Origin of the sequence: Plantactinospora sp. WMMC1484, assembly GCF_049315195.1 — a bacterium.
Classification (GTDB): Bacteria; Actinomycetota; Actinomycetes; order Mycobacteriales; family Micromonosporaceae; genus Plantactinospora.
The window spans coordinates 5,253,199-5,310,869 of record NZ_CP186055.1; the positions used below are offsets into that span (position 1 = coordinate 5,253,199).

The following is a 57,671-nucleotide window of genomic DNA, read 5'->3' on the forward strand; positions in this document are numbered from 1 at the left end:
CGGCGACGCAGGGCCAGCGCGTCCAGGAAGGTGTTCGCCGCGGCGTAGTTGCCCTGTCCCGGGGCACCGAGCAGGCCCGCCGCCGAGGAGAACAGCACGAAGTCGATCAGGTCGCGGTCGCGGGTGCACGCGTCCAGGTTCGCCGCCGCGTCCACCTTCGCCCGCAACACTTCGTCGAAGTCCGCCGGAGTCAGCGAGCCCACCAGCCCGTCGCGCAGGACCCCGGCGGCGTGCACGACTCCGGTGAGCGGACGGTCCTGCGGGACCGTCGCCAGCAGCCTCTCCAAGGCACCACGGTCGGCGACGTCGCAGGCCGCCACGGTGGCGGTCGCGCCACGGTCGGCAAGGTCGGCGACCAGCTCCGGCACGCCCGGGGCGTCGGGACCGGACCGGCTGACCAGCAGCAGGTGCCGCACCCCACGGTCGGCAAGGTGCCGGGCCAGCAGCCGGCCGAGGGTACCCGTACCGCCGGTGACAAGGACGGTGCCGTGCCGCTGCCACGGCTGCGGCAGGGTCAGCACGACCTTGCCGGAGTACCGGGCCTGGCTGATCCGGCGGAACGCCTCCGGCGCCTCGCGTACGTCCCAGACGTGGGTGGGCAGCAGGTGCAGCGTGCCGTCCGTGAACAGCCGCACCAGCTCGGTGAGCATCTGCTGGATGCGGTCCGGCCCGGCTTCCACGAGGTCGAAGGAGCGGTAGTGGATCCCGGCGATCGACCCGGGGTCGCGAATGTCGGTCTTGCCCATCTCGACGAACCGGCCGCCGGGACGCAGCAGCCCAGCCGACGTGTCGACGAACTCACCGGAGAGGCTGTTGAGCACCACGTCCAGGCCGGCCGGGAAGCGTTCCGCGAACGACAGGTCCCGCGAGTTGCCGATGTGGTCGTCCGGCAGGCCCAACCCGCGCAGCACCGCCCACTTACCCTCGCTGGCCGTGCCGAAGACCTCCGCACCCCAGTGCCGGGCCAACTGGACCGCCGCCTGCCCCACCCCACCGGCGGCCGCGTGCACGAGGACACGCTCTCCCGCTTCCAGGCCGGCGAGGTCGCGCAGCGCGTACCAGGCGGTGAGGAAGACGATCGGCATGGAGGCGGCCTGGGTGAAGGACCATCCGTCGGGTATCCGGGTGAGCATCCGGTGATCGGTGATCGCCACCGGGCCGAACGCGCCGGTGAACAGGCCCGTGACCCGGTCGCCCGGCGCGAGGGACGGGACGCCCGGTCCCACCTCGAGCACGGTGCCGGCGGCCTCGCTGCCCAGCAGCGCCGGGTCCGGGTACATGCCGAGCGTGATGAGCACGTCCCGGAAGTTGACCCCGGCGGCGCGTACGGCCACCCGGATCTCGCCCGGCTCCAGTTCCGCCGCCGACTCCGGGGCCGCCACCACGGCGAGGCCGTCGACCGAGCCGGTGCCGGTGGCGTCCAGGCGCCACGGGCCGGCCGCCATCGGCGTTCGCGGGGAGGGCCGGCCGGCGACCGTGCGCAGTCGGGGCAGCCACGCCCGCCCGGCGCGGATCGCGACCTCGGGGTCACCGGCGGCGAACAGCTCGACCGGGAGCGGGCTCCGGTCGTCGTCGAGGTCGGCGAGGACGAACCTGTCCGGGTTCTCGGACTGGGCGGTACGGACCAGGCCGCGTACCGCCGCGTGGGCGAGGTCGCGCACCTCGCCGCGATCCTGGACCGCCACCGCGCCACGGGTGACGACGACCAGCCGGGACCGGTCGAGGCGACCGTCGGCCAGCCAGCCGGCGAGCAGGGCGTGCACGGCGGACAGGGCGGCGCGTACCTCGGCGGGGGTGTCGCCGGACGCGGCCGGGCAGACGGTCACCACCAGCTCGGGCGCCTGCCCGCCGGAGTCGAGCGCGGCGGAGAGCGCGGCCAGGTCCGGGTAGGACCGGTCCGGCCGCGCCCCGGCGTCATACGCTCCGACGAGCGCCCAGTCCGCCACCGCTGCGGCCGTGGTGCCGGCGGGAATCCACTCCAGGGCGTACAGGTCGTCGTCGGCGCCGGCAGCGTCGCCCGCCGCGCGCAGGGTCAGAGCGTCTATCGACAGCACGGGCGCGCCCGTCGTGTCCGTCGCCGTCAGGGCGAGGGTCCCGGGTGCCGGCGAGGTCAGGCGTACCCGCAGCTCTGCGGCTCCGGTGGCGTGCACCCGGACTCCCTGGAAACTCCACGGCAGCCGGGCGACGCCGTCGGAGGGCAACAGCCCGCCCACCCCGGCGGCGTGCAGAGCCGCGTCGAGCAGGGCCGGGTGCAGCAGGTACTCGGCCGGGGCAGCACCGACATCGCCGGGCAGCCGTGCCTCGGCGTAGACGGCGCCGTCACCGGACCAGACCCGGCGCAGCCCCCGGAAGGACGGCCCGTAGTCCAGCCCGCGCTCCGCCAGGGCGTCGTAAACGTCGCCGAGGTCCACCGTGGACGCCCCGGCAGGTGGCCACGCCACGGTCGCGGGTACGGCTGTGCCGGGGCCGCTGCTCAGCACGCCCTCGGCGTGTTGGACCCAGCGGTCGCGGCCATCGGCGCGGGAGTGCACCTTGACGGTCCAGCGGCCCTCCTCGGCCGGGCGGACGCTGACCTGCACCCGGAGCGCTCCGGTGGCCGGAACCGCCAGCGGTGCCTGCAACGTGAGTTCCTCCACGAGAGTGCCGCCCACCTCGTCGCCGGCGCGGGCGACCAGTTCGAGGAAACCGGTGCCGGGCAGCAGGATCTCGTCGCGTACCCGGTGGTCGGCCAGCCAGGGTTGGGTGTCGAGGGCGAGCCGGCCGGTCAGCAGCACGGCGTCCGCGCCGGCCATCGGCACGACGGCGCCGAGCAGCGGATGGGCCACCGGCGCGAGACCGGCGGCGGCGACATCGCCCGCGCCGCGCGGGCGGCCCGGCCAGAACCTGCGGCGCTGGAACGGGTACGTGGGCAGGTCCACCCGCCGGGCGCCGGTGAAGACGGCGGACCATTCGACCGGGACGCCGCGCACCCAGGCTTCGCCGAGCTGGCGGTACAGGCGCCTGAGACCGCCCTCGTCGCGACGCAGGGTGCCTACGACGGCGGCGTCCGCGCCGGCCGCCTGGACGGTCTCCTCGATGCTCATGGTGAGCACCGCGTGCGGGCTGACCTCGACGAACGCGGTGAATCCGGCGGCCAGCAGGGCGCGCACCGCAGGCTCGAACTCGACGGTGTCGCGCAGGTTGCGGAACCAGTAGTCCGGGGTCAGCGACCGGTGCTCCTGGAAGGCGGCGGTGACCGAGGAGAAGAAGCGGACCTCGCCGTCGCGCGGCGTCATCGGCGCGGCGATCCGGATCAGCTCGTCGCGCAACCGCTCGACCTGCGGCGAGTGCGAGGCGTAGTCGACGGGGATCATCCGGGCCCGGACGCCCTCCGCCTCGCACGCGTCGTGCAGTGCGTGCAGGGCGTCGGGCGGGCCGGAGACCACGGTCGAGGACGGGCCGTTGACCGTGGCGACCGACAGCTCCGGACAGTCATCGGCGATAAGGTCGCGTACCTCGGCCACGGACAGCGCGAGCGAGAGCATGCCGCCTTGCTGGGAGAGTTGCAGCAGGGCCCGCGAACGCAGCGCCACCAGCCGGGCGGCATCCGGCAGGGAGAGTGCCCCGGCGACGCAGGCGGCGGCGATCTCGCCCTGGCTGTGCCCCAGCACCGCGGCCGGGCGTACGCCGTGTGCCCGCCACACCTCGGCCAGCGACACCATCATCGCGAACAGCACGGGCTGCACGACGTCGACCCGGTCCAGCCCCGGCGCGCCCGGCACACCGGTGAGCACGTCGAGCAGCTTCCAGTCGACGTGCGGGGCGAGCGCTTCGGCACATTCGGTCATCCGCTCGGCGAACACCGACGAAGTACGCAGCAACTCGACTGCCATGCCGGCCCACTGCGACCCCTGTCCCGGAAAGACGAAAACGACGTTGTCGCGGGTGCCGGCGGCGGTGCCGGTGACGACGCCGGTCACGACCTCCCCGGCGGCCAGCGCCGTGAACCCGGCGCGGGCGGAGCCGGAGCCGTCGGCGACGACGACGGCTCGGATCGGCAGCGGGGTCCGGGTGACGGCCAGCGAGTGCCCGAGGTCCGCGCCGGGGGTCTCGGGCAGCGCGGCCATCCGGGCGGCCAGCTCGCGCAGGGCCGGCTCGGTACGGGCGGACAGCACCAGCGGCACCGCGACGGTTGACTCGATCGGCTCACCCGGCGGCTCGACCGGCTCACCCGGCGAGGAGACGTCGACCGGTGCAGCCGCCGGGGCGACCTCGGGCGCCTCCTCGATGATGACGTGCGCGTTCGTGCCGCTCATTCCGAACGAGGAGACGCCGGCCCGGCGGGGGTGACCGGCACGCCGCCACGGCTGAACCTCGGTCAACAACCGCACCGCCCCCGCCGACCAGTCCACCTCCGGCGTCGGCTCGTCCACATGCAACGTCCTCGGCAACACGCCCTGACGCATCGCCAACACCATCTTGATCACACCAGCCACACCCGCAGCCGCCTGCGTATGCCCGATATTCGACTTCACCGACCCCAACCACAACGGCCGAACACGATCCCGCCCATACGTGGCCAACAACGCCTGCGCCTCGATCGGATCACCCAGACGGGTACCCGTACCGTGCGCCTCGACCACATCCACACCCCCCGCCTCAACACCCGCATCCGCCAACGCCCGCCGAATCACCCGCTGCTGACTCGGACCATTCGGCGCGGTCAGACCGCTGGAGGCACCGTCCTGGTTCACCGCCGAGCCACGCACCACCGCCAACACACGCCGACCATGCCGGCGAGCATCCGAAAGCCGCTCCAACACCAGCACACCGACCCCCTCACCCCAACCCGTACCGTCAGCGCCCGCCGCGAACGCCTTGCACCGACCATCCGCAGCCAACCCCCGCTGACGGCTGAACTCGAGAAAGGCTCCGGGCGTGGACATCACCGTGACACCGGCGGCGAGTGCCAGGGAGCTCTCCCCGGCGCGCAGCGACCGCACGGCCAGATGCAGGGCGACAAGCGAGGAGGAGCAGGCGGTGTCCACGGTGACCGCGGGGCCCTGAAAGCCGTACGTGTAGGACAGTCGGCCGCTCAGCACACTGGCCGCGGTACCGGTGCCGAGGTAGCCCTCGAGTTCCTCCGGCGCGGCGCTGGCGACGGAGGCGTAGTCCTGGCTGTTGCTCCCGACGAAGACGCCGGTGGCGGTGCCGCGCAACGTGTCCGGGCGCACCCCGGCATCCTCGAACGCCTCCCAGGCGGTCTCCAGCAGCACCCGCTGCTGCGGGTCCATCGCGATCGCCTCACGCGGCGAAACGCCGAAGAAGCCCGCGTCGAACTCGCCCGCCGCCGTGAGGAAGGCGCCGTGCCGGGTGGTCGAGGTGCCGACACGTTCCGGGTCCGGATCGAAGAGGGCAGCGAGGTCCCAGCCTCGGTCGGCCGGGAACTCCCCGACCGCGTCGGAACCGCTCACCAGCAGGTGCCACAGCTCGTCGGCCGAGCCGATCCCCCCGGCGAAACGGCACGCCATGCCCACCAGCGCGATCGGTTCGCGGTCCCGTTCCTCGGCGTCGCGCAACTGCCGCCGGGTACGCTGCAGATCTGCCGTCAACCGCTTGAGATATTCGACGGTCTTTTCTTCGTTCGACATTCACGCAACCTGTCTGTCGCAGCCGGAGACCGTCAGGACGCACAACCCGCTGAGAAGCGTGTCTCCGCAGTTGAAGCTAGTGACTCGGCCGGATGAGATGAACCCCTGCCAACCCCTGACTCGGGACCTGGTGATTACTCCGGGCCGCCGGACGACGATGTCCAGGAATCGGCCGGAGGAATGGCGAAAGAATCCACGGGTACGTCGTTCAATTACACAGACAGCACGGCCGGGCCAGGGTCAACCCCTATCGCCGCCCCTACCGGTCTCGAGGAGCGTCACGCCGATCCACCCGTCGACCGCGAGGGCGGTGGACCCGGCAGCCGACTCCAGGATGGTGAAGTGGTCGCCCGGCACGTCGATCGTCTCGTGCGGCAGGTCCCACTCGGCCCGCCAGCCGCCGTCGCCCGTCTCCGCCGACCACGGTTCCGTGGCGCGTACCAGCAGCGTCCGGGTGGCCACCGGCTTCGGCTCCCACGCCCCGAAGATCTCGTGGTAGCGGCCCATCGCCGTGATCCGGGTGTCGCTGCGCAGCTCCATCCCGCTCTCCCGCTCCGCGACCGCTTGGGCGAGCCCGGTCGAGAGCCACGGCCGGCGACGGATCGACTCCGGCGTGGAGCTGTCGAGCAGCAGTACCGCGGCGGGCGGTAGCTGCGCCGCCTCCAGGTGCGCGGTCAGCGCGTGCGCCAGCATGCCCGACATCGACCGCCCGACGAGGACGAAGCCGTCCCCGTCTGCCGTCAGGCGGCGGACCGCCTCGGCCTGCATCCGCACGAGCGCGTCGAGCGACTCCGGCAGAGCCTCGCCGTCGAGGTAGCCGGGCTCGGGCAGTGCCCACACCTCGCGCCTGCCCCGCAGCGCGGCGGCGAACGGCGCGAACTCGTGCGGGCCGGCGACGGCGCTGAAGCTGGGCAGGCAGATCAGCCGGAGCCCGCCGGAGCCGTCGGCCAGGCGTACCGGGCCGGGAACGTGCTGCTCGGCGGTGGCGACGTCGAAGGCCGGTCGCAGTCGCGCCGCCGCCTGCACGAGGGCGAGTCCTTCGTCGAGCCGGCCCTGCGTGCAGGCTTGCCAGTAGAGCGCACTGACCGTGCCGGACGATTCCGGTCCACGACCGTCGGCGCGTTCGGCGAGATGCCGGGCGAGAGCCGCCAGTGAGGGCTCGTCGAAGACGACGGTCGGCTCCAGCGGGATGCCGGTCGCCGCGACCAGGCGTCGGCGCAGCTCCGTCGCGGTCAGCGAGTCGAAGCCGAGTTCCAGCAGGCTGAGCCGGTCGTCCAGGAGGTCGGTCGGGTCGTGGCCGAGCGCGGCGGCGACCTCCCGCCGGACCAGCGCCAGCGCCGTGGCCGGGTCGAAGGAGATGCCCCCCGGGACTTCTCCGGGCGCTCGGTCCACCGAACGCACGACCCGCCGGATCGGGCGCCGGACCGGCGTCGGTTCGGCAGCGGCCGACCCGGCGCCGTTCAGAGCGCCGGTGGGCGTCCCGGCGCTGTTCCGGGAATCGGCGGCCGAGCCGGGGCGTCCCAGCACGACCGTGCCGGCCGTCAGCACAGGTACGCCCGTCGCGTCGGTGGCCAGCAGGGTGTGGCCGTTGTCGGGCCGGGTCGACAGCCGGAGCCGCAGGTGGTGGGCGCCGGTGGCGAGCAGCCGCACGTCGCGCCACCGGGTGAGCGGTGCGGGTCCGCCCGGCCCCGGCAGCGCGGCCAGGGCCTCCAGCAGCGCCGGGTGCAGCAGATAGCCGTCGGCCCGCGCGGGGTCGGGCAGGACCGCTTCGGCGAAGACCGCACCGTCGCCGTGCCACACGGCCCGCAGGGTGGCGTCCGCGCCGACCTCGACGGCCTCCGCTCCGGCCGGGGGCCAGACATCGATCGGCTCCGGCTCGTCGGTCGCGTCGCCGGTCACGAGGGTCGCGGTCGCGTTGACGGTCCAGCCGATGCCGTCGTACGAGGAAATGCTCGCCGCCCGCCGCCCGGCCGGATCGGCGTCCCGGACCCGCACCTGCACCCGCGTCCCGCCCGCGTCGGCGGCGGGAAGCGGCACCAGCAGCTCCGCCTCCTCGATCACCTCGGCACCGACCTCGTCACCGGCCCGCAGCAGCAGCTCCACCACCAGGCCGCCCGGCGCGTCCAGACCATCCGCTCCCGGAAGCGTCGCGTCGAACAGCACGCCGTCACCCGCGATCACCAGCGGGTCACCCAGGTCGAGGCCGTCGTCCGCGACCGCGTCGGTGAGCCACAGGCGCCGGTGCTGGAACGGGTACGTCGGCAAGGCGACCCGGCGGCCACCCGGTACCACCGGCGTCCAGTCGACCGGGATGCCGGTCGCGTGCAGGCGGGCCAGGGCGGTCAGCAGCGCCTCCTCCTCCGGCCGGTCCCGCCGCAGGACCGGCTCCAGTACGGCCTCGTCGGGCATCAGATCGCGGGCCATCGAGGTGAGGGTGCCGTCCGGGCCGAGTTCGAGCAGGGTCGTGACGCCGAGCTGGTGCAGGCCCCGCACACCGTCGTGGAAGCGGACCGGTTCGGCGGCGTGCCGCACCCAGTAGTCCGCCGACCGCAGATCGTCGTCGGTGGCGGGACGGCCGGTGACCGTGGAGACGACCGGGATCTCCGCCGGCGCGTACGTGACCGCCTCGGCGACCGCCCGGAACTTCGCCAGCATCGGCTCCATCAACGGCGAGTGGAAGGCGTGCGAGGTACGAAGCGTCCTGCGCCGGCGGCCCTCGAACCGCTGCGCGACCGCGGTGACCGCGTCGCCGTCGCCGGAGACGACCACCGACTTCGGGCCGTTGATCGCGGCGATGCCGATCCGACCGCCGACCGCCGACATCGCCTCCCGGGCCTCCTCCTCGGTGACGCCCAGCGCCAGCATCGCGCCGTCACCGGGCAGTGCCTGCATCAGCCGGCCCCGGGCGCACACCAGCGCGGCCGTGTCCTCGAGGCTGAGCACCCCGGCGAGGTGGGCCGCGGCGAACTCCCCGATGGAGTGGCCGATCAGCGCGGCGGGCCTGATCCCGAAGTTGCCGAGCAGCCGGGCAAGGGCGATCTCGACGGCGACCAGGGCCGGCTGGGTGTACTCGGTACGGTCGAGGAGTTCGGGGTCGCCGTCGACCACCCGCCGCAGCGGCCGGTCGAGGTGCCGGTCGAACGCGGCGCAGGTCTCCTCCAGCGCGGCGTCGAAGGCGGGGAACGCGGCGGCCAGTTCCCGGCCCATCCCGGCACGCTGGGCGCCCTGTCCGGTGAGGGCGAAGGCGAGCTTCCCATCTCGGCGTACCCCGTGGACGAGGTTCGCCGCCCGGGTACCGTCGCGCAGCGCGTGCAGGCCGGCGACCAGGTCGGCGTGTTCCCGGCCGAGCACGACCGCACGGTGGTCGAACATGGCGCGGGTGACCAGCAGCGAGTGCGCGACGTCGCGGGGCTCGGCGGTCACGTCCGCCAGCCGTTCCGCCTGGTTGCGCAATGCCTCTGGCGTCTTGGCCGACAGCGCCCAGGGCAGCAGTGGACCTTCGGCGGCAGGTACGACGTCCCCGGCGGCGTCGACCACCGCGACTCGCGGGGGGCGGTCCGCCGGCACCGGCTCCGGCTCGACCTCCGGTGCGCCGGGTGCCTCTTCGAGGATCACGTGGGCGTTGGTGCCGCTGATCCCGAACGACGACACCCCGGCACGCCGTCGACGGCCGTCCACTTCCCACGGCTGTGGCCGGGTGAGTAGTTCGACGGCCCCAGCGGACCAGTCGACGTGCGGGCTGGGCTGCTCGGCGTGCAGCGTCCGTGGCAGGATCCCGTGCCGCATGGCCAGTACCATCTTGATCACGCCGGCGACCCCGGCCGCCGCCTGGGTGTGGCCGATGTTGGACTTGATCGAGCCGATCCTGACCGGACTGTCCCGGTCCTGGCCGTACGTGGCGACCAACGCCTGCGCCTCGATCGGGTCGCCGAGCCGGGTACCGGTGCCGTGCGCCTCGACGGCGTCGATGTCGGCGGGGCGCAACCCGGCGGCGGCGAGCGCCTGCTGGATCACACGCTGCTGGCTCGGGCCGTTCGGTGCGGTGAGACCGTTCGACGCGCCGTCCTGGTTGACCGCCGACCCGCTGATCACGGCGAGAACCTGGTGGCCGTGGCGGCGGGCGTCGGAGAGGCGTTCCAGCAGTACCATGCCGGCGCCCTCGGCGGCTCCCATGCCGTCCGCGTCGGCCGAGAACGCCTTGCAGCGCCCGTCGCGGGCGAGGCCCTGCTGTCGGCTGAACTCGACGAAGAAGCCGGGGGTGGACATGACCGTTACGCCTCCGGCGAGGGCGAGCGTGCACTCCCCCTGCCGGAGGGCCTGTGCCGCCAGATGCAGCGCGACAAGCGACGACGAGCAGGCCGTGTCCACGGTCACCGCCGGGCCTTCCAGCCCGAAGGTGTAGGAGATCCGCCCGGACACCACGCTACCGGTGTTGCCGGTGACCAGGTGGCCCTTCACCCGCTCGGGGATCCGGGCGACCAGGCCGGTGTAGTCCTGGCCGCTGGCTCCGGCGAAGACGCCGGTACGGCTGCCGCGCAGCGTCGACGGGTCGATTCCGGCGTTCTCGAACGCCTCCCACGAGATCTCCAGCAGCAGCCGCTGCTGCGGGTCCATCGCCAGCGCCTCGCGCGGTGAAATGCCGAAGAAGCCGGGGTCGAAGTCGGCGACGCCACCGAGGAAGGCGCCCTGCCGGGTGTACGAGGTGCCCGGGTGCTCAGGATCGGGGTGGTAGAGCCGCTCCAGGTCCCAGCCCCGGTCGACGGGGAACGGCCCGACCGCGTCGCCGCCGGTGTCCAGCAGCTCCCACAGCGTCTCGGGAGAGCTGACACCACCGGGGAACCGGCAGCTCATCCCGACGATGACGATCGGGTCCGCCGCACTGTCCGGTACGGGCTCGTTCTCCACCGGCAGGCTCGGCGCGGACCCGGTGCCGAGCGTTTCCGCCAGCACGTACGCGGTGATCGCGGCGGGCGTCGGATGGTCGAAGACGAGCGTGGCGGGTAGCCGCAGTCCGGTGGCGGTGCCAAGCCGGTTGCGAAGTTCGACGGCGGTCAGTGAGTCGAAGCCGATGTCCTTGAACGCGCGGTGCGGGTCGATCGCGTCGGCGCCCCGATGGCCGAGTACCGTCGCTCCGGCGGCCCGGACCAGGTCGAGGACGTGCTGCTCCCGGTCACCGGGCGGCATGGCGGCCAGCCGGCCGGCGAAGCCCGCCGCGTTCGTACCGCTGGCGGCGGTACGACGGGCCGGGGTCCGGACCAGACCACGCATCAGTGGCGGTACGACAGCGTCGGCGCGGTGCAGGGCGCGCAGGTCGAGGCGGGCGGCGACGAGCGCGGGCTCCTCGCGGTGGACCGCCGCGTCGAACACGGCGAGGCCGTGCTCGCGGGTCAGTCCGGCGATGCCGCCACGTGCGAGGCGGCGCAGGTCGGTGTCGTCGAGGTGACCGGTCATGGCGCTGCGTTCGTCCCAGAACCCCCAGGCGAGGGAAGTCGCGGGCAGGCCCTGGCTGCGGCGGTGCCGGGCCAGCGCGTCGAGGAACGCGTTGGCAGCGGCGTAGTTGGCCTGCCCGGCCGCGCCGAGGACACCGGCGACCGACGAGTAGAGCACGAAGATCGCCAGGTCGGCGTCCAGGGTCAGCTCGTGCAGGTTGATCGCGGCATCCACCTTGGCCCGCAGCACCGCCTCGACCTGCTGCGGGGTCAGCGACTCCAGGACTCCATCCGCGAGGACGCCGGCCGCGTGCACGACGCCGGTGAGGGGGTACGCCGGGGGGATGCCGGCCAGGGCGGCAGCCAACTGCTCCCGCTCCGAGGCATCGCAGGAACGTATCGTCACCTCCGTACCGAGGGCGGTGAGCCGGGCACGGAGTTCGTCCGCGCCGTCGGCGGCTTCTCCGGTGCGGCTCAGCAGCAGCAGGTGCGGGGCGCCGGCCGCGGCGAGGTGCTCGGCGATCATCCGGCCCAGCGTGCCGGTCGCGCCGGTGACCAGTACGGTTCCGGTGATCTCGGGTTTCGGCACGGTGAGGACGAGCTTTCCGGTGTGTCGGGCCTGGCTCATGAACCGGAACGCGTCCGCTGCCCTGCGTACGTCGAACCCCCGCAGCGGCAGCGGGCGCAGCGCGCCGGTGGCCATCAGCCCGGTGATCTCGGTGAGGATCCGCTGGATGCGATCGGGGCCGGCCTCGGCCAGGTCGAAGGCGCGGTAGCGGACGGCAGCGGCGGTACGACGGATGTCGGTCTTGCCCATCTCCACGAACCGGCCGTCGGGCGCGAGCAGGTCGAGCGACGCGTCGACGAAGTCACCGGCGAGACTGTTCAGGACGACGTCCATACCGGCCGGGAAACGTTCCGCGAAGGTCAGGTCACGGGAACTGGCGAGGTGGTCCTCGGCCAGGCCGAGCCCGCGCAACACGTCCCACTTGCCGGGGCTGGCCGTACCGAACACCTCCGCGCCCCAGTGCTGCGCCAGTTGCACGGCCGCCTGCCCGACGCCGCCGGCAGCCGCGTGGATCAGCACCCGTTCCCCGGCGCGCAGCCCGGCGAGGTCGTGCAGGGCGTACCAGGCGGTGGCGAACGCCGCGGGCACCGTGGCGGCACGGGCGAAGGACCAACCCTCGGGGATCGCGGCGAGCATCCGCTCGTCGGCGACGGCTTCGGGGCCGAAGGCGCCGGTGAACAGGCCCATCACCCGGTCGCCGGGGCGCAGCGCAGTCACCTCGTCGCCGACGTCGAGCACGATCCCGGCGGCCTCGCCGCCGATGGTTCCGGCGCCCGGATACATGCCGAGGCTGAGCAGGACGTCCCGGAAGTTCACCCCGGCCGCGCGGACTCCGACCCGGACCTCGCGCGCCGCGAGCCCGGGCCGCTCGACGGCGGCGACGACGAGGCTGTCCAGGGAACCGTCGGCGCCCGCCTCGACCCGCCAGATGCCGTCGGCGGGGAGTTCGAGGACGTCGGCGGTGGTCGGGCGGGCGAGCCCGGGAACCAGCAGCCGGTCGCCGCGCACGGCGATCTGGCTCTCGCCGGTGGCGACGGCGGCGGGCAGCAGGGGCAGCGCGTCCGCGCCGTCCACGTCCACGAGGACGAACCTGTCGTGGTGTTCGGCCTGCGCGGAGCGGACCAGACCCCACACCGCCGCGTGGGCAGGCTCGGTCAGGTCGTGTCCGTCCGGGGCCGCGCTCACCGCGCCGGTGGTGACCAGCACCAGCCGCGAGCCGGCGGTACGTGCGTCGGCGAGCCACCGCTGGAGCAGGTCGAGGATGCCGAGGGTGGCCTGGTGCGTCCGGCCGGCGAGCCCAAGGCCGGTCGGTGCCGGGGGCAGCAGCAGGGCCACGGTTTCCGCCGGAGTGCCGGGTGCGGCGAGCAGGGCGGCGAGGTCGGGGGGCTGAGCGGCCACGGTGCCGAGCCGGGCCGCCGGTTCCGGGGCGCCGACCACCGCCCAGCGGGTGGCGTCGTGGTCGGCGGCCGGAGTGGTCCCGGTCCAGTCGACCCGCCAGAGCGCGTCGCCGACGGCGGGGCGGGTGGCAGTGGTGTCGGTGAGGGGTCGGGTGACGAGTCTGTCGACGGTGACGACGGGGGCGCCGGTGGGGTCGAAGGCGTGCAGGGTCAGGTCGCCCTGCTCGTCGCGGGTCAGCCGGACGCGCAGGTGGGTGGCGCCGCCGGCATGCAGGGTGACGCCGGTGAAGGCGAACGGCAGCCGGGGGTGGTCGCCGGTGGCGGCGGTCGGGTCGAGGGAGACCGTTTGCAGGGCTGCGTCGAAGAGGGCGGGATGCAGTGCGAACCCGTCGGTCTCGACGCCTTCCGGCAGGGCGACGTCGGCGTACAGGCTCCCGTCGTGCCACCAGGCGGCTCGCAGGCCCTGGAAGGCGGGTCCGTAGTGGTAGCCGCCGTCGGCGAGCCGCTCGTAGACCCCCTCCACGGGCAGTCGCTGGGCATCGGCGGGCGGCCACGAGGGCGGGGGGTGACCACCAGCTCCGGTGCCACGGGCCAGGGTCGCGGTCGCGTGGTGCGTGAAGTCGTCCTCGTCGTCGGGGCGGGAGTGGACGCTGACCGTGCCGTCACGCAGGACGACCTGTAGTGTCACGTGTCCCCGCCGTGGCAGTACCAGCGGGCTGTGCAGGGTCATCTCCTCGATGTGGTCGTAGCCGACCTCGTCGCCCGCCCGGACGGCGAGTTCGACGAAGGCGGTCCCGGGGACCAGGACCGTGTCGCCCACGGTGTGGTCGGCCAGCCAGGCGTGGCTCTGCAGGGACAGCCGTCCGGTGAGGACCAGTGCGTCGCCGTCGGCCAGCCGCATCGATCCCGCGACCAGGGGATGCCGCGCCGCCGCAAGACCGGCCGCCCGGACGTCACCGGTCGACGACCCGAGCCAGAACCGGCGACGCTGGAACGGATACGACGGCAGGTCCACCCGATTCCCCACCGGTACCCACTCGTCGAGATCGACCTGAACACCCTGGACGAACAGCTCTGCCGCCGACAGCAACAACCGATCCAGACCGCCCTCGTCACGACGCAGCGAGCCGACCACCACCGCCGCACCGCCCACCGACTCCACGACCTCCGCGACCGGAGCGGTCAGTACCGGGTGCGGACTCATCTCCACAAACGCACCCACACCATCGCTCGCCAACCGCGCCACCACCGGCTCCAGCAGCACGGTATGCCGCAGATTCTCAAACCAGTAACCGGCGCCCAACCCCGCTCCGTCCACCACCTCGCCCCGCAGAGTCGAAAAGAACGGCACCCGCCCCGCCTGCGGCCGCACCGGACCGAGCACACGAACCAATTCCTCACGCAGGACCTCCATCTGAGCCGAGTGCGAGGCGTAAGTGACCGGTACCCGACGAGCCCGCACCCCCCGCTGTTCACACCACGACTCGACCTGCGCCAGCCCCGCCACCTCACCAGAGACCACCGTCGCCGCCGGCCCGTTGACCGCCGCGACCCCCACCCCCGACACCTCTTCCAACAACACCCGCACCTCGGCCACCGACATCGCCACCGAAGTCATCCCACTCTCGACACCCACCAACCCGGCGATCGCCGCCGACCGCAGCGCAACCACCCGAGCACCATCCTGCAAAGACAACGCCCCAGCCACACACGCCGCCGCAATCTCACCCTGCGAATGACCAACCACAACAGACGGCCGCACACCCCACGACCCCCACACCGCAGCCAACGACACCATCACCGCCCACAACACCGGCTGCACCACCTCAACCCGCCGCAACGCCTCCTCATCACCCAAAACCTCAGTCAACGACCAATCCACAAACGGCGCCAACGCCCGCTCACACTCCGCCATCCGCCCCGCAAAAACCGGCGACACCGCAAGCAACTCCACCCCCATACCCACCCACTGCGCACCCTGCCCCGGAAACACGAACACCACCCGCTCGTCCCGACCACCAAGACGACCGGTAACGACATTCGGCGCCTCACCGCCGGCAGCGAGGGCCCGCAGACCGTCCCGGGCGGCAGCCGGGTCAGTGGCGGCCACCACGGCGCGTTCGGCGAGCACACCGCGCGTGCGGACCAGGGAGGAAGCCACGTCGCGTAGCAGGATGCCGTCGGTAGCGAGCAGGTCGGCCAACCGGGCCGCCTGCTCACGCAGGGCGTTCGGCGCGGAGGCGGAGAGCACCAGGGGTACGGGTGCGGCGGTGTCCGGCTGCGGCACGACCGGTTCGCGGTCCTCGGCCTCTTCGAGGATCACGTGGGCGTTGGTGCCGCTGATACCGAAGGACGAGATGCCGGCGCGGCGGGGGTGACCGTTGCGCTGCCACGGCTGCGCCTCGGTCAACAGCCGCACATCACCGGCTGACCAGTCGACCTCGGGAGTGGGAACATCAGCGTGCAGGGTGCGCGGCAGCAGACCATTACGCATCGCGAGGACCATCTTGATGACGCCGGCCACGCCGGAGGCCGCCTGGGTGTGGCCGAGGTTGGACTTCACCGAACCGAGCCAGAGGGGACGGTCGCGGTCCTGGCCGTAGGCATTGAGCAGCGCCTGGGCCTCGATGGGGTCACCCAACCGCGTCCCCGTCCCATGCGCCTCCACCACATCAACACCCGACGCATCCACACCCGCATTCACCAACGCCTGCCGAATCACCCGCTGCTGCGAAGGCCCACTCGGCGCCGTCAAACCATTCGACGCACCATCCTGATTCACCGCCGAACCCCGCACCACCGCCAACACCCGATGACCATTACGCCGCGCATCCGACAAACGCTCAACAACCAACACCCCCACACCCTCAGCAGCACCCATCCCATCCGCATCCACCGAAAACGCCTTACACCGACCATCCACCGCCAACCCACGCTGCCGCGAAAACTCCAAAAACAACGCCGGCGTCGACATCACCGACACCCCACCCACCAACGCCAAACCACACTCACCCTGCCGCAACGCCTGCACCGCCAAATGCAACGCCACCAACGACGACGAACACGCCGTATCCACCGTCACCGCAGGACCCTCCCACCCAAAAAAATACGACAACCGCCCCGACAACACCGACGCCGCATTCCCCGTCACCAAATGACCCTCAACACCCTCCACCACCTCCCCCGGCGAACCCCCATAATCATGACCACTCAAACCAGCAAAAACACCCGTCCCCGAACCCCGCAAACCCACAGGATCCAAACCCGCATCCTCCAACGCCACCCACGCCGTCTCCAAAAACAAACGCTGCTGCGGATCCATCGCCAAAGCCTCACGCGGAGAAATACCAAAAAACTCCGCATCAAACCCCGCAACATCAACAACAAACCCACCCGACCGCACATACGACTTCCCCGACACCGAAGGATCCGGATCAAACAAACCATCAACATCCCAACCCCGATCCACCGGAAAACCACCCACCACCTCCCCACCCCCCACCAACAACTCCCACAACCCACCCACCGACTCCACCCCACCACCAAACCGACACCCCATACCCACCACCGCAACCGGCTCCGACATCGCAGCGGCCGTGCTGACGGGCGTGGCGGGCCTCTGCTCGGTCTCGCCGACAAGGTCGGTGCGCAGCCGGCGGGCGAGTTCGGTGGGGTTGGGGTGGTCGAAGACGAGGGTGGCGGGTAGCCGCAGTCCGGTGGCGGTGCTGAGCCGGTTGCGGAGCTCGACGGCGGTCAGCGAGTCGAAGCCGATGTCCTTGAAGGCCCGGTGCGGGTCGATCGCGTCGGAGCCCCGGTGCCCGAGTACGGCTGCGGCGCTGGTCCGCACGAGGGTGAGCAGGAACTGGTCACGTTCGTCGGCCGGCATGGCGGCCAACTGGGCGGCCAGGCCGGTGGCGGCGGCGCCTGCGGTGGCGCGGGTCCTGCGACGGCCCGGGGTGCGCAGCAGGCTCCGCAGAATCGGAGGTGTCTCGGCGTGTTGCCGGCCCAGTGCCCGCAGGTCGAGACGGACGGGGGCAAGGACGGGTTCGGGGTGGACGACGGCCCGGTCGAACAGGGCGAGACCTTGCTCCCGGGACAGGCCCACGATGCCACCTCGGGCGAGTCGCCGCAGGTCGGCGTCGTCGAGGTGGCCGGTCATCGCACTGCGCTCTGCCCAGAATCCCCACGCCAGGGACGTACCGGCCAGGCCGAGGCCACGGCGATGGCGGGCCAGCGCGTCGAGGAACGCGTTCGCGGCGGCGTAGTTGGCCTGACCGGCCGCACCCAGCACCCCGGCAACCGACGAGTAGAGCACGAACATCGACAGGTCGGTGGCCTCGGTGAGCTCGTGCAGGTTGACTGCGGCGTCCACCTTGGCCCGCAGTACGGCCTCGACCTGATCGGCGGTCAGCGACTCCAGCACGCCGTCGTCGAGTACGCCGGCCGCATGCACGACGCCGGTCAGCGGCCACTGCCGTGGGATCTCGGTCAGCACCCGTGCCAACTGTCGGCGGTCGACGACGTCACAGGCGCGGACCGTCACCGCCGCGCCCAGCCCGGTCAGCCGTTCCCGCAGTTCGTCGACACCCGGCGCGGCCTCACCCGTGCGGCTGAGCAGCAGCAGATGCGGCGTCCCCGCTGCGGCAAGGTGCTCCGCGACCAGCCTGCCCAGCGTGCCGGTGGCACCGGTGACCATCACCGTCCCGGGCACCTCGCGGCGCGGCACCGCGAGGACGACCTTCCCGACGTGCCGGGCCTGGCTCATCAACCGCAACGCTTCCGACACCCGCCGCACGTCGAACACCCGCGACGGCAACGGCCGCAGAACGCCGTCCGCCATCAGACCGGCGACCTGCGACAAGATCTGCTGGGTCCGGTCCAGGCCGGCGTCCGCCAGGTCGAACGCCCGGTAGTCCACCCCGTCCGGTGCCCGGACGTCGGTCTTACCCATCTCCACGAAGCGGCCACCCGGGGCGAGCAGCCCCAGCGACGCATCGACGAACTCACCGGCGAGACTGTTCAGGACGATGTCCATGTCGGCCGGGAAACGCTCCGCGAACGACAGGTCCCGGGAACTGCCGATGTGGTCGTCGGTCAGACCCAGGCCGCGCAGGACGTCCCACTTACCGGCGCTGGCGGTGCCGAACACCTCGGCACCCCAGTGACGGGCCAGCTGCACCGCCGCCTGCCCCACACCGCCGGCCGCGGCGTGCACGAGCACCCGCTGGCCGGCCCGCAACCCGCCGAGATCACGCAGCGCGTACCAGGCCGTGGCGAAGGCGACCGGGACCGTGGCCGCCAGCGCGAACGACCATCCTCGGGGGATGCCGACGAGCATCCGCTCGTTCGCGACGGCCTCCGGGCCGAAGGCACCGGTGAACAGTCCCATCACCCGGTCACCCGGACGTACGCCGGTCACCTCCGCGCCGACCTCCAGGACCACACCGGCGGCCTCGCCACCGATGGTCCCGGTACCCGGGTACATCCCGAGACTCAGCAACACGTCCCGGAAGTTCACTCCTGCGGCGCGAACCCCGACCCGAACCTCCCGGGCAGCCAGCACCCGAGGCGGCACCGCAACGATGTGGAGACTGTCCAAGGATCCGTCCGTACCGGACTCCACCCGCCAGGAACCCTCGCCCCGAGGCGGCGCCAGCGCCGGGGCGACCGCACGGACCAGCCGGGGCGCGTACGCCGTCTCGCCGCGCAGCAGGATCTCGGGTTCGTCCGTTCGCAGTGCTGCGGCCAGCACCGCGCGCGGCACGTGCACACCGGTGCCGAGGTCGACGAGGACGAGCCGTCCGGGGTGTTCGGCCTGCGCGGAGCGCAGCAGGCCGACGAGGGCGGCCCGGGTCAGGTCCGGTGTCTCGCCGTCCAGGGTGACGGCCCCGTGGGTCAGGACGACGAGGCGGGCGTCCGCGAGGCGTACCTCGGCGAGCCAGCGCTGTACGGCCTCCAGCAGCCCGACGGTGCTGTCGCGGACCGCACCGGTGAGCGCCTCGCCGTGGCCCGCGTCGCCCCGGCCGGCGTCGAACACCACGACGGTGGTGCCGTCGGGGATCTCGGCGGGGCTGTGGTGGGTCTCGGTGCTGCCGTCTTCCCAGGTCGCCGTCGGGGTGGGGCTGGCCAGCAGCGTCCAGGGCGTCTCGGCTGCCGTGGGGTCGGGTTCGACCGTGAGCGGGGTCCACTCGACGCGGAAGAGTGCGTCGTCGAGGTCGGGTTCGGCGGGTGCGGTGTCGGTCAGGGGTCGGGTGACCAGTTTGCCGACGGTGACGACCGGGTTACCGGCGGGATCGAACGCATGCAGGGTCACCGACCCCTCGTCATCCCGGGCCAGTCGGACCCGCAGCGTGGTCGCACCGCTGGCGTGCACGTTGACCCCGGTGAACGCGAACGGCAACCGTGGCCCCGCACCGGCCTCGCCGCCCCGTTCCAGCGCGACGGCCTGCAGCGCGGCATCGAACAGGGCCGGATGCAGGGCGAACCCGTCGACCTCGACGTTCTCGGCCAGCGCGACCTCGGCGTAGACGCTGCCGTCGAGATGCCAGGCGGCGCGCAGTCCCTGGAATGCGGGGCCGTAGTGATAACCCTCTTCCGCCAGCCGCTCGTAGACCCCGTCGACCTGGATTGTCTCGGCGCCGGGCGGGGGCCACTGCGTCAGACGGCCGGGGTCACTCTCCCGGACGCCGGTGGTCAGGACGGCGGCGGCGTGCCGGGTGTAGGGCTCGTCCTGGTCGGCGTCGTCGGGTCGCGAGTGGATGGTGAGCGAGCCTCGGCCCTGCTCGTCGGGGGCACGCAGAACCATCTGCAGGTGTACCCCGCCGCGCCACGGAAGGATCAGCGGGGTGTACAGGGTGAGCTCGTCGATGTGGTCGTAGCCGGCCTCGTCACCGGCTCGGGCGGCGAGTTCGACGAAGGCGGTGCCGGGCACCAAGACGTTGTCACCGATGGTGTGGTCGGCCAGCCAGGCGTGACTGTGCAACGACAGCCGTCCGGTCAGTACGACACCGTCGCCGTCGGCCAGCCGCATCGATCCCGCGACCAGGGGATGCCGCGCCGCCGCAAGACCGGCCGCCCGGACGTCACCGGTCGACGACCCGAGCCAGAACCGGCGACGCTGAAACGGATACGACGGCAGGTCCACCCGATTCCCCACCGGTACCCACTCGTCGAGATCGACCTGAACACCCTGGACGAACAGCTCTGCCGCCGACAGCAACAACCGATCCAGACCGCCCTCGTCACGACGCAGCGAGCCGACCACCACCGCCGCACCGCCCACCGACTCCACGACCTCCGCGACCGGAGCGGTCAGTACCGGGTGCGGACTCATCTCCACAAACGCACCCACACCATCGCTCGCCAACCGCGCCACCACCGGCTCCAGCAGCACGGTATGCCGCAGATTCTCAAACCAGTAACCGGCGCCCAACCCCGCTCCGTCCACCACCTCGCCCCGCAGAGTCGAAAAGAACGGCACCCGCCCCGCCTGCGGCCGCACCGGACCGAGCACACGAACCAATTCCTCACGCAGGACCTCCATCTGAGCCGAGTGCGAGGCGTAAGTGACCGGTACCCGACGAGCCCGCACCCCCCGCTGTTCACACCACGACTCGACCTGCGCCAGCCCCGCCACCTCACCAGAGACCACCGTCGCCGCCGGCCCGTTGACCGCCGCGACCCCCACCCCCGACACCTCTTCCAACAACACCCGCACCTCGGCCACCGACATCGCCACCGAAGTCATCCCACTCTCGACACCCACCAACCCGGCGATCGCCGCCGACCGCAGCGCAACCACCCGAGCACCATCCTGCAAAGACAACGCCCCAGCCACACACGCCGCCGCAATCTCACCCTGCGAATGACCAACCACAACAGACGGCCGCACACCCCACGACCCCCACACCGCAGCCAACGACACCATCACCGCCCACAACACCGGCTGCACCACCTCAACCCGCCGCAACGCCTCCTCATCACCCAAAACCTCAGTCAACGACCAATCCACAAACGGCGCCAACGCCCGCTCACACTCCGCCATCCGCCCCGCAAAAACCGGCGACACCGCAAGCAACTCCACCCCCATACCCACCCACTGCGCACCCTGCCCCGGAAACACGAACACCACCCGCTCGTCCCGACCACCAAGACGACCGGTAACGACATTCGGCGCCTCACCGCCGGCAGCGAGGGCCCGCAGACCCTCCACCCCGCCGGTCCGATCGGCGGCAACCACCACCGCCCGCTCGCCGAGCACGCCCCGCGTTCGCACCAGCGACGACGCCACATCACCCACCACGACGTCCTCGCGGGCCAGCAGATCCGCCAACCGCGCCGCCTGTTGCCGCAACGCGTCCGGCGAGGACGCCGAGACGACGAGCGGGACCGCCGGCGGCAGTTCCTTCGGCGCGACGACGGCCGGGGTGTCCGCCGGCTCGGTGTATTCCTCGAGAATCGCGTGGGCGTTGGTGCCGCTCATGCCGAAGGACGAGATGCCGGCGCGGCGGGGGTGACCGTTGCGCTGCCACGGCTGCGCCTCGGTCAACAGCCGCACATCACCGGCTGACCAGTCGACCTCGGGAGTGGGAACATCAGCGTGCAGGGTGCGCGGCAGCAGACCATTACGCATCGCGAGGACCATCTTGATGACGCCGGCCACGCCCGCCGCCGCCTGGGTGTGGCCGATGTTCGACTTCACCGAACCGAGCAGGAGCGGGTTGTCGGGGCTGTGAGCCCTGCCGTACGTCGCCTGGATCGCCTGGGCCTCGATGGGGTCACCCAACCGCGTCCCCGTCCCATGCGCCTCCACCACATCAACACCCGACGCATCCACACCCGCATTCACCAACGCCTGCCGAATCACCCGCTGCTGCGAAGGCCCACTCGGCGCCGTCAAACCATTCGACGCACCATCCTGATTCACCGCCGAACCCCGCACCACCGCCAACACCCGATGACCATTACGCCGCGCATCCGACAAACGCTCAACAACCAACACCCCCACACCCTCAGCAGCACCCATCCCATCCGCATCCACCGAAAACGCCTTACACCGACCATCCACCGCCAACCCACGCTGCCGCGAAAACTCCAAAAACAACGCCGGCGTCGACATCACCGACACCCCACCCACCAACGCCAAACCACACTCACCCTGCCGCAACGCCTGCACCGCCAAATGCAACGCCACCAACGACGACGAACACGCCGTATCCACCGTCACCGCAGGACCCTCCCACCCAAAAAAATACGACAACCGCCCCGACAACACCGACGCCGCATTCCCCGTCACCAAATGACCCTCAACACCCTCCACCACCTCCCCCGGCGAACCCCCATAATCATGACCACTCAAACCAGCAAAAACACCCGTCCCCGAACCCCGCAAACCCACAGGATCCAAACCCGCATCCTCCAACGCCACCCACGCCGTCTCCAAAAACAAACGCTGCTGCGGATCCATCGCCAAAGCCTCACGCGGAGAAATACCAAAAAACTCCGCATCAAACCCCGCAACATCAACAACAAACCCACCCGACCGCACATACGACTTCCCCGACACCGAAGGATCCGGATCAAACAAACCATCAACATCCCAACCCCGATCCACCGGAAAACCACCCACCACCTCCCCACCCCCCACCAACAACTCCCACAACCCACCCACCGACTCCACCCCACCACCAAACCGACACCCCATACCCACCACCGCAACCGGCTCCGACATCGCAGCGGCGAGCCGGTTGTTGTCCTGGCGGATGCGGTCGTTCTCCTTCAGCGACGCCCGCAGCGCCTCGACAAGCTGTTCGGTTGACGTGGTCATGGGATCTCCCGTTCTCGTCGGGCCGGCCGGAGAGTGCGGGCCGGGCCGGGATGGAGCAAGGCCGCTCCGCACCGCCGTACGAACCTCGGCTCCCCGAGCCGGGGCAGGTGAAGGAAGCGACCACAGTGGCCAGCGAATGCGCGCACGAATCTGTGCCGAACCTATTCGGGCACTCGCCAGACCGGACACCCCTACCGAGGCGATCCACCCCCTATCCCAGGCGATCAGAAACCGCCGCGAAACATTTCCCGCGGGGAGGGCCGGCACGCTACCCGATGATCACCACAGGCAACACCCCTGCCGTACCCCTGGATCGATTTTTTATCGACCAGAGCCGAATGGACAACGCGCCCGGGTCTCGGCTACTACCCCTGACTAGGTCCGTTCTGCTATCCAACACGGGTGACGACGTGTTGTCATGGCACCATCCGCTAATCGGCACGCGGCGCCCTGACAGCGACGTCGCCGATCAGCCGGCCAGCGCGACATTCATATCCCGGGACGACCCGACCGGGATTTCTCTCAAGCGGAGAAGATTCATGACGCTACCTGCGCCCGCCCCGGTCCTCACCCCGGACCGGGCACACCTCCCGCCGAAGATCGTCAGCGTGGGCGCTGCGGTGCCGCCCGATTCGTATTCGCAGCAGGAGATCCTGGACATGTACAGGATCACGGACCGCCGGATCCGGTCCGTCTTCCACAACAGCGCCATCGAGCGGCGGTTCCTGAGCCTGCCCCCGGAGCTGCCGGGGGGCACCCGGGCCACCGAGACCCAGGGCGAGTTGCTCCGCAAGCACAAGCTCACCGGGATCGACATGGGCAAGCGGGCGATCCTCTCCTGTCTCAAGGACTCCGACTACGAACTCGACGACGTCGGCTACCTGTGCTGCATCACCACGACCGGGTTCCTGACGCCCGGCTTCAGCGCCCTGCTGATCAAGGAGTTGGGGCTCAGCGTCACGACGAGCCGCCTCGACGTGGTCGGCATGGGCTGCAACGCCGGGCTCAACGGCCTCAACGCCGTGGCGGGCTGGGCCAGCGCACACCCGGGCCAGCTCGCGCTGATCGTCTGCGTCGAGGCGTGCTCCGCCGCGTACGTGATGGACGGCACCATGCGCAGCGCGGTGGTGAACAGCCTATTCGGCGACGGCGCGGCCGCCGCGGCCCTCATCACCGACGAGGCCGGACTCGAGCCGGGTCCCACCGTTCTCAAGTTCGCGAGCTGCATCATCCCCGAGGCCGTCGACGCGATGCGCTACGACTGGAACGACCAGCAGGGCAAGTTCAGTTTCTTCCTCGACCCCGAGGTGCCCTACGTGGTGGGCGCGCACGCCGAGGAGGTCATCGGCCGGCTGCTCGACGGTACCGGTCTACGCCGCAGCGACATCGCCCACTGGGTCGTGCACTCGGGCGGCAAGAAGGTGATCGACTCGGTGATGGTCAACCTCGGTCTCACCCGTCACGCGCTGCGGCACACCACCGGGGTGCTGCGCGACTACGGCAACCTTTCCAGCGGCTCGTTCCTGTTCTCCTACGGTCGACTACTCGAAGAGGGTGTCACCCAGCACGGCGAGTACGGCGTCCTGATGACCATGGGCCCCGGGTCGACGATCGAGTCGGCCCTGCTGCGGTTCTGAGCCGGCTCCAGCGCTCCGGTGAGGGTGACGAGCGCGGGACCGCTGTTCGGACGGATCGGGGGTCTCCCGGTCGAAGCAGGGCGGTCGAGGCGAGAAGCCTCCGGATCGCACTGGTCACTTCTGACACTGACGACACCCGAGAAGGCGGTGCACTTTGACGGACATATCGGAGATCGGCACGCGGCAGGTCGTAGACCTGTCGATCGGCAGCGGGCAGCGGATCGGCCCCGAACTGATCGCGGAGGTCGAGCGGGCCTGCGCCCGGGTCGAGGATCTACCGGACGCGACGGTGGTCCTGCGGCTCACCGGGGAGCAGCCGGGCGGGGCCGACGCCGAGCTGAGCATCCACACGGTCAACAAGTGGGAGCGGGCACTGCGCCGGCTCGAACGGCTGGACGCCGTCGCCATCGCCGTCGCCGAGGGCCTCTGCGCGGGACCGGCCCTGGAGGCGCTGCTCGCGGCCGACTACCGGATCGCGGCTCCCGACCTGCGCCTGCGATTCGTCCAAAGCACCGGTGAACCGTGGCCAGGCATGGCCGTGCACCGCGTCGCCAACCAGGTCGGCGTGGCGCGCGCCCGTGGCCTCGTGCTCTTCGGGACGCAACTCTCGGCCACCGAGGCGGCCGGGCTGGGCCTGGTCGACGAGGTCACCTCGGATCTCGACGACGCCGTGGCGCGACGCACGGCGGCGACCCGCGAGCTGGCCGGCAGCGAGCTCGCGATCCGCCGACGGCTGCTGATGGAGGCGAGCGCGGTGAGTTTCGAGGACGCCCTCGGCACCCATCTCGCGGCCTGCGACCGGACGCTGCGGCGGATGAAGGGAACCCGGCCCGCATGACCACTACCGCCGCACCGGTGCGTCCGCCGCGGATCACCGACGACCTTCGCACGGACGCCGCCGCCCTACGGCGGCAGACCGCCGACGACGACGCCCGGCTGGCGGAACTGCCCGCCAAACCGGACCGCACACCGGCACAGCAGCAGGCCGCGGACCGGCTGCACCGGTCCAGCCGGTCGTTGCGGGCACGCTTCATGGCGGCGCACGCTCCGGCCGTGCACGCAGAACTGACCGAGGGCGGCACCGGATGGCTCCGGATCGCCGAACTCGCGGCCGCCGCGACCGACCGCTTCCCCGGCCTGGTGCCCACGAAGGAACAGCTCAGGCAGGAACGTACGCACCGACAGGCGCACAAGGAGGCCCGGGAGATCGACCAGGCCATCTTCCTGCACGGACTGCTGGGAGTCCCGACGGTCGGACGGCACATCGTCGACGCCATGCGACAGCCCACTCCCCGCGCGCTGGCCCTGCTCGACGACTTCCGGCGCAGTGGCGTGGCCGAGTTCGCCACGGTCCGACTCGAACGCGACGGTGACATCGGCCGAGTCACCCTGTGCAACGCGCACTGCCTCAACGCCGAGGACGACCAGCTCACCGCCGACCTGGAGACCGCGGTCGACCTGGTCCTGCTCGACGACGGGATCCGGGTCGGCCTGCTGCGCGGCACGACCATGACCCATCCCCGGTACGCCGGACGTCGCGTCTTCAGCGCCGGCATCAATCTCAAGCACCTGCACGAGGGCAAGATCTCGTACATCGACTTCCTGCTCGACCGGGAACTCGGCTACCTCAGCAAGATCGTCCGAGGACTGTGGACGAGTACGGACGGCGGCTGTGCGGAGAAGCCCTGGGCCGCCGCCGTCGACACGTTCGCCATCGGCGGCGGGATGCAGGTACTGCTCGCCTGCGACCAGGTCGTGGCCGGCACCGACGCCTACTTCACCCTGCCGGCCGCCCAGGAGGGCATCGTGCCCGGCCTGGCCAACCTCCGGCTCGGACGGTGGATGGGCGCCCGGCTGGCCCGCGACATCATCCTGACCGGACGCAAGTTGCACGCCGCCGAACCGGAAGCGCGCCTGCTCTGTGCGGAGATCGTCGGCCCGGACGAGGTGGGACCAGCCGCGGACCGGGCGGCGGCGCGGCTGACCGCCCCGGCCGTCGTCGCGAACCGACACATGCTCAACCTCGCGGACGAGCCGGTCGACGTGTTCCGCACGTATGTGGCGGAGTTCGCCCTCGTGCAGAGCGACCGACTGTACAGCCCGGACGTGCTGGCCAAGATCGGCGCCCGGTGGAGCACGGGAGAGCGCCGATGAGGCCCATCGAGGCGATGCTGACCATCCTGCGCGAAGAGGGCGTCACCCGCGTTTTCGGCAACCCGGGCACCACCGAGTTGCCGTTCCTGGACGCCCTCGTCGGAGAGCTGGACATCGAGTACGTGCTCGGCGTCCACGAGGGGGCGGTGGTGGCGATGGCCGACGGCTACGCCCGGGCCACCGGACGTCCGGCGTTCGTGAGCCTGCACATCGCGGCAGGACTCGCCAACGGCCTCTCGGGTCTGCTCAACGCGAGCCGATCCCGTACGCCGATGGTCGTCACCGCCGGCCAGCAGGACCGGCGGCACCTGGCACAGGACCCGATGCTCTCCGGCAACCTGGTCGGACTGGCCCGGTCGGCGGTCAAGGAGACGTTCGACGTCCAGCACGCCCGGGACCTGCCGGTCATGCTGCGCCGCGCCTTCCGGCTCGCCGTCCTGCCACCGAGCGGCCCGGTCTTCCTCTCCGTGCCGATGGACCTGCTGGCCGAGCAGCCCGACGTCAGCCTCTTCGACGCGCCGATCGCGGCACAGCCCACCGCCACCGGGGTGGCCAGCGCCACCAGCGTCCTGGCCCGGGCGCGGCATCCGGCGATCGTCGCGGGCGACGGCGTCGGGCGCGAAGGCGCCGTCGAGGCACTGGTCGCGATCGCCGAGGCGATCGGCGCGGTCGTCTACCACCAGCCGATGCACGACGGCATCGACTTCCCGATGCGGCACGATCTGTACGCGGGCGCCCTTCCCCCGATCAACGCCGAGATCCGCAACACGCTGGCCCCGCACGACCTGGTCCTCATCGTCGGGTGCCACGCCTTCATGCCGCACCACTACTCCCCCGGTCCCGCGATCGCACCCGGCACCCGGGTGGTGCAGATCGACTCCGATCCCACCGAGATCGGTCGCAACTTCGCCGTCGAACTCGGCCTGGTCGGCACCATCGAGCCCACCCTGCGCGGCATCGCCGAACTGCTACAGGAACTCCAGCCCGACGCCGGGCAGCGCTGCGCCGAGTTGCGGGAACGGCACCTCAACCAGCGGGCCGCAGCGGAGACCGTCGCGCTGAAGGCGTACGGGCCGGCACCGCTGGACCCGGAGGCGGCCGCGCACGCCGTGGCGTCCGCGCTGCCCGGCGACGCGGTGGTGGTCGAGGAGGCCATCACGACCGGGGTGCTGTTGCGCCGCTTCCTGCGTCTGGAGCGGCCCCGCTCACTGGTGCACACGGTCGGCGGAGGGCTCGGCTTCGGCATCGGCGCCGCCGTCGGCACCGCGCTGGGCGACCCGGGCCGCCCGGTGATCGCCGTACTCGGGGACGGGTGCGCCATGTTCGGGTTGCAGGGGCTGTGGAGCGCCGCCCGCTACGGCGTACCGGTGACGTTCGTGGTGATGAACAACGGGGAGTACCGCACGCTCAAGGACACCCTCGACGGCTGGGACAGCCATGCCACGCGTGCCGGCCACTACCCCGGCCTCGACCTGGGACCACTCGACTTCACCGCAGCGGCGGCGTTCTTCGGCATCGACGCGCGCCGGGTCGGGCACACCGACGAACTCGTCGACCTGATCACCGGTGCACCGGACCGCAGGCACCCGATGCTGATCGACGTACCCATCGTCGGGCACGGGTAGGCCCGACACCGTACCCAACCCGCACCTTCCCACCGCAGGAGACGTTGTGACCCTGATCGATCTCGCTCGCACCGGCGGCAAGGTGTACAGCGGCGGCTGGCGGGAGCCGGCCGGCGGCAGCACGAAAGTGGTCGAGCCGGCGACCGGTGTGGTCCTGGCGGAGGTCGGAGTCGGCGACGTCGGCGACATCGACGACGCGGTACGTGCCGCCGCCCTCGCCCAGCCCGGGTGGCAGGCCATGCCGGCACCCGACCGGGCCGCCGTGCTGCGCCGCGCCGCCCTGGTGCTCGTCGAGCACACCACCGAGGTGGTGGAGTGGCTGATCCGCGAGAGCGGCTCCGTCCGGGGCAAGGCGGAGTACGAGGTGGCGTCCGCCGCCGACGAGTTGTGGGCCGCCGCGACCCTGCCGATGTACCCGCACGGAGAACTGCTGCCCGACCCGGCCGGCCGGCGCAGTGTGGCGCGCCGCGTCCCGGTCGGCACGGTCGGCGTCATCAGCCCCTGGAACGTGCCGCTGCTGCTGGCGCTTCGGGCGGTGGCCCCGGCGCTCGCGCTCGGCAACGCCGTCGTCCTCAAGCCGGACCCGCGCACCGCGGTCTCCGGTGGGCACGCGGTGGCCGCAGTGTTCGACCGGGCGGGTCTGCCCGGAGGCGTGCTGCACGTGCTCGCCGGCGGTCCGGAGGCGGGTGAGGCCCTGGTGCGCCACCCGGGCACGGACATGATCGCGTTCACCGGTTCCTCGGCCGTCGGACGCCATATCGGAGCCACGGCGGGCGGCGCCCTCAAGCGGGTGTCGCTCGAACTGGGCGGCAACAACGCCCTGTTGGTCCTCGACGACGCCGACGTGGCGGCGGCCGCGGCCGCCGGCGCCTGGAGTTCCTTCTTCCACCAGGGGCAGGTCTGTATGTCGGCGGGCCGGCACATCGTCGTCGAGGCGGTCGCCGACCGCTACGCGGACGCGCTGTGCCGGCACGCCGCGCAGGCCGTCGTCGGCGACCCGTGGACCGAGCGGGTCGTGCTCGGGCCGCTGATCGATCTGGCGCAGCGGGACCGGGTCGACCGGATCGTGCGCGAGTCGATCGCCGCCGGTGCGGTGCTGCGCGAGGGCGGCAGCCACGACGGCCTGATGTACCGGCCGACCGTACTCACCGGAGTGACGCCGGAGCTGCCCGCCTTCCGCGAGGAGATCTTCGGGCCGGTGGCGCCGGTGATCGTGGTAGCCGACGAGGACGAGGCGGTCCGGATCGCCAACCTCACCGAGTACGGCCTCGTGGCGTCGGTGTACACCGGCTCGGCGACCCGCGGTGCCGCCCTGGCCGACCGCCTGGCCACCGGCATCGTCCACGTCAACGACCCGACCGTCGACGACAACGCGTACGTCCCGTTCGGAGGCCGTGGTGCGTCCGGCAACGGGCACCGGCACGGCATCGGGCGTAACACCGAGGAGTTCACCCAATGGCAGTGGCTGACGCTGCCCGCCGCCGGTTGAGGCGGTGACGCCGGTGTCGACCACTGTGGAGTACAGCAAGACCGGGCACCTGGCCACGATCACCCTGAACCGCCCCGAGGTGCTCAACGCCATGAACCTGCGGATGCACGAGGAACTCGCGGAGATCTGGGACGACTTCGAGCGTGACGACGAGATCTGGGTCGGCGTACTCACCGGCGCGGGTGACCGCGCGTTCTCGGTCGGGCAGGACCTCAAGGAGTTGGCGGCCCGCGAGGACGCCGGCGTGGCGAAGCCGTCGACCTTCGGCAGCCGAGGCAGACCGGGATGGCCCCGGCTGACCGAACGATTCGGCCTGACCAAGCCGCTGGTCGCACGGGTGCGCGGCTACGCCCTGGGCGGCGGGTTCGAACTCGCCCTGGCGTGCGATCTGATCATCGCCGCGGACGACGCCCGCTTCGGGCTTCCCGAGGCGCGGCTCGGCCTCGTCGCGGGCGCGGGCGGCGTGTTCCGGCTCAGTCGCCAGCTCCCGGTACGCACCGCGCTGGGTCACCTGATGACCGGCCGGCAGCTCGGCGCACGCCGCGCCCACGAGCTGGGACTGGTCAACGAGGTCGTACCCGCGGCGGAGCTGGACGACTGTGTCGGCTCCTGGGTCGGCGACCTGCTGACCTGCGCACCGCTGGCCGTCCGCGCCGTCAAGCAGGCGGTGCTCACCTCACTCGACCTGTCCGTGGAGCAGGCGTTCGCCACGCGGTACCCGTGCGAGGAGATCCGGATGCACAGCGAGGACGCCAGGGAGGGTCCTCGGGCGTTCGCCGAAAAGCGGTCGCCGCGGTGGCAGGCCCGGTAGCGGAGAGATCCCGGCGGGCGCGACACTCGTCGCGCCCGCCGGTTCGGGTCAGCCCTCGACGCTGACCAGGAGTTTCGGATCAGCCCTCGACGCTGACCAGGAGTTTCGGATCAGCCCTCGACGCTGACCAGGAGTTTCGGGTCAGCCCTCGATGCTGACCAGGGTCAGGCTGCCCGGCAGGTCTGCCCGCCGGCTCACCTTCAGCTTGCGGTACGTGCTGGTCAGGTGCTGCTCGACGGTGCTGACGGTGATGAACAGGCGACGCGCGATCTGCCGGTTGGTGTGTCCCTGCGCCGCCAGGGCGGCCACCCGCCGTTCGGACTCGCTGAGATCTTCCAGCACCGTGGTCTCGCCCGGCGCGACCCGTTCCGGCGCCGTGCCGGGTGCCGGCCACTGCGGCTCGGCGAGGGCCGCCGTTCCCCGGTCGCTGAGTTCGCACTGCCGCGCCATGTCGTGGGCCCGGGTCTCCGCGAGACGGGCCGCGTCGAGCGAATCGGCGCGCGCGTAGGCCCGGCTCAGATCCATCACGACCTTGGCGTGGTGAAGCAGGTCGCGGGTCGCCGAGAGTGCCACGTCGGCCTCCTCGAGCAGTCTGATCCGGTCGGTGTGCCGGGAGACGGTCGCGGCGAGCAGCCGCAACGCCATGCCCGCGACCCGTGGGTTGACATCGCGGGCGAGGTCGAGTTGCGCCTGGGCGAGCTGCCGGGCCTGCTCCGTCTCGCCCGCCCGGAGGTGCACCTCGGCGATCCCGAGCCGCCACGGGACGAATCCCGGCAGGTCGAGCTTCCACTCGGTGAGCAGTTCGCCGCAGACCCGGAAGTCGTCGAGTGCCATGTGGACCCGGCCACGGGCGAGGAAGTACCGGCCCCGGGCGTACAGGTAGTGCACGCCGGCCCGGCTCTCGAGCATGGCCTCCGGCAGTCGTTGCAGGACGACGCTGCCGGCGCGGTCGAGCCTGCCGGACTCGGTCGCCGCGAGCAGGAGCACGGATCTCGCCCAGCCGTCGATCACGCCCCATCCGTCGGCATCGGAGCTGGACAGCGCCTGCTGCGCATGCTGCATCGCGAGCGCCAGGTCACCCTGCCGGAGCGCGATCTCGGCGCGGTAGGCGGCGAAGGCCGCCTGCCAGGTGACGACACCCCGGACAGCCGCGCGGTGCATCAGGTCGTCGCAGCACCGGGCGGCGACGTCAAGCCTGTCGGCGTAGATCAACGCGGCGAGCGCGATGACCGTCGGCGCCAGGGTGGCGTCCTCCAGGTCGCAGCTTTCCAGCAGGTGCTCGGCATGGTGCAGGCACCGCTCGTCGAGTTCGCCCTGCTGCACGGCGGCGCAGATCTCGATCGCCGCCCGGGCCGGTCCCTGCTGCGGCATCGCGCCGGTGGCCGCACCGTCGACGAGGGCGGCGGGCAGGTGCGCGGCCAACGGTGGATACGTGACGGCGAGCCAGGCGCGCAGCAGCCCACCGCAGGTTTCGGCGACGGCGGCCGGGGCGGCTCGACCGGCGAGCCGTTCGAGTATCTTCTCGCCTTCGCCGACGCGGCCGTGGGCGAGCAGCAGGTACACCAGGGCGGTGGTGTCGGCCCAGCCGAGCTGGCCGGCGTCGACCGCTTCGATGAGCAGCGGGAAGCGCCGCTCTACGAGGAGCCGGTTCTCGCGCCACTCGATAAGCGTGACCCGGACGAGGATCGCGGCGTGCTCCGCGGCGTCGGTGGTGGTCTCGCGGGCCAGTTCAAGGCAGCGGACAGCGTCCTTGGGGCGGCCGTCGGCGAGGGCGTCCTCGGCGGCGGAACGCAGCACCGGCACCGCCCAGCCGGGCAGGGGTACGCCGGCGTCGAGCAGGTGGTCCGCGGACAGTTCGCTCGGCATCCCCTCGTCGCGCAGCAGTTCGGCGGCGCGGATGTGCAGTCGCCCGCTTTCCCGTGGGCTGAGCTGGGCGAGTACCGCCTCCCGGATCGCCGGGTGACGTTGGCACCAGTCCGACGTCAGGCCGGCTCCTGCCAGCGTCGGCTCGCACCGCTGGACCGTGCCCTCGTCGAGGCCGAGCAGGGCCGCGAGCCTCTCCGGCGTCGGCATCTTCAGGATGGCAGCTCCGGTGACGATCCGTTGCACCTCCGGAACGCTGCGGTGCATGCAGGAGACGACCGCCTCGCCGAACGCACTGTTGACGAACTGCTCGACGGCGGGCAGCGCCCCGGAGACACCGGCGGCGGTGAGGTCGTCGAGCAGTCCGGTGACCAGCAACGGGTTGCCGCCGGTCAGGGCGTGGCACTGGGCGGCCAGGTCCGACGCCACGTCCTTCGGCGCGAGGCCGCGGGAGACCAGCAGATCGCGGACACCGGCGAGCGTGAGCGGGCCGAGGCGGATGCGACGGCAGTGCAACTGGTTGAACAGCTCGGCGTGCAGCAGGGGATGCTGGCTGTGCGGCAGCCCGACCTGCTCGGAGATCACGATGAGACAGTTGGTGAACTTGACCCGCCGAGCCAGGTAGAGCAGCCCGCGCAGGGAGCTCTCGTCGGCGTGGTGCACGTCGTCGACGACGATCATGACCGGTCGCTGTGCCGTCTCCCGGGAGAGCATGCGCCACAGGTCGTGGAAGACCCGGGCGTACTCGCGCTCGATGTCGTGGGCGGGAGCGCCGGCGATCACCATGGCGGTGACCTCGGAGCTGACCAGCCGATTGACCTCCTCGCGGTGGTGCGGCGAGCGGGCCAACTGTTGAAAGACCTGGGCGAGGGTCTCGAACGGCAATGCCCGCTCCGCGCGGGACGCGTTCGCGCTCAGTACGAGTGCTTCTGATTCAAGAGCTCGGTTGGCAAATTCCTGCAGCAACATTGATTTCCCTGTCGCAACCGCCCCCGCGACTACCAGAACGCCACCCTTTCCCCCGACGCAATCGGAGAACATAGCATCGAAAAGATCCGAATACTGATTCCGATCGACCATTGGCGACATGCCTTCTCCCACAGCCGAGTGCACCGCCGCGAACCCTCGCGCACGACCTCAACTTCAGGCCGTTCGTCCGGGGACGCCCTACCCGAAGCGATACAGACTGCTGCGAACCTACCACCGGATGGTTACGGCATCGATACCCGCAAGTGAGCCGCAGGTCACAGCCCCGATATGGAGCCGCCGGTACGCCCGACGCCCCCGGATCCACAACCGACAGTCAATCACAGCTGTCAACCGAAATTACCCGTCGGTACACAACCAGGGCCCGGCAAGGTCGTGATGGCGTGCCCAACTTGGGTGGCTTGGAGTAGAAGCGCTGGTGTCCCGGTCGTCTCCACGTCACCGCGCAGTGGCAGCAGATCGGGCATGACTGTTAAAAGAACCATCAATGGGTCGCCGACGTTCCGGCCGCGACGGTTCTCGCCCTGGGCAACGCTCCCGACGCCCCGGCCCGCACGTTTTCGCAGCCGGCGACCGGCGACCGGCGACCGGCGGCAGGGCGCTGCCTGTGCCGCTACGGCCGGCGCAGCGTCACCAGCAGGCAGCCGATGTCCCGCTCGCCGCCCAGGACGGCCGGAGCGGTGGTCATCTCCGCACGCCGCTGGTCGTCCAGACCGTCCACGACGACGTCCGGCACCAGGCTCCGGTCACCGGCCGACATCCGCTCGCCGAGCTGCTGGAGCGTCTTCCACAGCACGTTCTCACTGACGTCCAGCACCTCCACCACCTCCAGGCCGGCACCGGCGGCAAGGCTCAGGTAGTCATTCCGACAGATCAGCGGACTCATCAGCCAGAGCCGGGCGAGAACGTGGATCATCGAGTCCTCGCCGGCCGTGCCGCCGGTGCGGTCGTACAGGTCGGTGAGCACGATCCGGCCGCCGGGGCGGACCACGCGGGCGATCTCGCGCAGCGCCGCCCGGCGGTCCATGTGGATGAGCGACTCCAGGGCGAACGCGGCGTCGAACGAACCGTCGGCGAACGGCATGGCCATCGCGTCGGTCACCTGGAACCGGACCCGGTCGCCGAGCCTGGCCGCCGTGGCGAGTTCGCCCGCCCGGCGTACCTGCTCGGCACTGACCGTGATGCCCACGATGCCGACTTCGGCGCGGGCGGCGATACGCACTGCGGGGACACCGAGCCCGCAGCCGACGTCCAGCAGCGAAGCCCCCGGCGCCAGCTCCAGCTTCTCGGCGACCACGTCGGTGAGACGGTCGGCGGCCTGCTCCAGGGGCGTGTCGTCGTCGAGGCTGTCCCAGTAGCCGAAGTGGAGTACGCCCTTGTTGTCGATCTGGTCGTAGAGCTCACCCACGCGGCGCGGGTCGGGAACGATGTCCTGTCGCAAGGCGGACCTTCTCCTCTCCAGGCCGCCAGCAGCCGGCGGACCTGATCCGCGGCGCCCGCCGTCGCCGACGGCCGATCACGTCGAAGCTAACAAGACGCCCGGAAGGCGAGACCCCTATGCCGCCCCTGGTACTGCGGCGGCAGCGTCAGGGGCGGCCGGTCGTCACCCGACGAGGACGAAGATTGCTGTCGCCGGCGTCGCGGTCGGCGTGCAGACCAGGTGCTGGCCCAGCCAGTTGGTGGACTCCAGGACACCCGGCGTGAAGCGCAGGACGCCGCGCGCCGTGGGAGTCACGGTGGCCGTGCCGCCGGTGAGCGTCATCAGCTCACCTGCGGGCACAATCGCGGTGTTGGTCAGCCCGGTGGCGGTGACGACGCCACTCTGCGAGCCGCTGAGCAGCGCCTCGACCGAGCCGTCGACGCCGTTCGCCGGAACGTCGATCGGAATGGTGACGGTGGCCCTGACGGCCGCGCGCAGGGTGACCTTCGAGCCCACCCGGACCGCCAACGGCGCGCTGAAGGTGACGTCGAACGTGGTGTCGCCGCCCGGGTAGGGCTCCTCGACACAGTTGTAGGCGACCGTGCTGGTCCCGGAGATGACGGGCTGGGTGCCCGCCTCGCCGGCCGTCGCAGGCTGCGTGGTGGAGACGACTCCGAGTACGGCTACGGCGATGGCAGCGAACCCGGTGAGCGCGCGGGAGCGGATCATATGGTTCCTCCATGGCTTCGGTGAACGGGACCGGATCGGTCCGGCATCGAACGTAGGTGAACGCGGTGGGGCCGATAACCCCTAAAGCGCGAGCCCCGGTCACCGGCCGTTACCGGCCCCCTTGGCAAGCACCGCGGTGATCTCGGCGCTGCGCGCCCGGAACCGCTCCTCCAGCAGCCGGGCCATGCCCGACTCCAGGATGTCGGCCAGCAGCCCGAGTTGCAGCCTGATGAACGCGGCGGAGAGCGGGTCCGCCAGGCGCCAGGCGTCGCCGTCGGGGACGAGCGCCGTCTCCGCCGAGTTGATCACCACCTCGGGAGCCGGCACCACGATGTTGCGCAGCCCGGTGAGCAGGCTCTGCGCGTCGCCGAGGCTGCGGTAACCGAGCGCCCGCCCCGGCGTGGCGACGAGCACCAGCACCGCCTTGCCGCTCAGCGGCGGCGTGTGCACCGGGCGCGACGCCCAGTCGATCGCGTTCTTCATCACGCCCGGCAGCGAGCGGAGATACTCGGGGGTCGCCAGGACGATCCCGTCGTGCGCCTCGACGGCGGCGCGCCACCGGAGCACCGCGGGCGGCGGATCGGCCTCCAGGTCCTGGTCGTAGGGTGGCACCTCGCCCAGGCCGGTGAAGTGGTCGAACTCCATGCCCTCCGGGGCGAGCGCCGGCAACGCCGTCAGCAGGGCGGAGTTGTACGACTCCCGGCGCAACGATCCCGACACCGCCAATATCCTCAGCACACCCATTCCCCAGATGTGATCGGAGCGCGGCGGCGCCCACCACCCCTGCCCCGCCCTTGACGTACCCGACTAGGTCTACGACGTAGATAGGGGTTGTGCCGAGCGGACACCCCCGGTAGAAGGCTCCCGGGGCGGCAGTGCCGGAAGCGACGCCAGCAACGACCTCGTGTAGGGGTGGCGCGGCGCGTCGAGCACCTCGTCGGTCGCACCCGACTCCACCACCCGGCCGTCCTTCATCACCAACAGCCGGTGGCTCATCTCGCGGATCACCCCCAGGTGGTGGGAGATGAACAGGTACGCCAACCCGTGCTCACGCTGTAGGTCGGTCAGCAGCCGCAGCACCTGGGCCGCGACGCTGACGTCCAGGGCGGACACCGGCTCGTCGCAGACGACCACACGGGGCCGCACCGCCACCGCACGGGCGATCGCCAGCCGCTGCTGCTGGCCGCCGGAGAGCCGGGAGGGGTGCCGCCCGGACAACTCCGGATCGAGTCCCACCAGCTCCAGCAGGTCCGCGACCGTGCGACCGCGGTCCCCGGCGGCCTCGAGCGCGTGCCGCAGGATCCGGCCGACGGTGTGCCGGGGGTCGAAGGAACCGAGCGGGTCCTGGTACACGGTCTGAATCTCCCGCCGCCGCCCGCGCCGCTCCCGCTCACTCAGGTCGTGCCACCGGCCGCCGAGCAACTCGACCCGACCGGCGTCGGGCACGGTCATCGCGGTCACCAGCCGCGCCAGCGTCGACTTGCCCGAACCGGACTCCCCCACCACGCCGAGCGTCTCCCCTGCCCGCAAGGTCAGCGAGACGTCGTCCACGGCCCGCAACGACTCACCGCGACCGGGCAGTCGATACGTCTTCACCAGACCTTCGGCGCGGAGGACGACCGGCCGCGCCGCCGTATCGGGCAGCGGCGGCGGACGGCCGGCCCCGGGCACCGCGTCGAGCAACATCCGGGTGTACTCGTGCTCCGGCGCACTGAGCACCCGCCGCGTCGGACCCCGCTCCACGACCCGGCCGCCGCGCATCACGACGACCTCGTCGGCCAGCCGCGCCACGACGGCGAGGTCATGACTGATCAACAGCATCGCGGTGCCCGTCCGCTTCAGCCCAGCCAGCAGTTCCAGGATCTGCGCCTGCACGGTGACGTCCAGCGCCGTCGTCGGCTCGTCCGCGATGACGACACGGGGGTCACCGGCGATCGCCGAGGCGATCAGCACCCGCTGGCGCAGGCCGCCGGAGAGTTCCCCGGGACGCTGTCGGACCCGGATGCCCGGCGCGGGCACACCGGCGGCGCCGAGCAGTTCGACCACCCGATCGCCGACCCCGGTGGCCGGCACCGTGCGGTGCAGCCGCAGCGGCTCGGCCACCTCGCGGCCGACGGTGCGCAGCGGGTCGAGCGCGACCAGCGCCGCCTGGGGAATCAGCCCGACCACACGTCCTCTGAGCCGCCGCCACTGTCGGGGCCGCAGCCGGCTGAGATCCGTCCCATCCAACTCCATAGTGGAGGCACGAACCGTGGAGCCGTCGCCGGTCAGGCCGAGCAGGGCCAGGGCCGTGACGCTCTTGCCGGAGCCGGACTCGCCCACAATCGCCAGGCACCTGCCCGCCTCCAGGGCGAACGACACCCCGCGTACCGCGTCGACCCGACGCCTGCCGAAGCCGAACGAGACCGTCAGGTCCCGCACGGTCAGTACGGCGCTCACCCGGGCACCCGGCCCTCGAAGCGACGTTGCAGATACTGCCCGACGGTGGTCACCGACAACACCGTCAGGGTCAGCACCACCCCGGGTACGGTCGCGGTCCACCACGCGACCGCGAAGTAGTCCTGACCCTGCTGGAGCATCGCGCCCCACTGCGGGTCCGGCGGCCGGGGTCCGAGCCCGAGGAAGCTCAGGGCGGCGCTCGCACCGATCGCGGCACCCGTACCGATCGTGCCGAGCAGCAGAACCGGCGGCAGCGCGTTGGGAATCATGTGCCGCCACGCGACCCGGACCGGCCCCAGTCCCTGCGCCACGGCCGCCTCGACGAAGCCGGAGTCGCGCAGCCGCAGGATCTGCCCCCGGACGATCCGGGCGTAGGGCGGCACGCCGATGACCGCGATCGCCAGGACCACGGTGCCGGAGCCGGGACCGAGCGCCGCGGCCACCAGCAGAGCGGTGACCATGCCGGGCACCGCGAGCAGCACCTCGACCAGGCGCATCGCCGCGCTGTCGGCGGCGCGTCCGGCGAGCGCGGCGAACGCGCCGATGAGCACTCCCGCCACCAGGGCGAGCGCTGTGGCCGCCAGCCCGACGAAGACCGAGTCGCGGGCGCCGTACACGATTCGGCGGTAGATGTCCCGGCCGTTCTGGTCGGTGCCGAACAGGTGGTCCGCGCTCGGCGGGCGCAGGATGTCCGCCGTCGACGTCGCGTCGGGCGAGCCGGGCGCGAGCAGTCCCGGGGCGATCATCGCGACGGCGAGCAGCGCCAGGAACACCCCGGCGAGCACCGGTCCGGCGCTACGCGGACGGCGCCGGCTCAGGACGGCGAGTTCGGCCGACGGCAGATCGGCGACGGCCACCGGTCAACCCTCCCCACGAAGGCCGGGAACAGCCGGCGCCGGGCCGGAGGCCCTCAGCCTCGGATCGAGGACCGGGTAGAGCAGGTCGACGATCACGTTCAGCGTCACATAGCCAGCGGCGGTCAGGGCGACCACGCCGAGCACCACCGGGATGTCCTTGCCCGTGACGGCGTTGAGCAGCAACACGCCGACCCCTGGCCGCGAGAACACCCGCTCCACCACCACCGTGCCACCGATCATCCCGCCCAGCAGCAGGCCGAAGAGTGTCACGACCGGTGGCAGGGCATGACGCAACGCGTGCCGCAGCAGCACACCGCGCTCCCCCTGGCCCCGGGCCCGGGAGGTGGTCGCGAACGGCTGCTCCAACGCCCGCTCCAGGCCGTCCCGCAGGATCTGCGACAGAACCCCCGCCATGGGTACGGCCAGCGCCACCGCCGGAAGCACCAGCGACGCCGGTCCGTCGCCGAATGCGGGGAACCAGTGCAGCCCGAACGAGAAAACGGTCAGCAGCAGGATCGCCAACCAGAACTGCGGCAACGCGACCCCCGCCACCTCCAGCAGCGTGAACGGCCCACGGATCCACGACGGGCGCCGCGTCGTCGCCACCGCCACGGCCAGGGTGGTCAGCATGGCGATACCGGTCGCCGCGCCCATCAACTGCAGCGTCGGCGGCAACTGCGCGGCGATCGCGTCCCGGACCGGCATGTTCAACTGGTACGAGGTGCCCAGGTCTGCGCGCAGCAACCGTCCGAGGTAACTCAGGTACTGCCACCACAGCGGCTCGCCCAGCCCGTGTTCACGGGCGATCCGGTCCCGGACCTCGTCGGTGACCTGGGTGTTGTTGCCCACGATCGCGTCCACCGTGCTACCTCGGCCCAGGTGCAGCGCCAGGAACGTCAGGGTGAGCGCACCCCAGAGGACCAGCAGCGCGTGTCCGAGCCGGGCTGACGCGCGCCTCATCGCGTCCGAGTCGTGGCGTAGAAGTTCGGCGACGCCTCGCCGTCAAACGTGACGCCCTGCACCGAGCGGGACGTGGCGATCACCGTGTTCGCGGCGTACACGGGGAAGACCACGGCGTCCTCGACGAGTTGCCGCTGCACCTCGGCGTAGGTCGCGGCGCGCCGGGCCTCGTCGGTCGTGCGCTGGGCCGCCACGAACTTCGCGTCGACAGTGGGGTTGCGGTACTTGGCGATGTTCGAACCCATCCTGCCGGGCACGGCGACGCCGTCGCTGCCGAACAACTTGCGCAACACGTCCGCGTCCGGCCCCGCGAATCCGGTACCCATCAGCTCGTACGTGCCCTGCTGGGCGTTGTTGATGACCTGGCTGATCGGCACGTCGACGATCCGCACGTCGAAGCCGAGCTTGCGTGCCTCGGCCTGCACCTGCTCGCTGAGGGTGATGTTCTCCGCGGACTCGGCGGCCCGCGAGGAGCAGTACCGCACGGTCAGCCGCTTGCCGTCCCTGACCCGGTACCCCTCTCCGTCCCGCGCGCTCCAGCCGGCCTCGTCCAGCAGCCTCGCGGCCAGCGCCGGGTCGTACGGCACCGCGGTGTCCTCGTCGGCGGCGGCGAACCGGGTGGCCGGGGACAGCGGGCCGAACGCCGTCCGGTAGGCCCCCCCGAACAACCGCTGCACGAGCGTGTCCCAGTCGATCCCGGCCCGGAACGCCTTCCGGACCCGGACGTCGGAGAAGGTCGCGGACGCGGTGTTGGGATACAGGCTGTAGTTCTCCCCTGGCGCCTCGGCCCGCAGCACCCGCGCGCTGCTCTCGATCCGCTTGCTGTCCAGGGCCGGCACCCGCGCGACGACGTCGACCTGGCCGCTGATCAGCGCACCGATCCGCGCCGCGTCCTGGGTGATCAGCCTGATGTGCAGGCTGTCGAGCCGGGCCGGGCCGCGATGCGCGGCGCCCTCGGGTGGCCAGGCGTAGGCGTCGTTGCGCTTGTACTCGACGCCCTGCCCCTTGCGCCAGCCGCCCTCCATCACGAACGGCCCAGAGCCGACGATGCTCACACAGGTCGCGGCGACGCCCTTGGCCAGCGAGGCCGGCGACTGCATGCCGAAGGCCACCGTGGACAGTTGCAGCGGCAGCGACGCGAACGGCTGCCGCAACCGCACGGTGACCGTCCGCGCGTCGACGACCTGGGTGTCGCGATAGTACGGCGCGATGATCGACGCGGCACCCAGCGACTTGGTCGCGGGGTCGACGATGTGGTCGAGGTTCACCCGCACCGCCTCGGCGTCGAAGGCGGTTCCGTCGCTGAACCGCACCCCGTCACGCAGCACGAACGTCCAGCCGAGCTGGTCCGCCGAGATCGTCCAGGAGGTGGCCAGCCACGGGCGCAGGGCGCCCGTGGCGGGATCGTGCCACACCAGTGAGTCGACCACCGGCCGGGCGACCGCGGTGGTCACGGACTGACTGGCCACATGGGGATCGAGGCACAACGGCTCCTGGTTGATCGCGTACGTCAGACTGCCGCCGGCCGAGACGGCCGGATCGTCCCCGCAGCCGCCGAGCGCCACCACTGCCGCCAGCATCACTGCGGCGCCACAGCGCCGCGCCCGTCCTGTCGTGCTCAAGCCGGCCCGTCCTTTCACCGGCACCCGGGCCGGAGATACGGCGATGGTGCGGACGCTACCCCGCCTCAAGTGGCACAGAACCCCTATATCCACCCCTGACTCCGCGCTGTCCCCGGCATCACGGCGGCCGCCTCAGGCCGGCCGTCGTTCCACACCGCAGCACCCCTAAATAACGGCTAAGGGTTGCCGATACCTTGCCCGTCGGTAGCGTTTTTCACGATGTTCCGTCGCACGGCTCCACCACGCGAATCGCGATTCTGGCGTACCGCGACGGGAAAGCCCACACCAACTGGCCGCCTACGGTGAGGAATCAATTATGGGTCGGTTCGCCTATTACAGCAGCTCCACCCGCCAGCCCGAGCCCGTGCTCAGCGACATCGAGATCACCGTGACCACACCGGACGAGGTGCGTACGGGCGAGACGCTCAACATCGAGGTCACCCTGCGGACCCTGCACGGCACCATCAAGGACCGCCCGGTGGGCGACATCAAGGGCAAGGTCGTCATCCTCGTCGAGGGCCCCGAGACGCAGCAGGTCGTCGCGGTCGGTCTGACCAACACCAACTACGTCTTCGCGGGCAAGAACGTGCTGCTGACCGGCGGCCACGCGGAGATCACCCCCACCCAGCCGGGCACCTACACCTTCGCACCGGGCGAGATCACGGTCGCCACCTCGGACTACCCGCTGACCAGCGTCCCCAAGGACCCGAACCCGGCCGACAGCAAGACCACCGTCGTCTGATGGTCGACTGGGAACGCCTGCGCGCCGGCCTCGCCGGGGAACTCGTGCTACCCGTCGACGCCGCCTACCGGACCGCACGGCAGTTGCAGCTCGCCGAGTTCGACAGCGTCCACCCCGCCGCGGTCGCGTACTGCGCCGACGAGGACGACGTGCGGGCGTGCCTGATCCTGGCCCGCGACGAGGGCCTACCCCTCACCGCGCGTGGTGGTGGCCACAACTTCGCCGGTTGGTCCACCACCACCGGGCTGGTGGTCGACCTGTCGCGGATGAACGCCGTCGGGCTGACCGACCGTACGGTCCGGATGGGCCCCGGCGCGCAGGCCGTCGACGTCGTACTCGAACTGGCGCCGCACGATCGTCAGGTCATCACCGGAGTGTGTCCGACCGTGTGCCCCGCCGGCTTCCTCTCCGGCGGCGGCCTCGGATGGCAGACCCGCAGCCACGGCGTCGGTAGCGACCGGCTCGTCTCCGCCCGGCTGGTCTTGGCCGACGGGCGGGTCGTGACCTGCTCGGCGGACCGGGATCCCGACCTCTACTGGGCGCTACGCGGCGGCGGGGGCGGGAACTTCGGCATCATCGTCGACCTGGAGGTGACGCCCGTCCAGGTGCCGCGCCTGGTCAACTTCACCGTGGTCTGGGCCTGGGAGCACGCGCTCGACGTCCTCCACCAGTGGCAGCACTGGATGGTGGACGGCCCGCCCGAACTCGCCTCGGAGATCGGCTCGGTGCTGCCCGACGCGGCACCGGGCGCCGTCCCGTTCGTCATGCTGCACGGCGGGTACGCCGGACCGCGTGAACGGTTCGACGAGGCCCTGGCCGAGCTGTGCCGTGCCGCCGGTGCCGCACCGGTAACCGTCGAGGCCGACGAGCTGCCCTACGCCGACGCCATGCTCAAGCTCTATCGTTGCGAGGGCATGGCGCCCGGCCAGCGTCGGCGCGTCGGCACCACACCCGAGGCCACGCTGCCCCGGCAGGGGTTCCTGCGCGAGCGGCACCGACTCTTCACCGACCCGATCAGTCGGTCGCTGACCGAGCGGGCCCTGGCGGTCTTCGACGACGAGCGTCGGGCCGGCCAGTTCCGCTACTTCGCGCTGACCGCGCTCGGCGGGGTCGCCAACCGGGTCGCGGCGACCGAGACCGCCTACCCGCACCGCGACGCGCAGTTCCTGGTCAAATACACCCTCGTCGGCGACAACGAGACGCCGGGCGAGGAGGAGACCACTGCCGCCGAGCAGTGGACCGATCAGGGCTTCGCGCTGCTCGACCCCCACTCCAACGGGCACTCCTACGTCAACTATCCGGACCCGACGCTGGACGACTGGAAGTGGTCCTACTACGCCGAGAACTACGATCGGCTGGTCGAGGTGAAGAAGATCTACGACCCCACCGGCGTCTTCACCCACCCGCAGAGCATCGGCAGCTGAGCGCTTCCACAGCGGCACGGGGCCCGGATCCGCGACGCTCCCGGATCCGGGCCCTTCCGTCATGCCTCGGGGTTTTCGATGACCATGGCGTTGAAGATGCCGCCCAGCCCCGCACCCAGCACCAGGATGTACCGCCAGGAGACGCGTTCGGTGTGGACGAGATGGTCCAGCCCCACCAACGGGTCCGCCGCGCCGATGTGCCCCACCCGGCGGGCGAACTCCCACGGGACCGCGCTCATGTCGAGCGACAGCGGCTCGAGGAACTGCTTCGCGATCTGCTCGTAACCAATGAACGGGCAGACGAAGTGGTCGATCTGCGACATGTCAATGCCCGACCGCCGGACCGCCTCCGACACCACGCCCTGCACGGCCTTCACCACCGCGCTCCACTGCGCAACCTTGTCGTCGCCCCGGCCGCCACGTTCCCGCAGGACGATCGGTCTGGTGTGCCCGGCGCCATCCGCCGTGAACGGGTCGTAGCCTCGGTTGATCGGCTCCAGGAAGGGCTCACTCAGCGACGCCGCACCGGCGATCCGGGCGAACCCGCCCCGGGAGGAGAGCACGACCGCCACCCCGCCGTCCCCGAACGGACAGGCCGCGGTGTGCCAGCGGTCGACCATGGGGAGCCGCCAGCAGTCGGCGGCGGTGACCACGGCGAGTTCGTCCTCGTCGCGGGTACGCAGGTATGCCGAGGCCGTCTCGAGACCGATCAGGGCCGTGGCGCATCCGGCGTCGAGGTCGGTCGCCGCGCACCCGCCGGCCGGCAGGCCGAGCTGCCGATGGATGTAGCCCGCGCCGTGCCACATGGCGACGGGTGGGGCCAACATGCCGTGCAGCAGCATCGCCACCTGCGCGGGATTGCCCCCTGCCCGCCGCAGTGCCAGCCGTGCCGCGTCGACGGCCAGATCCGGCGACTCCGTCCCGTCGGGCGCGACGGTGACCGAGACCTGTTGCGTCCTCGCCGCCAATTCCGCCTTGTACCGCCCCGCGGCAACGGCCGCGTCGACCGACTCCATTGGCGGCAGGGCCGAACCGATCCCGGCCAGATAGACATCACGCAGCATGAAGCGCTCGCTTTCTCGTCCGATCACCATTCATGCCGGCAGAAAAGGGCCGGGCGAAGAAATCGTAACGTGCACCGGAACACATCCGTCATTTGTTAGGGGCCGCATAGGGGTGTCCCGGCGAGATCTACCACCGAATACTGCGGTGGCAATGCGGCCGGACGACGTCAGGAAAATTCGATGGCGAACCATCTTGTCAGCGGCGGCACGGACGGCGTCGGCCGTGCCGTGGCGCTCGACGCCCTGGCCAACGGTCACCACGTCGTCGTCGTGGGCAGCACCCAGGCCAAAGGGGACGCTTTCCTCACTGCGGCGGACCAGGTCGGCGCCGCCGGTCGAGCAACCTTCCTGCGCGCGGACCTGCGGCTGATGAGCGAGAACAGCCGAGTCGTCGACGCCGTACGCGCCCGCTTCGACCGGCTGGACCGGCTGGTGCTGTGCGCCCAGCGCTACCTGACCCGGCTCGGACACACCGTCGAAGGCATCGAACGCAACTTCGCGCTGACCTATCTGAGCCGCTTCGCGCTGACCTACGGCCTGCTCCCGCACCTGCGCCGGGCCGATCGGCCACTGGTGGTCAACGTCTGCGGCACCGGCACTCCGGCCGGGCGAATCCGCTGGAACGACCTGCAGTTCCGGGCCGGCGGCGGCGGATTGCGCGCGCTGGCACAGGCCGGCCGCGCCACCGACCTGCTGGGCGTCGCCTTCGCCCGGCGACCCGACACGAGGGACATCCCGTACGTACTCTTCAACCCGGACGTCGTACGCACCAACCTGCAGCGCGAACTCGGCTATCCGTGGCGGCTGTTCGCCCTCGCGGCCCTGGCCCTGCGCGGCAAGCCGGTCGAGGAAGGCGTCGCCCCGCTGCTACGGCTGCTGGCCGACCCGCCCGCCGAGCGGCTCAGCGCCTTCCGCGGTACCCGCCCTGTCCGCATGGCCAGCCGGCTGCTGGCCCCGGGCTACGACCCGGCCGAGGCCGCCCGGCTCTACACGGAGACCGAGCGGCTGCTGTCCGGGATGGGTCGGGTCGACCTGCTGCCCTGACCGCCGTCAGATCACGATGGTCGTGCTGTCCACGGAATGCGACTGTTTGGGAATGCTCCGCAACGGATAGTCCGACGTGGTGACCGTGATCTCGCCCGGCGCGAAGGTGTAGGTCCCGGCCTGCACCGGTACGAACTCCGCGTGTCCGCCGGTCATCAGGACGTTCTTGCCCTTGAAGACGTAGTTGGCGTTGGTCAGTCCGACGGCGACGAGCTTCCGCTCCTGCGCCCCGCCGACCACGATGGTGACCTCGCCTCTGATGTCGCGGGTGGGGAAATCCTTGAAGACACCCTCCAGCGTCCGCAGAGTGACCTCGATGTTGAGAGTATCGCCCCGGCGGATCTCGTCCGGCGTCGTGATGGTGATCTCGATATCCTTCTCCTCGGGCTCGGGCTGCCGCCCCGAAGTGCTGACGTAGGCGAAGCGCCCCATTCTCCACATCCCTTGCGAGAGATCCCCGGATACCGGGCCGACGCTACCGCGCACCGCAGCACGAACAACCCTTGTCCGCACCCCTAAAGGTCGGGTGGCCGGAGGGAGTCTCACCCTCCGGCCACCCGACCTTCACGTAGCCCCGCCCACGTCGGCACACGGACGGCCTCAACAGGGAAGGAACATCGAGGTACGTATCACACACAAGTGTGCCTTCTTTCCAAGGTCGGCAGAACGGACCACAATTTCAGGGCACACCTGGAAGCCATCCCGGTGCGTGCCTTCGCGCAACGACCGGTATTCACGGGAGCCGACATGCTGCAGCAACCTGGAAGCAAGACGATCGTCATCTCGGGCGGGACCGACGGCATGGGGCGCGGCACGGCCCTCGCCCGGCTCGAACGCGGCGACACCGTCGTGGCGATCGGCACCAACGAAGCCAAGGGGGCGGCGGTCGCAACCGAGGCCGCTCGGCTGGGTGCGGGTGCCCGCTTCCACTTCCTGCGGGCCGACCTCAGCTCCATCGCGACCGTCGAGCAGGTGGTCCGGCAGATCGCCGCCGAGCATCCGGCCGTCGACGCCCTCGTGCTGTGCGCCAACCGGCAGAGTCCGCAGCGACGGGAGTCGCCGGAGGGCCTCGAGTTCACCTTCAGCCTCTACTACCTGAGCCGCTACCTGCTGGGGCACGGCCTGCGGGAACAGTTCGACGCGGCCGACAACCCCGTCATCATCAACTTTGCCTCCCCGGGGTTGAAGATCGGCTCGGTGAACTTCGACGATCTACAGGCCGAGCGGCGCTACAGCGTGCTTCGTGCGCAGGCCCAGTGCGGCCGGGCCAACGACCTGCTGGGCCGCGCCTTCGCCGAGCAGCCGAGCAGCAAGGCCCGGTACGTCCTCTACCACCCGGGCTTCACCGCCACCCTCGGCAGCATCGGCGACGTGAAGGAGCCGGTGCGGACGATCATCACTCTGTTGAGCAAGGTCGCCGCCAAGCCCGTCGACAAGGCGATCGCCCCGATGGTCGAGCTGATCGACAACCCGCCCGCAGAGCGCCTCACCGCCATCGACCGCAGCAAGAAGGTCGACCTGGGCATCAAGACGTTCGACCCGGACAAGGCGCGCCGGCTCGCCGAAGTCTCCCGGCAACTGGTGCTGAAGAACTACGGAGACACCCGACTGCTGCCGGAGCTCGACACCTCCGGCAACCCGGGCTGACGCCACGTGGCGCATCCTCCCACGACGTCGCGGGGGGATACGCCACCATGCGGCACGGCAGCGGCAGGCGCTGGCCTGTTCACGACGGCCGACGCGCGCGGCTCCAGTCAGGTCACGCGACTACTCACGCTGCTCACGGGACTGCTCACGGCGCTCGTCCGCGGTGCGGTCCACCTGCGGGTGACCGGGTCGCACGTCGATCTCCGCCGCCAGGAGGTCGTCCCACAACGTTCGCTCCACAGCGGTCAAGGCGAACGGATTGGCCGGCATCCGTTCCGGGTGACCCGACGGCGGGTTCGCCGGAACGCGCGGTGGAGTTTCCCGGTGCGCCGCGTCTGCGTCACTCACCCTCCCGGAACCGGCCCCGATCGGCGGCGCCATCGGTGCCAGGAGGGCCGGAAGCCTGCTGAGCCCCTCGACCCAGAGGCGCAGCATTGCCCGCAGGAACCGGTAGGCAGGGCGGCTCATCACGCCCTCACGAGGCACTCGTCGAGCGGCAGCCCACGTGCCGGAACCGTGCCGATCGGCACAGCACCGCCGGCCGCACCGAAATGCTCGTGCCGGCGGTGACGGACGATCCCGCCCTCTTCCGGGACGTCGACCACGCGCTGCCGACGGAGCCGCTGCGGGAGACCGGCCGGGGCACCATGAAAGATGACCTCGACAGATCCGGCGCGGGATTGCGCGCCAGCTCCCCCGGCAACATTCCGCTGGAATCACGCATGGCCTCTCCTCGAAGAGCGGCATTACTGAATCAGGTCACTTCCGTGTCGAGCCACACCGTATTGATCAATTTAGAGCAGACCCAGAGGGGGACCAACCCTTATCCGAACCCCTATCGCATGCGGTCACCACACCACGGCCGACGACGCAGGCGGGGACTGTACAAACAGTAACGACCCATTTCCACATTCCATGGTGACGGAGAGTGGTGGGCATCGCTGCTTCCTATGTGGATGACGTCAACTCGCGGGCGTGATGCCGGTCGGCGGCGGACGTCGACCTCGGCACGACGCCCGACGGCTGCGATCCCCTCCGGAAGGATGCGACAGTGGTCGGGTGAGCAGGATGGAACGGTACCGGCTGACCCAGTACGCGCACGGCGGCGGCTGCGCCTGCAAGATCCCACCCGGCGAACTGGAGGAGGTGGTCGCCGGGCTGGTCGGCACGACCGCACCCGCCGGCCCCGGCGAGTTGCTGGTCGGCCTCGACGACGGCGACGACGCGGCCGTCGTACGCCTGGAGTCGGGCACCGCCGTCGTCGCCACCGCCGACTTCTTCACCCCGGTCGTCGACGACCCCTACGACTGGGGCCGGATCGCCGCCGCCAACGCGCTCTCCGACGTCTACGCGATGGGCGGTACCCCGGTGGTGGCGGTGAACCTGCTCGCCTGGCCCCGCGAGGTGCTGCCGCTGGAGCTCGCCGCCGAGGTGCTGCGCGGCGGCCTGGCGGTGGCCCGGGAGGCGGGCTGCCACGTGGCCGGCGGGCACAGCGTGGACGATCCGGAGCCGAAATACGGGATGGCGGTCACCGGGATCGCCGACCCGGAGCGTCTGCTGCGCAACGACGCCGGCCGGGCGGGGCTGCCGCTGACCCTGACCAAGCCGCTCGGGATCGGGGTGCTGAACAGCCGGCACAAGCAGACCGGCGAGACGTTTCCGCAGGCGGTGGCGGCGATGACCGCGCTGAACCGGGCCGCGTCGACGGCCGCCGTGGCGGCCGGGATCCGCTGCGGCACCGACGTGACCGGCTTCGGTCTCCTCGGGCACCTGCACAAGCTGGCCCGGGCCTCCGGGCTGACCGCCCGGGTCGACGCCGCCGCCGTACCGTATCTGGACGGCGCCCGGGCGGCGCTTGCCGACGGTTTCGTCTCCGGCGGGACCCGGCGGAACCTGGCCTGGGTGCGCCCGCACCTGGACGCGGCCGGGGTGGCAGAGGAGGAGCTGCTGCTCCTCGCCGACGCGCAGACCTCCGGCGGTCTGCTCGTTGCCGGAGAGCTGCCCGGCCATCCGGTGATCGGCGAGCTGCTGCCGGCCCGCGACGACGGCCGGACCACCCTGCTGGTGACCGGCTGACGGGGACGGACCGGGGTCCCCGGGATCTCGTCGATCCCGGGGACCCGGACGGTCCTACCCGCCGACTCGCGTTACTGCGCGCCGGTGGTGAGCGGGGCCAGCTTCGGGTCGTTGGCGTACGCCTCGACCACGTTCTTCTTGGTGACGATCAGCGGCTCCAGCAGGTTGGCCGGAACGACCTTCACGCCGTTGTCGTAGGACTCGGTGTCGTTGACGTTCGGGTCGTCACCGGCCTGCAGGGCCTTGACCATCTCGATGGTCTCCTTGACCAGGGCCCGGGTGTCCTTGTTGATGGTCGAGTACTGCTCGCCGGCCACGATCGACTTGACCGACTCCACCTCGGAGTCCTGCCCGGTGACCACCGGCAGCGGCTTGCCGGCGCCCTTGACCGAGGTCAGGATGGCCCGGGCCAGGGTGTCGTTCGGGGAGAGAACGCCGTCCAGCGTCTTGCCGGTGTAGGTGGAGGTGAGCAGCGAGTCCATCCGCCGCTGGGCGTTCTCGGCCTTCCAGCCGTCGGTGGCGGTCTGCTTGATGTCGGTCTGACCCGAGCCGACCACCACGTTGCCGGCGTCGATCTCCTTCTGCAGCACGTCCATCGCGCCGTTGAAGAAGACACCCGAGTTGTTGTCGTCCGGCGAGCCGGAGAAGAGCTCGATGGTGTACGGGCCGTTCGGCTTCTTCGCCTTCATGCCCTCCAGCAGCGCCTGGCCCTGGAGCTGGCCGACCTTGAAGTTGTCGTACGCCACGTAGTAGTCGACGTTCTCGGTGTTCTTGATCAGCCGGTCGTAGGCGATCACGGTCGCGCCGGCCGCCTTGGCGGCGTTGACCTGGGTGGTCAGCTGCGCGGCGTCGGTCGCGCCGATCACGATCACCTTGGCGCCCTTGGTGACCATGGCGGAGATCTGTGCCTGCTGGTCGGCGACGGTGCTGGTGGCACCGGCGTACTGCACGTCGGACTGGAACCCGGCCTCCTTGAGGCCGTTGGTGAACAGGTCACCGGCGAGCACCCAGTTCTCGGAGGTCTTCGCCGGCAGGGCCACGCCGATCAGCGAGTCGGCGGCGAAGCCCTTCTCGGCCCCGGCCTCCTCGCCGCCGCTGCCGGACCGCTCGGAGCAGGCCGTCAGGGCCAGCAGGGCGATGGCGCCGGCGGCGACACCCCTGGCTAGGAATTTTCGCATTGCAGGTTGCCCTTCTTCGCAAGGTGGTGGGGAGGCGGGGACGGAGGTCTTCCGCCCCCGCCGGTGGTGGCCGTCAGCCGGCCACCGGAGTCTTGGCGGGCTCCTGACCCGCCGCGACGGTCGAGGGCGGCGGCCCGGGGGGCGCCTCCCGGCGGAACGGGCGGGTCACCGATCCGATGACCGAGAAGCGCCCGCGGTTCTTGTTGTAGACGTCGAAGGCGACGGCGAGCAGCAGGACCAGACCCTTGATGATCTGCACCCGGTCCGAGCCGACGCCCATCAGCTGGAGGCCGTTGTTGAGCACGGCCATCACCAGGCCGCCGACGATGGAGCCGCTGATGGTGCCGAGGCCGCCGGAGACGGCCGCGCCGCCGATGAAGACCGCGGCGATGGCGTCCAGCTCCCAGCCGATCCCGTCCTGCGGCCCGGAGGCGGCGGAACGGGCGACGAAGATCATGCCGGCCAGCGCGGCCAGTACCGACATGTTCATCATGACCAGGAAGTTGACTCGCTTGAGCTTGACCCCGGAGAGCTCCGCGGCCCGCGAGTTGCCGCCGACCGCGTAGATGTGCCGGCCGCCGGCGGTGTTCCGGGTGACGAAGGAGTAGATCACCACCAGGACGCCGAGGATGATGCCGGAGATCGGGAAGCTGGTGCCGACCCGGCCACCGGCGAACCGGAACGCCGCGTAGATCACGACGGCGACCGGGAGCGCGACCCGGATGAACGAGATCCACATCGGCGCCACGTCGGCGTCCATCTCGCGCCGGGTACGCCGGACCTTCCACTCCCGCAGCACGATGGCCGCCGCGACGAGCAGCCCGAGCAGCAGTGTGAGGTTGTTGTAGCCGGTGTTCGGGCCGACCTCCGGCAGGAAGCCGGCGCCGATCTGCCGGAAGCCCTCCGGCACCGGGATGGTGTCGGCGCTGCCGATGAACTGGTTGCCGCCCCGGAACAGCATCATGCCCGCCAGGGTGACGATGAACGCCGGCACCCCGATGTAGGCGACCCAGAAGCCCTGCCAGGCGCCGATCGCGGCGCCGACCAGCAGGCCGAAGAGGATCGCCACCGGCCAGGGCAGCGACCAGTCCTGCATGGCCCGGGCCACCACGATGCCGACGAAGGCGGCGATCGAGCCGACCGACAGGTCGATGTGGCCGGCGACGATCACCATCAGCATCCCGATCGCCAGGATCAGGATGTACGAGTACTGGCTGACCAGCGAGATCATGTTGCTGGAGTTCAGCGTCAGCCCGTCGGTCAGGATCTGGAAGAGCAGGACGATCGCCACCAGCGTGAAGATCATCCCGAACTGCCGGGTGTTGGATGTCGTCCCGGCGAACAGAGACTTCTGGAGGTCCTTTAAACGGCTCACCGCGTCTGCGCCTTCTTCGCTGAGGTCATCTGCTTCATGAGGAGTTCCGGATCGGCGTCGGCCCGGGCGATGTCGCCGGTGATCGTGCCCTCGAAGACCGTGTAGATGCGGTCGCAGAGACCGATCAGCTCCGGCAGTTCCGAGGAGATGACGATGACGCCCTTACCCTGGTCGGCGAGCTGTTGGATGATTCCGTAGATCTCGTACTTGGCACCGACGTCGATGCCCCGGGTCGGCTCGTCGAGGATGAGCAGGTCCGGGTCGGTGAACATCCACTTGGCCAGCACCACCTTCTGCTGGTTGCCGCCGGAGAGCTTGGTGACGCCCTCGTCGACCGAGGGTGCCTTGACCCGCAGGCTCTTGCGATAGCTCTCGGCGGCCCGATACTCGCGTACCTCGTCGACCACGCCGAGGCTGGCGATCTTCGACAGCTTGGCGGAGACCACCGAGGTCTTGATGTCGTCGAGCAGGTTGAGGCCGAGCGACTTGCGGTCCTCGCTGACGTAGGCCAGGCCGTGCGCGATGGCGTCCGCCACCGACCTCAGCACGATCTCCCGGCCGTCCTTGAAGATCCGCCCGCTCTGGTAGACGCCGTACGACCGGCCGAAGACGCTCATCGCCAACTCGGTGCGGCCGGCGCCCATCAGCCCGGCGAACCCGACGATCTCACCCCGCCGGACGGTGAAGCTGGAGCCCTTCGCCACCATCCGGTCGGCGGAGACGGGGTGCCGGACGGTCCAGTCCCGCACCTCGAAGAAGACCTCGCCGATTGTCGGGGTGTGGTCGGGGAAGCGGCTCTGCAGCTCCCGGCCGACCATGCCCCGGACGATCCGGTCCTCGTCCACCCCGTCCGCCCTGACGTCCAGGGTCTCGATGGTCCGGCCGTCCCGCAGGATGGTGATCGAGTCGGCGATCTCGGCGATCTCGTTCAGCTTGTGCGAGATGATGATCGAGGTGATGCCGCGCTGCTTGAAACCGCGCAGCAGGTCGAGCAGGTGCTGCGAGTCGGCCTCGTTGAGCGCCGCGGTCGGCTCGTCCAGGATGAGTAGCTTGACGTCCTTCGCGAAGGCCTTGGCGATCTCGACGAGCTGCTGCTTGCCCACGCCGATGTCCTTGACCAGCGTGTCCGGGTCCTCCCGCAGCCCCACCCGGGCCATCAGCTCCAGGGCGCGCTGGTTGGCGACCTTCCAGTCGATCACGCCACCGCGCCCGGGCTCGTTGCCGAGGAAGATGTTCTCGGTGATGGACATTCCGGGCACCAGGGCGAGTTCCTGGTGGATGATCACGATTCCGGCCTGCTCGCTGGCCCGGATGTCGGAGAAGCGGCTCTCGGCACCCCGGTAACGGATCTCGCCGGAGTAGCTGCCGTACGGGTAGACCCCGCTGAGCACCTTCATCAGGGTGGACTTGCCGGCGCCGTTCTCGCCCGCGATCGCGTGGATCTCGCCGGCCCGGACGACCAGGTTGACGTCGGAGAGCGCCTTGACCCCGGGGAACTCCTTGGTGATCCCGCGCATCTCCAGCAGGACGGGAGCGTCGCTCATCGCCGCCCCTCCCCGTGCCGGACCGGTACGGCGGACCGGTGGGAGGCGGCCGGGACCGGCCGCCCGTCATCGGGGCGCCAGAGGAGAGCACGCGCGTCCGGCGGCCGAAGGCCGCGCCGCGTCACCAACATCATTGTTGCCTCCGGGCAGTCGTCAGGACCGGCTGACATACTTTTGTTGCCTGGAGGAACTTATTTGAAGGCGAGGAAGTTTCGCAAGATTTCGTGACCTGGTCTTGACAAACTCACATGGCTACGGCTCATCCGCCGGCGCCCCGGACCCTCCTGGGCATCGATCGCCGCGATGCGCCAGGTGCACGACAACGACCGGTTCGACCGGAGCGTCATGGTCTGGCGCCTGAGCCGGATCACCATACGCCCCGGCGATCCGGCGTTCCGTACCCCGTCCCCTGACGTGCCGCCGGTCACCGTCGGCGGCAGCCGCTCGCGGCCGCGGTGCGCGCAGCCGCTCGCGGCTACGGTCCGCGCAGCCGCTCGCGGCTACGGTCCGGTGCCGGCCTCCTGTCCCGCCCGCCGCTCCCGCTGCGGCAGCACCGTGTACCTCGGGTCCCGGCCGGACGCCACGCCCGCCTCGAAGACCCCGAACCGGGTCAGCAGCGACGAGGCCAGCAGCGCCGCCCCGGAGAACGCGGCGACCGTCCGGTTGCGCCGCCCCAGCAGCGCACCGACCGTACCGGTCGCGAGCAGCACCTGCCCCGCGCGGATCAGCCGGGCCGACCGGCCCGTCCGGTACGGTTCGCCGGTCAGCCCCATCCGAGCGATCCGGCGCTCGGCGAGCGTCTCCATCGCCGCACCGGCCACCGCCAGCCGGACCGCCGGACCGGTCTGCGCGACCGGCGCGGCGACCAGCCCGGCGCCCCCGCCGGCGACCATGGCGCTGCCCGCGAAAAGGAACGGCAGGTCCGGGTAGGCGTCGTGCCAGGCCGGCATCGCGGTGTCGGCGAGCAGCACTCCGGTGTACGTCGCCAGGGCCGGCGCGATCGCGGCCGCCGCCAGGCCGGCGACCCGGCCGGCCGGGGGCAGCAGCCGGCGGGCGAGGCCGAGCCCGCCGTGCCGGGGCAGCGCGGCGGCGAACTCGCTCGCCGCCGCCAGCCCGGCCGCCGGCCCGAACGCGGCGAGGAGCCAGGTGCCCATCGACATCGGCGAGGTCGGCTTGGCGACCCGCAACATGTGGTGGAACCGGGCGGGCCGGCCGAGATCGTTGATCAGGAAATAGGTGCTGGCGCCGAGTGCACCGAGCGAGACGAGCCGGCCACCCCGGCGCAACGCCGGCCGCCCGGTCAGGTCCGCACCGGCGGCCAGCAACGCCGCACCGGCGGCCAGCCCGCCGCTGAAGAGGTACGCCGGGATGTCGTGGCGCCACACCGGCACCTTGACCACCGGGCGGCCGTAGTAGGAGGCGAACTCGGCCGGCGGGACGGTCGTCCGATCGCGTGACCCGGCCGTCCGATCGCGTGACGCGGTCATGACGGCCGCCCGACGAACGCCGCGACCGCGGCAGCCGTCATGGCGAGCGCCGCCAGTCCGGCCCGCCGCCACATCCGGGGAAGGTCGCGGGTTGTCACCACCGGGTCGGGCGGCAACCCGTACACCTCGGGTTCGTCGAGCAGCAGGAAGAAGGCGCCGTCCCCACCCACCCCGTCGTGCGGGTCGTGACCGTAGAGGCGCGCCTCGGGTACGCCGTCGGCGTGCAGCCGCTCGACCCGGGCCTGCGCCCGTTCCCGCAACTCGTCGAGCTCTCCGTACTGGATGGACTCCGTCGGGCAGGCCTGGGCGCAGGCCGGCGTCCGCCCAACGCCGATCCGGTCGTAACAGAGCGTGCACTTCCAGGCCCGGCCGTCGTCCCGGCGCTGGTCGATGACCCCGTAGGGGCAGGCGGGGATGCAGTAGCCACAGCCGTTGCAGATCTCCTCCTGCACCACCACCGTGCCGAACTCCGTGCGGAACAGGGACCCGGTGGGGCAGACGTCCAGGCAGGCGGCGTGCGTGCAGTGCTTGCAGACGTCCGACATCATCAGCCAGCGCAGGTCGGTACGCCCGTCCCGCTCCGCGTTGCGTCCCGGCGGCTCCGAGCCGGGCATGCCGAGGAACTGGCTCCCGCCCGCCATCCGGCCGGCCGGCGCGGGATCCGGCCCCGGCGGCACCCCGGGCTTCGTACCCTGGTCGGGTGCGGCGCCGGCACCCGCCTCGGCGGTGGCCGGCGAGACCGGCGGGCCGGTCGGGGTGCCGGCGTGCGGTGCCGACGACTGCCAGCCGGCCGGTCGGGACTGCTCGACGAAGGCGACGTGCCGCCAGGAGTTGGCGGTCAGCGCCCCGGTGTTGTCGTAGGACATGCCGAGCAGGTCGAGCCCGCTCTCCGGCACCAGGTTCCACTCCTTGCAGGCCACCTCGCAGGCCTTGCAGCCGATGCAGACGCTGGTGTCGGTGAAGAAACCCATCCGGGGCGGCGGGTCGAGGTGACCGGCCTGCTCGGCGGGATTGACCGGCGCGCCCGGGCGCCGCCTCTCGACCATGGTCATGCCTCCGGTTCCGTGTCGCCTTCCGGGTCGCCTTCGCCGCGCCGCTCCCCTGGTTCGCGGCCGGCGGTGACGATCGGCGGGTGGTGCCCGTCGAGGCCGGCGCGCCGCCGGTAGTCGGCGAGACGGTCGAGCAACTCCGGGCCGGTGGGGCGCCGGCCCGGCCGGATGTCGCAGGTGCCGACCTTGCTCTCCTGGATCAGTACGTTCGGGTCGAGGGTGACGCCGAAGAGGTCGTTGGCCGGCTCGCCCCGGACCAGACCGACGTTGCCGAAGTGGTACGGCAGCCAGATCTGGTGCAGGATCCGGCCGTCGATCCGCAGTGGAGTCAGCCGGTCGGTCACCATCACCCGCGCCTCGATCAGTCCCCGGCTGGTGACCACGTGCGCCCAGTCCAGGTGGGTCAGTCCGCGTTCGACGGCCAGCTCGGGTCCGACCTCGACGAACATCTCCGGTTGCAGTTCCGCCAGATATGTGACGTTCCGGCTCATCCCGCCGGCCGTGTGGTGCTCGGTGAGCCGGCTGACCGTGAAGATGTACGGGAAGACGTCCGCAGGCCGGTCCGGCGGGCTCGGATTCGTCGGGTTGTCCGGCCGCTCGTACGCCTTCCGGGCCGGGTTGGCCTGCTGGCCGTAGAGCGGGTTGCGCACCGGGGACTCGACGGGCTCGTAGTGGGTCGGCAGCGGCCCGTCCAGCATCCCGACCGGCGCGTAGAGCCAGCCCTTCCCGTCGCCCTGCATGATGAACGGATCGTCGCCGGCCAGCGCCGCCACCCCGACCGCGCCGGGATCCGGCCGGTAGGACGGCGGCTTGGTCCTCTCGAAGTCGGGCACGTCGTGCCCAATCCACTCGCCCCGCTCCGCATCCCACCAGACGTACCGCTTGCGCTCGCTCCACGGCCGGCCCTCGGGATCGGCCGAGGCCCGGTTGTAGAGGATCCGCCGGTTCATCGGCCAGGCCCAGCCCCACTCCGGGGCGACCCAACTCTGCTCCCCGCCGGGCTTGCGCCGGGCCGCCTGGTTGACCCCGTCGGCGAAGACCCCGGTGTAGATCCAGCAGCCGCCCAGCGTGGACCCGTCGTCGGCCATCTCCGTGTACGAGGTTAGCGGGCGGCGGGTCGCCACCTCGTAGCCGTTGATCTCCCGCAGCACCGCCTCGGCGTCCGGCTCGGCGTGCGGGCCCTCGGTGGGATAGTCCCAGGCCAGGTCGAGCAACGCCCGGTCGCGCGGTCGGGTGGAGCCGGTCAGCCTGGCCCGGACGATCCGGCCGAGATGGTAGAAGAACCACAGTTCCGAGCGGCAGTCGCCGGGTGGCTCGACAGCCTTCTCCCGCCACTGCAACAGCCGCTGGGTCTGGGTGAAGCTGCCCGACTTCTCCACGTGCGAGGCGGCCGGCAGGAAGAAGACCTCGGTGCGGCACCGCTCCGGCACGATCTCTCCGGTCTCCACCTCCCGGCCGTCCTTCCAGAAGGTGGCGCTCTCGGTCATGAACAGGTCCCGGACCACCAGCCAGTCCAGGTTCGCCATGCCGAGCCGCTGGGCACGGCCGTGCGCCGAGCCGACCGCCGGGTTCTGGCCGAGCAGGAAGTAGCCCTTGAC

The 57,671-nt window shown here is 71.2% G+C and carries 29 protein-coding genes (2 of these 29 only partly in view); 11 read left to right on the forward strand and 18 right to left on the reverse strand.

All coding sequences use genetic code 11. The features are described from left to right. Window positions 1–5,591: the 5' portion of a type I polyketide synthase gene (locus ACN28C_RS22940; protein ID WP_422774777.1), read on the reverse strand. 829 nt of this gene lie to the left of the window's left edge; the window shows 5,591 of its 6,420 coding nt (coding positions 1–5,591); the start codon lies at window positions 5,589–5,591; its stop codon lies off the left edge, out of view. A 279-nt stretch (window positions 5,592–5,870) separates the two neighbouring features. Then, window positions 5,871–22,850 (reverse strand): SDR family NAD(P)-dependent oxidoreductase, encoded by a 16,980-nt coding sequence (locus ACN28C_RS22945; protein ID WP_422769588.1) that lies wholly within the window; start codon window positions 22,848–22,850, stop codon window positions 5,871–5,873. A 539-nt stretch (window positions 22,851–23,389) separates the two neighbouring features. On the opposite strand from ACN28C_RS22945, the gene dpgA reads away from it, so the two are divergent. From dpgA to dpgD, 6 genes are all read left to right on the forward strand, one after another. Next, window positions 23,390–24,487 (forward strand): 3,5-dihydroxyphenylacetyl-CoA synthase DpgA, encoded by a 1,098-nt coding sequence (gene dpgA, locus ACN28C_RS22950; protein ID WP_422769589.1) that lies wholly within the window; start codon window positions 23,390–23,392, stop codon window positions 24,485–24,487. Window positions 24,488–24,641: 154 nt separating this feature from the next. Then, complete coding sequence (gene dpgB / locus ACN28C_RS22955; protein ID WP_422769590.1) at window positions 24,642–25,325, forward strand: enoyl-CoA-hydratase DpgB; 684 nt, start codon at window positions 24,642–24,644, stop codon at window positions 25,323–25,325. Continuing rightward, on the forward strand, window positions 25,322–26,641 hold the full coding sequence (gene dpgC, locus ACN28C_RS22960; RefSeq protein ID WP_422769591.1) for a (3,5-dihydroxyphenyl)acetyl-CoA 1,2-dioxygenase DpgC: 1,320 nt from the start codon (window positions 25,322–25,324) through the stop codon (window positions 26,639–26,641). The genes dpgB and dpgC overlap by 4 nt, the downstream gene beginning before the upstream one ends. Next, complete coding sequence (locus ACN28C_RS22965; RefSeq protein ID WP_422769592.1) at window positions 26,638–28,266, forward strand: thiamine pyrophosphate-binding protein; 1,629 nt, start codon at window positions 26,638–26,640, stop codon at window positions 28,264–28,266. Before dpgC ends, ACN28C_RS22965 begins: the two co-directional genes overlap by 4 nt. A gap of 46 nt (window positions 28,267–28,312) precedes the next feature. Beyond that, a complete protein-coding gene (locus tag ACN28C_RS22970) occupies window positions 28,313–29,755 on the forward strand; it encodes an aldehyde dehydrogenase family protein (RefSeq protein ID WP_422769593.1) in 1,443 nt (480 codons plus the stop codon). Window positions 29,756–29,768: 13 nt separating this feature from the next. Beyond that, complete coding sequence (gene dpgD, locus ACN28C_RS22975; RefSeq protein ID WP_422769594.1) at window positions 29,769–30,566, forward strand: enoyl-CoA-hydratase DpgD; 798 nt, start codon at window positions 29,769–29,771, stop codon at window positions 30,564–30,566. 141 nt (window positions 30,567–30,707) lie between these two features. Here dpgD and ACN28C_RS22980 read toward each other — a convergent pair whose 3' ends face one another. From ACN28C_RS22980 to ACN28C_RS23015, 8 genes are all read right to left on the reverse strand, one after another. Next, window positions 30,708–33,518 (reverse strand): AAA family ATPase, encoded by a 2,811-nt coding sequence (locus ACN28C_RS22980; RefSeq protein WP_422769595.1) that lies wholly within the window; start codon window positions 33,516–33,518, stop codon window positions 30,708–30,710. A gap of 511 nt (window positions 33,519–34,029) precedes the next feature. Then, a complete protein-coding gene (locus tag ACN28C_RS22985; protein WP_422769596.1) occupies window positions 34,030–34,857 on the reverse strand; it encodes an SAM-dependent methyltransferase in 828 nt (275 codons plus the stop codon). A 162-nt stretch (window positions 34,858–35,019) separates the two neighbouring features. Further along, the gene (locus ACN28C_RS22990; RefSeq protein ID WP_422769597.1) at window positions 35,020–35,565 is read right to left on the reverse strand and encodes a hypothetical protein; all 546 of its coding nucleotides are present in this window, start codon (window positions 35,563–35,565) and stop codon (window positions 35,020–35,022) included. A gap of 99 nt (window positions 35,566–35,664) precedes the next feature. Beyond that, on the reverse strand, window positions 35,665–36,285 hold the full coding sequence (locus tag ACN28C_RS22995) for an NAD(P)H-dependent oxidoreductase (RefSeq protein WP_422769598.1): 621 nt from the start codon (window positions 36,283–36,285) through the stop codon (window positions 35,665–35,667). A 93-nt stretch (window positions 36,286–36,378) separates the two neighbouring features. Continuing rightward, window positions 36,379–38,004 (reverse strand): dipeptide ABC transporter ATP-binding protein, encoded by a 1,626-nt coding sequence (locus tag ACN28C_RS23000; RefSeq protein ID WP_422769599.1) that lies wholly within the window; start codon window positions 38,002–38,004, stop codon window positions 36,379–36,381. Then, window positions 38,001–38,861: an ABC transporter permease gene (locus tag ACN28C_RS23005; protein WP_422769600.1), complete on the reverse strand. Its 861-nt coding sequence runs from the start codon at window positions 38,859–38,861 to the stop codon at window positions 38,001–38,003. The genes ACN28C_RS23000 and ACN28C_RS23005 overlap by 4 nt, the downstream gene beginning before the upstream one ends. Window positions 38,862–38,864: 3 nt before the next feature. Further along, window positions 38,865–39,821, reverse strand: a complete 957-nt coding sequence (locus ACN28C_RS23010) for an ABC transporter permease (RefSeq protein ID WP_422769601.1) — start codon at window positions 39,819–39,821, stop codon at window positions 38,865–38,867. Next, window positions 39,818–41,443 (reverse strand): ABC transporter substrate-binding protein, encoded by a 1,626-nt coding sequence (locus ACN28C_RS23015; protein ID WP_422769602.1) that lies wholly within the window; start codon window positions 41,441–41,443, stop codon window positions 39,818–39,820. The genes ACN28C_RS23010 and ACN28C_RS23015 overlap by 4 nt, the downstream gene beginning before the upstream one ends. Window positions 41,444–41,759: 316 nt before the next feature. On the opposite strand from ACN28C_RS23015, the gene ACN28C_RS23020 reads away from it, so the two are divergent. Together ACN28C_RS23020 and ACN28C_RS23025 are read left to right on the forward strand one after the other, a co-directional pair. Beyond that, window positions 41,760–42,185: a hypothetical protein gene (locus tag ACN28C_RS23020; protein ID WP_422769603.1), complete on the forward strand. Its 426-nt coding sequence runs from the start codon at window positions 41,760–41,762 to the stop codon at window positions 42,183–42,185. Further along, window positions 42,185–43,609, forward strand: coding sequence for an FAD-binding oxidoreductase (locus ACN28C_RS23025; RefSeq protein ID WP_422769604.1), 1,425 nt, complete (start codon window positions 42,185–42,187; stop codon window positions 43,607–43,609). The genes ACN28C_RS23020 and ACN28C_RS23025 overlap by 1 nt, the downstream gene beginning before the upstream one ends. A gap of 59 nt (window positions 43,610–43,668) precedes the next feature. Here the strand turns inward: ACN28C_RS23025 and ACN28C_RS23030 are convergent, their stop codons facing one another. Beyond that, the gene (locus ACN28C_RS23030) at window positions 43,669–44,673 is read right to left on the reverse strand and encodes a ketoacyl-ACP synthase III family protein (RefSeq protein WP_422769605.1); all 1,005 of its coding nucleotides are present in this window, start codon (window positions 44,671–44,673) and stop codon (window positions 43,669–43,671) included. Window positions 44,674–44,853: 180 nt separating this feature from the next. Here ACN28C_RS23030 and ACN28C_RS23035 point away from each other — a divergent pair, with 180 nt between their 5' ends. Continuing rightward, complete coding sequence (locus ACN28C_RS23035) at window positions 44,854–45,717, forward strand: SDR family NAD(P)-dependent oxidoreductase (RefSeq protein WP_422769606.1); 864 nt, start codon at window positions 44,854–44,856, stop codon at window positions 45,715–45,717. Window positions 45,718–45,723: 6 nt separating this feature from the next. On the opposite strand, the gene ACN28C_RS23040 is transcribed toward ACN28C_RS23035, so the two are convergent. Then, a complete protein-coding gene (locus ACN28C_RS23040) occupies window positions 45,724–46,149 on the reverse strand; it encodes a hypothetical protein (RefSeq protein ID WP_422769607.1) in 426 nt (141 codons plus the stop codon). Window positions 46,150–46,464: 315 nt separating this feature from the next. Between ACN28C_RS23040 and ACN28C_RS23045 the strand changes: the two genes are divergently transcribed. Both ACN28C_RS23045 and selD read left to right on the forward strand, forming a co-directional pair. After that, window positions 46,465–47,364: an SDR family NAD(P)-dependent oxidoreductase gene (locus ACN28C_RS23045; RefSeq protein ID WP_422769608.1), complete on the forward strand. Its 900-nt coding sequence runs from the start codon at window positions 46,465–46,467 to the stop codon at window positions 47,362–47,364. A 1,068-nt stretch (window positions 47,365–48,432) separates the two neighbouring features. Continuing rightward, on the forward strand, window positions 48,433–49,440 hold the full coding sequence (gene selD, locus ACN28C_RS23050; protein ID WP_422774778.1) for a selenide, water dikinase SelD: 1,008 nt from the start codon (window positions 48,433–48,435) through the stop codon (window positions 49,438–49,440). 71 nt (window positions 49,441–49,511) lie between these two features. Here selD and ACN28C_RS23055 read toward each other — a convergent pair whose 3' ends face one another. The 6 genes from ACN28C_RS23055 to fdh form a co-directional block, all read right to left on the reverse strand. After that, window positions 49,512–50,618 (reverse strand): substrate-binding domain-containing protein, encoded by a 1,107-nt coding sequence (locus ACN28C_RS23055; RefSeq protein WP_422769609.1) that lies wholly within the window; start codon window positions 50,616–50,618, stop codon window positions 49,512–49,514. A gap of 73 nt (window positions 50,619–50,691) precedes the next feature. Next, window positions 50,692–51,993 (reverse strand): multiple monosaccharide ABC transporter permease, encoded by a 1,302-nt coding sequence (gene mmsB / locus ACN28C_RS23060; protein WP_422769610.1) that lies wholly within the window; start codon window positions 51,991–51,993, stop codon window positions 50,692–50,694. Continuing rightward, window positions 51,990–53,537 carry a multiple monosaccharide ABC transporter ATP-binding protein gene (mmsA, locus tag ACN28C_RS23065; protein WP_422769611.1) on the reverse strand — a complete coding sequence of 516 codons (1,548 nt, stop codon included), beginning with the start codon at window positions 53,535–53,537 and terminating at the stop codon, window positions 51,990–51,992. The genes mmsB and mmsA overlap by 4 nt, the downstream gene beginning before the upstream one ends. A gap of 500 nt (window positions 53,538–54,037) precedes the next feature. Next, the gene (gene nrfD / locus ACN28C_RS23070) at window positions 54,038–55,024 is read right to left on the reverse strand and encodes an NrfD/PsrC family molybdoenzyme membrane anchor subunit (protein ID WP_422769612.1); all 987 of its coding nucleotides are present in this window, start codon (window positions 55,022–55,024) and stop codon (window positions 54,038–54,040) included. Next, the gene (locus ACN28C_RS23075) at window positions 55,021–56,070 is read right to left on the reverse strand and encodes a 4Fe-4S dicluster domain-containing protein (RefSeq protein WP_422774779.1); all 1,050 of its coding nucleotides are present in this window, start codon (window positions 56,068–56,070) and stop codon (window positions 55,021–55,023) included. Before ACN28C_RS23075 ends, nrfD begins: the two co-directional genes overlap by 4 nt. 2 nt (window positions 56,071–56,072) lie before the next feature. Beyond that, window positions 56,073–57,671 carry the 3' portion of a formate dehydrogenase gene (gene fdh / locus ACN28C_RS23080; protein ID WP_422769613.1) on the reverse strand. Its footprint extends 1,701 nt past the window's final position, so only the last 1,599 of its 3,300 coding nucleotides appear in the window; its start codon lies off the right edge, out of view — the gene reads right to left on this strand; it ends in the stop codon at window positions 56,073–56,075.

What these genes read in the sequence shown, in the direction of transcription:
- ACN28C_RS22945 (WP_422769588.1), bottom strand. Translation starts at nt 22,850, where the DNA reads ATGACCACGTCAACCGAACAGCTTGTCGAGGCGCTGCGGGCGTCGCTG.
- dpgA (WP_422769589.1), top strand. Translation starts at nt 23,390, where the DNA reads ATGACGCTACCTGCGCCCGCCCCGGTCCTCACCCCGGACCGGGCACAC.
- dpgC (WP_422769591.1), top strand. Translation starts at nt 25,322, where the DNA reads ATGACCACTACCGCCGCACCGGTGCGTCCGCCGCGGATCACCGACGAC.
- ACN28C_RS22965 (WP_422769592.1), top strand. Translation starts at nt 26,638, where the DNA reads ATGAGGCCCATCGAGGCGATGCTGACCATCCTGCGCGAAGAGGGCGTC.
- ACN28C_RS22980 (WP_422769595.1), bottom strand. Translation starts at nt 33,518, where the DNA reads ATGTCGCCAATGGTCGATCGGAATCAGTATTCGGATCTTTTCGATGCT.
- ACN28C_RS22990 (WP_422769597.1), bottom strand. Translation starts at nt 35,565, where the DNA reads ATGATCCGCTCCCGCGCGCTCACCGGGTTCGCTGCCATCGCCGTAGCC.
- ACN28C_RS23010 (WP_422769601.1), bottom strand. Translation starts at nt 39,821, where the DNA reads ATGAGGCGCGCGTCAGCCCGGCTCGGACACGCGCTGCTGGTCCTCTGG.
- ACN28C_RS23020 (WP_422769603.1), top strand. Translation starts at nt 41,760, where the DNA reads ATGGGTCGGTTCGCCTATTACAGCAGCTCCACCCGCCAGCCCGAGCCC.
- ACN28C_RS23025 (WP_422769604.1), top strand. Translation starts at nt 42,185, where the DNA reads ATGGTCGACTGGGAACGCCTGCGCGCCGGCCTCGCCGGGGAACTCGTG.
- ACN28C_RS23030 (WP_422769605.1), bottom strand. Translation starts at nt 44,673, where the DNA reads ATGCTGCGTGATGTCTATCTGGCCGGGATCGGTTCGGCCCTGCCGCCA.
- ACN28C_RS23035 (WP_422769606.1), top strand. Translation starts at nt 44,854, where the DNA reads ATGGCGAACCATCTTGTCAGCGGCGGCACGGACGGCGTCGGCCGTGCC.
- ACN28C_RS23040 (WP_422769607.1), bottom strand. Translation starts at nt 46,149, where the DNA reads ATGGGGCGCTTCGCCTACGTCAGCACTTCGGGGCGGCAGCCCGAGCCC.
- ACN28C_RS23045 (WP_422769608.1), top strand. Translation starts at nt 46,465, where the DNA reads ATGCTGCAGCAACCTGGAAGCAAGACGATCGTCATCTCGGGCGGGACC.
- selD (WP_422774778.1), top strand. Translation starts at nt 48,433, where the DNA reads ATGGAACGGTACCGGCTGACCCAGTACGCGCACGGCGGCGGCTGCGCC.
- ACN28C_RS23055 (WP_422769609.1), bottom strand. Translation starts at nt 50,618, where the DNA reads ATGCGAAAATTCCTAGCCAGGGGTGTCGCCGCCGGCGCCATCGCCCTG.
- mmsA (WP_422769611.1), bottom strand. Translation starts at nt 53,537, where the DNA reads ATGAGCGACGCTCCCGTCCTGCTGGAGATGCGCGGGATCACCAAGGAG.
- nrfD (WP_422769612.1), bottom strand. Translation starts at nt 55,024, where the DNA reads ATGACCGCGTCACGCGATCGGACGGCCGGGTCACGCGATCGGACGACC.
- ACN28C_RS23075 (WP_422774779.1), bottom strand. Translation starts at nt 56,070, where the DNA reads ATGGTCGAGAGGCGGCGCCCGGGCGCGCCGGTCAATCCCGCCGAGCAG.